Annotated in this window: 53 protein-coding genes (2 of these 53 cut by a window edge); 26 read left to right on the top strand and 27 right to left on the bottom strand. The window is 37.7% G+C overall.

Annotation, left to right across the window (positions count from 1 at the left end; genetic code table 11):
- The 3 genes from HDE70_RS11105 to HDE70_RS11115 form a co-directional block, all read right to left on the bottom strand.
- Positions 1–1,458, bottom strand: partial view of an RNA-directed DNA polymerase gene (locus tag HDE70_RS11105; protein WP_183890063.1) — the 5' portion only. The gene continues 162 nt to the left of window position 1, outside the view; the window shows 1,458 of its 1,620 coding nt (coding positions 1–1,458); the start codon lies at positions 1,456–1,458; its stop codon lies off the left edge, out of view.
- Positions 1,459–1,624: 166 nt separating this feature from the next.
- A complete protein-coding gene (locus tag HDE70_RS11110; protein ID WP_183890065.1) occupies positions 1,625–2,341 on the bottom strand; it encodes a hypothetical protein in 717 nt (238 codons plus the stop codon).
- 617 nt (positions 2,342–2,958) lie between these two features.
- Complete coding sequence (locus tag HDE70_RS11115) at positions 2,959–4,473, bottom strand: hypothetical protein (RefSeq protein ID WP_183890067.1); 1,515 nt, start codon at positions 4,471–4,473, stop codon at positions 2,959–2,961.
- Positions 4,474–4,718: 245 nt separating this feature from the next.
- Between HDE70_RS11115 and HDE70_RS11120 the strand changes: the two genes are divergently transcribed.
- Genes HDE70_RS11120 through HDE70_RS11130 form a run of 3 tightly spaced genes read left to right on the top strand, consistent with a single transcriptional unit; the run spans position 4,719 to position 8,046 of the window.
- The gene (locus HDE70_RS11120; RefSeq protein WP_183890068.1) at positions 4,719–5,606 is read left to right on the top strand and encodes a nucleotidyltransferase; all 888 of its coding nucleotides are present in this window, start codon (positions 4,719–4,721) and stop codon (positions 5,604–5,606) included.
- Positions 5,607–5,623: 17 nt separating this feature from the next.
- Positions 5,624–6,268, top strand: a complete 645-nt coding sequence (locus tag HDE70_RS11125) for a hypothetical protein (RefSeq protein ID WP_183890070.1) — start codon at positions 5,624–5,626, stop codon at positions 6,266–6,268.
- 29 nt (positions 6,269–6,297) lie between these two features.
- Entirely contained in the window at positions 6,298–8,046 is a 1,749-nt protein-coding gene (locus tag HDE70_RS11130) for a diadenylate cyclase (protein WP_183890072.1), read from the top strand.
- Between the two features lie 231 nt (positions 8,047–8,277).
- Here the strand turns inward: HDE70_RS11130 and HDE70_RS11135 are convergent, their stop codons facing one another.
- The 4 genes from HDE70_RS11135 to HDE70_RS11150 all read right to left on the bottom strand — a co-directional run bounded on the left by HDE70_RS11135 (position 8,278) and on the right by HDE70_RS11150 (position 11,589).
- Complete coding sequence (locus HDE70_RS11135) at positions 8,278–9,270, bottom strand: amidohydrolase family protein (RefSeq protein ID WP_183866831.1); 993 nt, start codon at positions 9,268–9,270, stop codon at positions 8,278–8,280.
- Positions 9,263–9,715: a GNAT family N-acetyltransferase gene (locus HDE70_RS11140; RefSeq protein WP_221270610.1), complete on the bottom strand. Its 453-nt coding sequence runs from the start codon at positions 9,713–9,715 to the stop codon at positions 9,263–9,265. Before HDE70_RS11140 ends, HDE70_RS11135 begins: the two co-directional genes overlap by 8 nt.
- A gap of 535 nt (positions 9,716–10,250) precedes the next feature.
- A complete protein-coding gene (locus HDE70_RS11145) occupies positions 10,251–10,757 on the bottom strand; it encodes a hypothetical protein (protein WP_183890074.1) in 507 nt (168 codons plus the stop codon).
- 25 nt (positions 10,758–10,782) lie between these two features.
- Entirely contained in the window at positions 10,783–11,589 is an 807-nt protein-coding gene (locus HDE70_RS11150; RefSeq protein WP_183890076.1) for a hypothetical protein, read from the bottom strand.
- 533 nt (positions 11,590–12,122) lie between these two features.
- On the opposite strand from HDE70_RS11150, the gene HDE70_RS11155 reads away from it, so the two are divergent.
- The 5 genes from HDE70_RS11155 (at position 12,123) to HDE70_RS11175 (ending at position 16,831) form a co-directional block, all read left to right on the top strand.
- Positions 12,123–12,398 (top strand): hypothetical protein, encoded by a 276-nt coding sequence (locus HDE70_RS11155; RefSeq protein ID WP_183890078.1) that lies wholly within the window; start codon positions 12,123–12,125, stop codon positions 12,396–12,398.
- Positions 12,399–12,885: 487 nt separating this feature from the next.
- Entirely contained in the window at positions 12,886–14,118 is a 1,233-nt protein-coding gene (locus HDE70_RS11160) for an alpha/beta hydrolase-fold protein (protein ID WP_183890081.1), read from the top strand.
- Positions 14,119–14,215: 97 nt separating this feature from the next.
- Positions 14,216–15,583 (top strand): NAD-dependent succinate-semialdehyde dehydrogenase, encoded by a 1,368-nt coding sequence (locus tag HDE70_RS11165; protein WP_183890083.1) that lies wholly within the window; start codon positions 14,216–14,218, stop codon positions 15,581–15,583.
- Between the two features lie 55 nt (positions 15,584–15,638).
- Positions 15,639–16,361, top strand: coding sequence for a helix-turn-helix transcriptional regulator (locus tag HDE70_RS11170; protein WP_183890085.1), 723 nt, complete (start codon positions 15,639–15,641; stop codon positions 16,359–16,361).
- A gap of 50 nt (positions 16,362–16,411) precedes the next feature.
- On the top strand, positions 16,412–16,831 hold the full coding sequence (locus HDE70_RS11175) for a VOC family protein (protein WP_183890087.1): 420 nt from the start codon (positions 16,412–16,414) through the stop codon (positions 16,829–16,831).
- Positions 16,832–16,899: 68 nt separating this feature from the next.
- Here HDE70_RS11175 and HDE70_RS11180 read toward each other — a convergent pair whose 3' ends face one another.
- Positions 16,900–17,397 (bottom strand): DinB family protein, encoded by a 498-nt coding sequence (locus HDE70_RS11180; RefSeq protein ID WP_183890089.1) that lies wholly within the window; start codon positions 17,395–17,397, stop codon positions 16,900–16,902.
- A 60-nt stretch (positions 17,398–17,457) separates the two neighbouring features.
- The gene (locus HDE70_RS11185; RefSeq protein ID WP_260160374.1) at positions 17,458–18,285 is read right to left on the bottom strand and encodes an AraC family transcriptional regulator; all 828 of its coding nucleotides are present in this window, start codon (positions 18,283–18,285) and stop codon (positions 17,458–17,460) included.
- A 172-nt stretch (positions 18,286–18,457) separates the two neighbouring features.
- Between HDE70_RS11185 and HDE70_RS11190 the strand changes: the two genes are divergently transcribed.
- Both HDE70_RS11190 and HDE70_RS11195 read left to right on the top strand, forming a co-directional pair.
- On the top strand, positions 18,458–19,261 hold the full coding sequence (locus HDE70_RS11190; protein WP_183890090.1) for a helix-turn-helix domain-containing protein: 804 nt from the start codon (positions 18,458–18,460) through the stop codon (positions 19,259–19,261).
- 62 nt (positions 19,262–19,323) lie between these two features.
- Positions 19,324–20,769, top strand: coding sequence for an alpha/beta fold hydrolase (locus tag HDE70_RS11195; protein ID WP_183890092.1), 1,446 nt, complete (start codon positions 19,324–19,326; stop codon positions 20,767–20,769).
- A 4-nt stretch (positions 20,770–20,773) separates the two neighbouring features.
- Here the strand turns inward: HDE70_RS11195 and HDE70_RS11200 are convergent, their stop codons facing one another.
- From HDE70_RS11200 to HDE70_RS11215, 5 genes are all read right to left on the bottom strand, one after another.
- Positions 20,774–21,622 carry a GNAT family N-acetyltransferase gene (locus HDE70_RS11200; protein ID WP_183890094.1) on the bottom strand — a complete coding sequence of 283 codons (849 nt, stop codon included), beginning with the start codon at positions 21,620–21,622 and terminating at the stop codon, positions 20,774–20,776.
- 103 nt (positions 21,623–21,725) lie between these two features.
- The gene (locus HDE70_RS27135) at positions 21,726–22,076 is read right to left on the bottom strand and encodes a DUF6122 family protein (protein WP_221302037.1); all 351 of its coding nucleotides are present in this window, start codon (positions 22,074–22,076) and stop codon (positions 21,726–21,728) included.
- Positions 22,066–22,722 carry a competence protein gene (locus tag HDE70_RS11205; RefSeq protein ID WP_260160378.1) on the bottom strand — a complete coding sequence of 219 codons (657 nt, stop codon included), beginning with the start codon at positions 22,720–22,722 and terminating at the stop codon, positions 22,066–22,068. Before HDE70_RS11205 ends, HDE70_RS27135 begins: the two co-directional genes overlap by 11 nt.
- A gap of 122 nt (positions 22,723–22,844) precedes the next feature.
- Entirely contained in the window at positions 22,845–23,411 is a 567-nt protein-coding gene (locus HDE70_RS11210) for a PAS domain-containing protein (RefSeq protein WP_183890096.1), read from the bottom strand.
- A gap of 56 nt (positions 23,412–23,467) precedes the next feature.
- Positions 23,468–24,250: a tryptophan-rich sensory protein gene (locus HDE70_RS11215; RefSeq protein ID WP_183890098.1), complete on the bottom strand. Its 783-nt coding sequence runs from the start codon at positions 24,248–24,250 to the stop codon at positions 23,468–23,470.
- Between the two features lie 109 nt (positions 24,251–24,359).
- On the opposite strand from HDE70_RS11215, the gene HDE70_RS11220 reads away from it, so the two are divergent.
- Complete coding sequence (locus HDE70_RS11220) at positions 24,360–24,800, top strand: lysozyme inhibitor LprI family protein (protein WP_183866815.1); 441 nt, start codon at positions 24,360–24,362, stop codon at positions 24,798–24,800.
- 154 nt (positions 24,801–24,954) lie between these two features.
- Positions 24,955–25,491, top strand: a complete 537-nt coding sequence (locus HDE70_RS11225; RefSeq protein ID WP_183890100.1) for a pyridoxamine 5'-phosphate oxidase family protein — start codon at positions 24,955–24,957, stop codon at positions 25,489–25,491.
- Positions 25,492–25,566: 75 nt separating this feature from the next.
- On the opposite strand, the gene HDE70_RS11230 is transcribed toward HDE70_RS11225, so the two are convergent.
- From HDE70_RS11230 to HDE70_RS11240, 3 genes are all read right to left on the bottom strand, one after another.
- Positions 25,567–27,069: a RagB/SusD family nutrient uptake outer membrane protein gene (locus HDE70_RS11230; RefSeq protein WP_183890101.1), complete on the bottom strand. Its 1,503-nt coding sequence runs from the start codon at positions 27,067–27,069 to the stop codon at positions 25,567–25,569.
- A gap of 36 nt (positions 27,070–27,105) precedes the next feature.
- Entirely contained in the window at positions 27,106–30,246 is a 3,141-nt protein-coding gene (locus HDE70_RS11235) for a SusC/RagA family TonB-linked outer membrane protein (protein WP_221302038.1), read from the bottom strand.
- A 300-nt stretch (positions 30,247–30,546) separates the two neighbouring features.
- Positions 30,547–31,623, bottom strand: coding sequence for a glycoside hydrolase family 76 protein (locus HDE70_RS11240; protein ID WP_183890105.1), 1,077 nt, complete (start codon positions 31,621–31,623; stop codon positions 30,547–30,549).
- A 148-nt stretch (positions 31,624–31,771) separates the two neighbouring features.
- Between HDE70_RS11240 and HDE70_RS11245 the strand changes: the two genes are divergently transcribed.
- From HDE70_RS11245 to HDE70_RS11255, 3 genes are all read left to right on the top strand, one after another.
- A complete protein-coding gene (locus tag HDE70_RS11245; RefSeq protein ID WP_183866810.1) occupies positions 31,772–32,329 on the top strand; it encodes an RNA polymerase sigma factor in 558 nt (185 codons plus the stop codon).
- Between the two features lie 271 nt (positions 32,330–32,600).
- Complete coding sequence (locus HDE70_RS11250) at positions 32,601–32,999, top strand: acyl-CoA thioesterase (RefSeq protein WP_183866809.1); 399 nt, start codon at positions 32,601–32,603, stop codon at positions 32,997–32,999.
- 74 nt (positions 33,000–33,073) lie between these two features.
- The gene (locus HDE70_RS11255; RefSeq protein WP_183890107.1) at positions 33,074–34,339 is read left to right on the top strand and encodes a hypothetical protein; all 1,266 of its coding nucleotides are present in this window, start codon (positions 33,074–33,076) and stop codon (positions 34,337–34,339) included.
- On the opposite strand, the gene HDE70_RS11260 is transcribed toward HDE70_RS11255, so the two are convergent.
- Positions 34,329–35,288, bottom strand: coding sequence for a helix-turn-helix transcriptional regulator (locus HDE70_RS11260; protein ID WP_183890108.1), 960 nt, complete (start codon positions 35,286–35,288; stop codon positions 34,329–34,331). The genes HDE70_RS11255 and HDE70_RS11260 overlap by 11 nt on opposite strands.
- An 86-nt stretch (positions 35,289–35,374) precedes the next feature.
- On the opposite strand from HDE70_RS11260, the gene HDE70_RS11265 reads away from it, so the two are divergent.
- Positions 35,375–36,571 carry a macrolide family glycosyltransferase gene (locus tag HDE70_RS11265; protein WP_183890110.1) on the top strand — a complete coding sequence of 399 codons (1,197 nt, stop codon included), beginning with the start codon at positions 35,375–35,377 and terminating at the stop codon, positions 36,569–36,571.
- On the opposite strand, the gene HDE70_RS11270 is transcribed toward HDE70_RS11265, so the two are convergent.
- Positions 36,572–38,887 (bottom strand): ABC transporter permease, encoded by a 2,316-nt coding sequence (locus HDE70_RS11270; protein WP_183890112.1) that lies wholly within the window; start codon positions 38,885–38,887, stop codon positions 36,572–36,574. It lies immediately after the preceding gene.
- A gap of 292 nt (positions 38,888–39,179) precedes the next feature.
- Here HDE70_RS11270 and HDE70_RS11275 point away from each other — a divergent pair, with 292 nt between their 5' ends.
- Positions 39,180–39,500, top strand: a complete 321-nt coding sequence (locus HDE70_RS11275) for a hypothetical protein (RefSeq protein WP_183866804.1) — start codon at positions 39,180–39,182, stop codon at positions 39,498–39,500.
- A 45-nt stretch (positions 39,501–39,545) separates the two neighbouring features.
- Here the strand turns inward: HDE70_RS11275 and HDE70_RS11280 are convergent, their stop codons facing one another.
- Complete coding sequence (locus tag HDE70_RS11280; RefSeq protein WP_183890114.1) at positions 39,546–39,986, bottom strand: NUDIX hydrolase; 441 nt, start codon at positions 39,984–39,986, stop codon at positions 39,546–39,548.
- 81 nt (positions 39,987–40,067) lie between these two features.
- On the opposite strand from HDE70_RS11280, the gene HDE70_RS11285 reads away from it, so the two are divergent.
- Complete coding sequence (locus HDE70_RS11285) at positions 40,068–40,589, top strand: hypothetical protein (protein ID WP_183890116.1); 522 nt, start codon at positions 40,068–40,070, stop codon at positions 40,587–40,589.
- A 237-nt stretch (positions 40,590–40,826) separates the two neighbouring features.
- Here the strand turns inward: HDE70_RS11285 and HDE70_RS11290 are convergent, their stop codons facing one another.
- Together HDE70_RS11290 and HDE70_RS11295 are read right to left on the bottom strand one after the other, a co-directional pair.
- Positions 40,827–42,059, bottom strand: coding sequence for an RtcB family protein (locus tag HDE70_RS11290; RefSeq protein WP_183890119.1), 1,233 nt, complete (start codon positions 42,057–42,059; stop codon positions 40,827–40,829).
- 13 nt (positions 42,060–42,072) lie between these two features.
- On the bottom strand, positions 42,073–43,167 hold the full coding sequence (locus HDE70_RS11295) for a slipin family protein (protein WP_183890121.1): 1,095 nt from the start codon (positions 43,165–43,167) through the stop codon (positions 42,073–42,075).
- Between the two features lie 716 nt (positions 43,168–43,883).
- Between HDE70_RS11295 and HDE70_RS11300 the strand changes: the two genes are divergently transcribed.
- The 6 genes from HDE70_RS11300 to HDE70_RS11325 all read left to right on the top strand — a co-directional run bounded on the left by HDE70_RS11300 (position 43,884) and on the right by HDE70_RS11325 (position 52,197).
- Positions 43,884–44,894, top strand: coding sequence for a helix-turn-helix transcriptional regulator (locus HDE70_RS11300; RefSeq protein ID WP_183890123.1), 1,011 nt, complete (start codon positions 43,884–43,886; stop codon positions 44,892–44,894).
- A gap of 44 nt (positions 44,895–44,938) precedes the next feature.
- Positions 44,939–46,249, top strand: coding sequence for a metal-dependent hydrolase family protein (locus tag HDE70_RS11305; RefSeq protein ID WP_183890125.1), 1,311 nt, complete (start codon positions 44,939–44,941; stop codon positions 46,247–46,249).
- Positions 46,250–46,370: 121 nt separating this feature from the next.
- Positions 46,371–49,517: a glycosyl hydrolase gene (locus HDE70_RS11310; RefSeq protein ID WP_183890126.1), complete on the top strand. Its 3,147-nt coding sequence runs from the start codon at positions 46,371–46,373 to the stop codon at positions 49,515–49,517.
- 105 nt (positions 49,518–49,622) lie between these two features.
- On the top strand, positions 49,623–50,345 hold the full coding sequence (locus tag HDE70_RS11315; protein ID WP_183890128.1) for a glycosyltransferase family 2 protein: 723 nt from the start codon (positions 49,623–49,625) through the stop codon (positions 50,343–50,345).
- 101 nt (positions 50,346–50,446) lie between these two features.
- Positions 50,447–51,250 carry a class I SAM-dependent methyltransferase gene (locus HDE70_RS11320; RefSeq protein ID WP_183890130.1) on the top strand — a complete coding sequence of 268 codons (804 nt, stop codon included), beginning with the start codon at positions 50,447–50,449 and terminating at the stop codon, positions 51,248–51,250.
- 209 nt (positions 51,251–51,459) lie between these two features.
- The gene (locus tag HDE70_RS11325) at positions 51,460–52,197 is read left to right on the top strand and encodes a class I SAM-dependent methyltransferase (protein ID WP_183890132.1); all 738 of its coding nucleotides are present in this window, start codon (positions 51,460–51,462) and stop codon (positions 52,195–52,197) included.
- Positions 52,198–52,200: 3 nt separating this feature from the next.
- On the opposite strand, the gene HDE70_RS11330 is transcribed toward HDE70_RS11325, so the two are convergent.
- Positions 52,201–53,292: an aldo/keto reductase gene (locus HDE70_RS11330; RefSeq protein ID WP_183890134.1), complete on the bottom strand. Its 1,092-nt coding sequence runs from the start codon at positions 53,290–53,292 to the stop codon at positions 52,201–52,203.
- A gap of 142 nt (positions 53,293–53,434) precedes the next feature.
- Between HDE70_RS11330 and HDE70_RS11335 the strand changes: the two genes are divergently transcribed.
- Positions 53,435–54,025 carry an O-methyltransferase gene (locus HDE70_RS11335; RefSeq protein ID WP_183890136.1) on the top strand — a complete coding sequence of 197 codons (591 nt, stop codon included), beginning with the start codon at positions 53,435–53,437 and terminating at the stop codon, positions 54,023–54,025.
- Positions 54,026–54,042: 17 nt separating this feature from the next.
- Here the strand turns inward: HDE70_RS11335 and HDE70_RS11340 are convergent, their stop codons facing one another.
- Positions 54,043–54,585 carry a GAD-like domain-containing protein gene (locus HDE70_RS11340; protein WP_183890138.1) on the bottom strand — a complete coding sequence of 181 codons (543 nt, stop codon included), beginning with the start codon at positions 54,583–54,585 and terminating at the stop codon, positions 54,043–54,045.
- 173 nt (positions 54,586–54,758) lie between these two features.
- Between HDE70_RS11340 and HDE70_RS11345 the strand changes: the two genes are divergently transcribed.
- Complete coding sequence (locus HDE70_RS11345) at positions 54,759–55,181, top strand: VOC family protein (RefSeq protein ID WP_183866794.1); 423 nt, start codon at positions 54,759–54,761, stop codon at positions 55,179–55,181.
- 54 nt (positions 55,182–55,235) lie between these two features.
- On the opposite strand, the gene HDE70_RS11350 is transcribed toward HDE70_RS11345, so the two are convergent.
- From HDE70_RS11350 to HDE70_RS11360, 3 genes are all read right to left on the bottom strand, one after another.
- A complete protein-coding gene (locus tag HDE70_RS11350) occupies positions 55,236–55,706 on the bottom strand; it encodes a RidA family protein (protein ID WP_260160379.1) in 471 nt (156 codons plus the stop codon).
- A 93-nt stretch (positions 55,707–55,799) separates the two neighbouring features.
- Positions 55,800–56,363, bottom strand: coding sequence for a Crp/Fnr family transcriptional regulator (locus HDE70_RS11355; RefSeq protein ID WP_183866793.1), 564 nt, complete (start codon positions 56,361–56,363; stop codon positions 55,800–55,802).
- Between the two features lie 92 nt (positions 56,364–56,455).
- On the bottom strand, positions 56,456–57,671 hold the 3' portion of the coding sequence (locus HDE70_RS11360) for a dihydroxyacetone kinase subunit DhaK (RefSeq protein WP_183890140.1). The gene runs 413 nt beyond the window's last position; 1,216 of the gene's 1,629 nt are visible here — the last part of the coding sequence; its start codon lies off the right edge, out of view; the stop codon is at positions 56,456–56,458.

Raw genomic sequence — 57,671 nt, forward strand, 5'->3', positions numbered from 1 at the left:
TTTAAAGTATTCATTATTATCAATTGGGCTGGCTGCTGGAACTAACCAACCCTTTTTTATAGATTCGTAAGTAAAAAGCCAATTTTCATTCATCAAAGAATCAGTCGTTAATTCGCTTAAAAGCAGACTTGTAGAGACAGATGCATTGATTAAGTTTCTACTTTTCAAATCCATTGCAATAAGCATTGATAAAATATCATTTGAAGCAAATATTTCCTGAGCCATTTTATTTTTAAGCTTAATCTTAAATTCAACGCACATCCATAAGGCCCAAGCTACCTCATAATTATGACCTTTTGGCAAATTGATTGTTATTAGCTTTTCAATAATGCTCTTTATTTTTAGTTTACTAATTCGACTTCTATTTGAAGCTAAAATTTCCGTCACAACTGATAATGTCCGTGGCTCAGTAATTGCAATTTTTAATACTAGCGATTGATAAGTATTCCAGTTCTCATCAAATAATTCAATATATTTTAATACTTGTATAGAAAAAAGCAGAACAGAATCATTTGGATTTTCATTTGAATGAAGAAGGGAAAGACTGACAAATCGTTCAATGTCTGTCAATTGTGTTTTGGGTGTTTTTCTAAATGCGAATGTGCCCAGTTCTATAGACCATTTCGTATCGAATGCAAGAGGTGATTTTGATATTTTAGTTTTTTCTTCGTTAATATCAAGTTGAAATTCTGTAAATAACGATTGGAGAAATTTGAATGCTTTTTCAGCATCAGCATAACTATCACAGTACAAATAATAATCGTCAATAAATCTAAATGTTTTTACATTTTTTAGCTTATTGTGAATTTGCTCATCCATTAAGCAAGTTATTATTTCAGCTATAATTAATGATGTGTCTGGACCAATTGGAATGCCAACAGTTTGGCCAGAATTGCAATTTCTTAAATCTCTATCTAGTGCATTGCCTAGCAAAGTAAAATCCTCCCGATTAGCTTTTGCAATTGGTTTGGTATGTACTAACCAAGGAATTGAATGAGTATAAATTGTCCCGTAAAATCTTGAAAGATCTGTTTTTACTTCATATAAGTTATCGAACGATTCATTTAATCTTCTGCTTTTAAATTCTCCAAAATTATCCTTTGTAACTACTGCTCGATTTTTTTCTATGTCTTCAATAGGAATGCTCGACGAAATATTGGATTTAGAATAAATATTTTGTATTTCCATCCATTTATCGGAAATAGTTTTGCAAAGTTTACTTTGATGTAATGGATTTGGAATATTTATTATTCTTCTGGATAGATTAACTTTGGGGATTGAAAAAGCTACCCATTTCGATTCTTTATAATTCTGTCTTAACGGCCTTGACAAAGTATTATATTTGACATTCCAAGCAGCATTTATTACATCAATTTTATCTGAAAAAGTTATACTTTCAAATGGAGGAGGAAGCTCTCTAGGAATATATCCAAGCTTAATAAGTTCTTTTTCTGTCATTTGCAATTTGTTGGTTTGAAATTTCAGTTAACTATTTGGGATTTACCTTCTATTGGGAAATCGAAGCGTAAAGCTTAAATTTATTACTAATGTCAAATAGAACTGCAAAACTTTAAGTTGTACACACCAGTCGGCCTCACACAAAGGCTATGTTTGCTTTAGTTTTTTAATATTCAATTTGATTAAGATTAAATTTGTCACTGAATTCATAATCAAGTTCATTAATTATCTTATATAATGCTGGAACGACTTTTTCAACATAATCAAAATCGAAATTGAGGTACATATTTTCTATTAAGTTTTCATTTGGAAATTGTCGGATAAAATCTTTAGAAATTCTACTCCTATTATGAACTGCCAAATTTCTTTGTTTAACTAGGAGGTTTATTTGTTCAGATTTGTCTTTAAAAATTTCCACATTAACTTTTTCTTTAAAAAATTTTTGAATTCCTTCGATACTTTGATAAAATAGCGCTTCTATTTTTTTTTCAGCAATTGCATTAACTAAGCTTTGATAATCACTAAATGATAAAATAAAATCCAGTTGTTCAGTTTCTTTAGATTTGAGAACTCGAGGCTCACTAGTGACGATTTCTGCTAAAATTTCTTTGAAATAATTTTCAAAATTGTCCATTGTTCTGACATACATCATTGTGGCCAAAGTCTTTTCGTAATAATTTATTTCAAGAAATTCTTTCTCTTGTTGGGAGTCTAGTTCATATGGGAGTTCCATTTTTTCATTAAATGATTTCAATTTAGTAACTGATTTCAATAAGTCTTCATTTATTAAATTATTACTTACTTTAAAATAAAGCAGAATTCTTTCGATATTTTCGAATTCAGCCGCGGCATTTATAAAAGATTGAGAAGATTTGTTTTTCAATTGTGTCGTTGTTGAGAAGTTAGCTGTAATTGTCCGGTTTATCATTCTTTCACCAAGATAGAAAAAATTTGAAGAACAATACGTGCATCTACCCCCCCCCTCCGAAGTAAATATTTTTAAACAATAGAAAAAAAATCAGAGTTAACAAAAAGTCTTTCTCTATAAAAACATCAACTTTTGTAAAGGTCTTATTACTGCAAGGATCAATTGAACTTCTGCATCTTATCCTCCTATTTTCCTGTCCAAACTGTTTTGCTGCTTGTATTTTGATCTTTTGGTCAGGTTCTGATTGATGATTTTAATTATCAATATGTCCTTCAGCAAAAATTCACGTTTGACTAAGATTTATTGTTTACAGTATTCGTGTTTTGTACCTACCGCAAGCAATTATTATATAAACATTCTTATTATCTCAGCTATAATTTTTACAGAGGATACAATCTGACAGACAACCTTAGTCCATTCAACAATCACCCCTTTTCGTTTAGTACATTTTTTATAGATTGATATACTATGTTTAAATTTATCAGATATGGTATTTTTGGATTTCATACATCAAGTGTTATTACTTGATGTAAAATTGGTACAAAGAAAAAAGTGTAATCGGTTATAATCGGTTACAAATTTAAATTCTCTTTTTCTACAGCTTCCCTCAAAATCAGTAAATCTACCCCAACTTTACTTTTCGCTACTTCATTATTTTCGAACCAATTAAGAATACTTTCAAAAAGCTTGATCTTGTTATCGTTTTTTTTCTTTGTGTTTTCAGTGCCAATACGATTCGATTTACTTCTGTAATAAGAGTAAAGATTAAATAAAGCATCACCCGAAGCATGGTCATACTCTTTAACAATCGCTTTCGCGCTCTCTCTTGTTACAGTTCGGTCGGTATAGTGACAAATTAAAGCGACTTGTCTAATAGTGGGTTGCATCGCATTTACTTCTTCGACCTTCAGAATATCGGTTACAAATTTTATTGAGCTTGAACTGTTATACTTTGCTGACTTGTGTTGTGTTAAGAATTCTAAAAAAATCTCTTTTGTGAGCATTTTTTCATATTGCTCTTCATTTCGATACTCCCAATCTTTGTGGGTTTGCAACCATACATTAAACTCATAATTATAAAAACTTTGTGCGATTAAATACTCCTTACTATTGTTATAACTTCTCACAATCCCATCGTTTACCAAACTGGTAAAAAGATCTGAAAAATTATAAAACATTTTTTGTTTAGGCTCGTCATCTCCCATTGCAGTCAGTATTTCGTTAACATCAATTCCATGATTAATAGCGGTGGTAAAAGCAATTCCATACTTTTCAAATCTATTACGCATTGTTTGATCCGCTTTGCAATACTGTTTTTCAGGCGTATCTCCCTCAAAATTCAGAAACTCTTTTTGCACCAACTTTAATGTTCTGTCAAAATCTTCATCGAAATTATTCACTGGGTAGCCGCCAAACCATTTTAGGATAAAGCCATATAATGTATGTTTAATACGGTCAGACAATTGAAGATTTTTTAGATGTTGTATAACTCTTTCACCGTTATTGTAGTTTAGCTTAACAAAGCTATACTGCTTATCTAAAAGATTTAGGAATTGAAGCGGTGTAAATGCCCCCTTTCCATGCTCGCTTACAAAAAAAGAGATCGTATCGTTAACTAGATTTTGATTTGGAATAATCTTTTCGTCGTTGTAGTGCTCCAACGAATAATCAGACGATATGTCTTTTAAATTTTTCTCGATAAAATGGTCGTCGTCGTTGTCTACGATTAACACCGCTTCGTTTCGTAACATTTTAATGAGGCTCTTTAGGTCGAACATTCCTTTTCTCCACTCACGTTTAGTATGTTCACGGTCGTTCGTAATGATCTTGATTCCACCGATTTTTGTATCAAAGTCAATATCATTCCAAGCTTTAATGTGTCGTTCACAACCAGGAAACTTGATATTTATAAAAGCTGCTACCTCTTTTAAAATGTCGTCAAGCTTTGAATAAGTATCAAAAAGTAACGATTTATCCTCATCTGTCAGTTGATATCCCACATCCGCTGCTCGAAGATGAAGTATTTCTGGTAAATCTTCAGTTCTTTGTTGTAAACTGTCAAGAATTTTTATGTCTCTATTTATCATAGCGCCAGCAATCTTAAGGTTTGATGGATGAAATCTTTTTTCTTTACCAACTATTTCGAGAACGATAGAGGGTATTAAAACATAAACTTACTAAATGAAAATAAACCGAGTAATAATTGAATTAAAATATATGGTAACTGACTAAAAGGCAGATGAATTAAAGAATACCTGTCAATTAGCAATATATTGTTATATGGTCTAAATTTTGACATACTCATGATTAACCAAATCAACCAATTATTACAATGGCTAAATTCAGTGAAGAGACATTTAATAGCTGGCGCATGCCACCAAGTGCCAGCGAACAAGACAAACTGGATAATTCTCTCAGACTTGTTAGAGAGGCCCTTAGAGAAGATCCTGTACTATCTAAAAAGAGTATTGAAGTATTTGCCCAAGGTTCCTATGCAAATGATACAAATGTTAGATTGAACAGTGATATTGATGTAAATGTCCGTTTAAACGATGCAATTTTTACGAGAGTACCAGATGGCGAAACTTCAGAAGATTATGGATACACAGACAGTACGTATACATTTGCGACCTTTAAGGCTCAGGTTCAAAACGCGCTAATTCAAAAATTTGGCATAGGAAATATAACCCGGAATGATAAGTGTATAACTGTGAAAGAGTCTCCAACACGTGTTGTAACCGATGTGGTTCCCACATTTAAATATAATAGACATGACAGCAAGACGTCATTAAGTGTTGGTGCAAGATTTATATCAGATAAAGGCAATGCTATTATTTGTTATCCTTTGCAGCATATTGAAAACGGTAAAACGAAAAATGCACGAACACAAAAACGCTTTAAGCGAGTTACGCGTCTTTATCGCCGAATAAGGTATAAGATGATTGACGACAAGGTTGCTGTAAGCGATAATATTACTTCGTTCCTGTTGGAATGTCTTGTTTGGAATGTACCAGATCATATTTTCAACAATTATGATACATGGACAGAAAGGCTTCGCCAGTCAATTATTTATTTGTATCAAAATACCGGAGAGGATAGTAAATGTAATACATGGGGTGAAGTATCAGAATTACTTTATCTTTTTCGCGATAGTCGCAAGTGGAGCAGAGTTGACGTGAACAACTATCTGGTACAAATGTGGAACTACCTTGGCTTTTAAAACTCTTCCTAAGCTATATGAATTTTAAATATTATAAAACTAATGCTCTCCTGGTACTGGTAGCTATATTAATTATTATTGCCAATATTTTGATAAAGGTCTTTGGTCCTTATGCAAATAATCTTACTACAGGAAGGTTTAAAGAAGAAATTGAAACGATATCAGACTACCTCGGTGTATTCGGAGTATTAGGAATTGTAGGGGTATTTTTGTGGCTCATCGATAACTATTTATGGAAGACATGGGCATTCAATTGGCTGGTTGATTTACCAAATATCAGCGGACGATATACTGGCTTATTACAATCAGACTACAACGGTAATTTTCAAATGCACATTGTGCTGGAGATATGTCAAACCGCCTCGGGGGTTAAAATAAATGGATATTTCGCAAACCATGGGACTACGATCCAAACTTCAACATCTTACAGCTATTCAGAACTCATTGCCAAAGGTCAGGATGGATTCTTTACCTTGTCCTATCAGTTTGCTAACGCACCAAACCTCACAAGCACTCAGATTTACCAGCACGGGGGAACAGTTTCGTTAAAATATTTTCCAGACATCAAAGTGCTAACAGGTGAGTATTACAACATTAGAAAAAACCTTGGATCAATTGATGTTTCTTTTGTTGACGAAAAACTATTGGGGCGTTTTCAATAATGAGCTATCCAAATATTTTAAAATACTATATGTGGGGTTATCAACCACACTTTCGCATAAATTGCCAAACACAGGCTGAATCTTTGTTCGACCTACTTGACCGTGGGCTTGAACCAAAGGTTTCATTGATTGGTTTTTTGCAATCTAATAGGACCGATCGGCATTCTATATGCGTTGATCCAGAAAGTTTAGAAGAAATAATCCCTAATTTAAATGATCTAAATTCAAAAGCGAAAGAGATATTGACAAATCACTTTGATAAGAACACGTTTTATACAGGGCCAGGGGTTCAAGAAAAAAAGGATAAGCAGTTGCTTGCTGAAGTCAATCGGCTCGCGCTTGAAGAAATTCTTAATAACTTAAATACAGCAAATCAATCTATCAGCTTTGTTTCAAACGTACTTACCATTTCAGATTACCAGTTTTATGTTATTTTAGAACTAAACAGGTTTGTTTATGAATCTCACATCCATTTGAAGAAAAGAGACTCAGAACAACGCTTTAAGCTTCGTCTATCCCTTATCGAGTGCGCCGTAGAATGTTATTTGCATGAAATAAAGAAGAATTTTAAGGAGACAAGAGATGATGAGTTTTTTGATCTTGAAATACCTAGGTCAGACGAGTTACTGCGCGATGCAGCAACTAACTTTATTTATACTATTTCGTGGGCTGGCAGGAATGGAATGGGTTTGCACGGATTGGTAGAAACCTGTAATAAAATATCGCAGGCTAAATACGAAAGTGAGGAAGTAAATGGGACTATCTTAGTCGCAAAAGAAGGTCATAGCGATATTGATCTGCTTGTTCAAATAAAAGAGCCCTTTTCAATACGAGATCATAGAAAGACTAGGAAACTTCTTGAGCAAGCTAATGGGAATTTACACGTAATAACCAATGCCTTTAAAGTTTTAGGATTAGGTGAATTAAAACCCACATACGACCCCTCTACCGAATCTGTGTTTATTATAAAGTTTACTGGCCTGCACTGCTGGGATGTTATGCACTGCGATCACATACTTATGCAGATGCGTTATGGTATTCCCCAGTTCGCACAAGAAAGTATCGATAAAAATAAATTTGCCGTTGATGCCCGAAGAATATTTAGCGGCATAAAGACTGAACAAGTAGAAAACCTGTTTCAACTTTCTATTGCGATAACGAAAGTCAATAAGGGTGCAATGTTAATTATTTCAAGGGATGCTGCAAATGAAGCAATGCGCCTGAAAAACCGCGCTATAGTATTAAATCCATTTAAATTAAAGGAGGAGCTTTTGCTTCCGTTGGCCTCAATCGACGGTGGTATTTTAATCGATGAAAGTGGATTATGCTATGCCAATGGCCTTATATTAGATGGCATCGTTGGACATAGAGGAGATTCCTCACGAGGCTCGCGTTATAATTCAGCTATTACTTATCAAGAATTTTTCGAGCTTAAAAAAGCAACTATGATAGTAGTAGTTTCCGAGGATGGAATGGTTGACCTAATTCCAGGTTTAATGCCACAAATTGAGCACTCCGATATTATTACAGTAATTGAAATTTTAGAAGAGATAAAGAATAATGGTTATTCTGAGTCTTATTCGTTTGATGAAGCAATGCATTGGTTACAAAACCATAACTTCTACCTGACACCTGAGGAGTGCAAACGAATAAATGAACTTAACGATTCTATAAGTGAGAAATTCAAAGGTGATTCAGTAAGAATTATTTATGAACATTTTTCACCGCATACTGATATGAACAATTCATACTATTTTGAAAATAAGACGGACGATTAAGAAAATTTCATTGCTACTTTTAGTTTAAAAATCGTATATTTAAGTATAGCATTTGCAGCTAAAAACTATTAAAAAAAAGGTGCGTTATTCGGGGAGTCGAATTTCAAAACCACCCACATACTGTTTAAACCCTGATATTTGAACTAGGTTCGAATCCCAGCGGGATCACGAAAGCCTCAATGCAAATTGAGGCTTTTTGTGTTGAAAGCTATATATAGCTAAACAGATTATTCAAGAATGGATTTCAACGTTAAGGCCAGGATATATGCTTTGCGCATTGGTATAATAAAGCTGATAAAGTACCTCCTCTGGTAGATGAATCCCCTTAAATGTACCATTTACCTCTATGGATTCACATTGTTTATTTGTTGTGAAATACTTCCAGTCATTAATTAGAGAGCTTGTCAGTTTCTCAGGATTGTTATAGGCGTCCGTTCCATACATAATGCGATCAGCATATTTAATAAAAAAATCACGCACTCCCTCATAATCGTTAACGGACTGCATCTGCAAATGTCCTAAACGCGAAGATAAATCAACGTAAAAGTTAGAATATCGATCAAAACGTTTGGCAAGCTCTTCATAACTCCATTCTAAACTTCCCAGATGAGCACCAATCAATGTCAGGTCTGGATATTTGTCCATTAAATAGTCTCTCGCCTCTATCTGACGTTTATATGCGGGAATCTCAGGATGTAAATAAGCATGAAATTCTGGATTTTTGGTATAATAAACCTTGTTTCGCTCAGAGGTCATTTCTTGAATGGGCAACCAGCAATTCTTTGGTTCTCCTAAATGGGTGAGTACAGGAATCTTATTTTCACTTAAATAGACAAAGAGTGGATCAAAAAATGGGTCGTCAATCATTAAAAATGAACTATCAGATGGTTTTAAGATCTCCATACCAATATTTTTCCAGATTTTGACACCAACTGCTCCTTGATCAACCGATTTTTTTAAACGGTCGAATACACTTCTATGCCAATTGGGATTCTCCCAACCTTGCATTTCAAAGCTGGCAATGTAGGCGAAGTGTTCAGGAGCTTTTTTAACATAAGCTAAAGCTACATTTTCTTGGACTTCCATACGGGGGAAAACGCTTGCATCTGTATTGATATTGATGTATTTTACATGATAGTCTTTCGCTATTTTCTCATACACAGGATTATAAAAGGTCGAGTGAAAATGGGCATCTATTTTTGGAAAATGTTCAAGTTCAAGCATGACAATCGTTAATTAAAGTCATCCTATAAACATTGGTTTCCTTAGGCTGAAAACCGATTTTTTTATATAAATTATTGGCTGCAACTCTAGCGGGAGAAGATGTTAAAGTTAAAATATCCACTTGGCGCTGCCGGGCGAACTGGATCGCAAATGCGATCAAATTTTCACCAATACCTTGTCCCCTAAATGTTTCATCAACGACGACATCTTCAATCCAGGCTTTCTTGCCGGTTGGCGACTGATAAATTCCTACAGTTAACATACCCATATATACATCATAGGTATTAGCAGCAAAAAAAAGATAACTGTTCTCAGATGATATTATTTCCTTCAACTGATGATCAGAGATACCCCTGTCGTTACTTTGTAATAACTTTAGGAAATGCCCAATGGTGTTTTTTATTTCAGGAGTATAGTTCGTAATTTCTTTAATCTGTATATCCATATCAAGTCTAATAGTTTTTCGTTTCCAAATTGGTTTGATATTATAACAACTGGATTCAGCTAGAACAAACCCTTAGTTAAAATACAAAGATTGAACATACAAAATAAACAACGGTAATTGTTGCGCAAACGTTTGACCAATCTCAGATTTTCAACACCACCTTCGCTTCTTTGGACCAGACTGGATTACAAATTGATAGCAAGCCATAGATTCCACATAGGTAGAACTATAGGTTGTTGAAAAAGCTGCTAAAAATCTCTTGTTTTTCAGGGTGATTAATGGAGATGGGACCTGCACTTTTTTACTAAATGATAAATTTTTTTCACATTTACGATTATTGCAATTGCAGTCAAAACGTACAAAATAAATGGTGAGCGATTCGGTGAGTCGAATTTAAAAACCCTACCAAATACTATTTAAACGTTGATATTTGAATCTAGTTCGAATCCCAGCGGGATCACGAAAGAAGACAATCAAAATTGATTGTCCTCTTTTTTATTTATAACAACTCAATTGTTATTTTTAACGCGTTAGTTTACTTTTCGAAAATATCGTAAAACCAATCTCCCCCATTTTCAAACACTATTGCTACGATCAAAAGCACAACAAAGTATAGTACCAATTGCTTGAGAAACAATAAGATATTTGTTTGCCTGTTTACAGGATATTTTCTATTGCGAAAGAATATATAATATCTTAAAATAAAAAATATTAATGCTGTAATGATTCCACAAGGGATGCCGGCCCAAAATGCTATAAATTTCTGCAACCATCCCCCTGCACCGTAAATATACCAGCACGTTGCACTTACAATAGCACTCAATAATATGAATGCCAGGTATTTTATAAAATGACCGCCTGTAAGTCCATACAGGATTGATACTATAGACAATGCAACACCTATATAGGAGAAAGTGAATTCCATTATAAAAGAAGATGTTGAACGCTCCAGCGGATAAATAACAAACAGATTAACTAAACAAATAACAATCCCGGCGATGAGAATTATTTTTCTGGGTTTACTATACTTACTTATTTCCATAGATTTAATTCACACGAGCAAGTAATCAGATAATTTCAAGATCTGTTTTACCGACTGGAATATAGAATGTAAATTCTAATGCTAATTCTTCATTATCTTTCTCATTTTTAAATATTAAAGCAGGCTCACCATCAGGTCTGACCAAGGTTGCAAGTTTTCCATTACCAAAGATCTTCAAGATGGCATTTGCAGGTATAGGTTCCAATTTATAACCGGATTTTAAATTGCCAAGCATACCTGTAAGCCTATTGTCCGATTCTTCTTTGCTCAGATACATTGTAACAGCAGCAATACTTTCCCTATTGGCTATCAATTTCTTTATTTGCTCCAGATCTCCTTTTACAATCAAATCTGCAAGTTGCTGATAAGTACCCAGTAGTTTATCCTTTAGTCCTCCAACTGATCCAAGATCCGTAGCGGTCTGGTAAGCCATTACTGTGTATGGAACCTCTGCATTAAAAGTAGCCGTATGTGTCAGGAAGCTCTTTTTCTTTGCAGGATCAACTTTCTCTACAGCATACTCTCCGGGAAGTTGTTCTTTGAAATGAAGATTATTAGCGGCATCAAAAACTTTGATATTATAGCTAAACTGTGCATTCGGGTTTAAAACCTTTTGACCAGCAATGGGCAGAACTTTGATCGTGACCTGCTGTTTTCCGCTTTGCAAAATACCTGAATTGATTGGAATACTCGTAGAAGTCTGGCCTTCCAAATTAAGTGTAAATACAAGCACATCATTAACCCTGATTTCAAACAGGCAAAATGCTGCGCTAAAATCTACCTGATAATAAGGCTGTACGGTTGCATAGCTTGCTGTTTTTTTAATTTTCAATGGAGTCGAATTTAAAGAAACGCGATTTTGTGAATGGCATCCAAGGCATAGCAAGAGACACGTGAACAGTAAGTAAATTTTTATTTTCATAAAAAGGAAACAATATAACTAGTTGTTTATTATGAATAAAAATAGGACATATATTTTTCAATTCAAATATAAAAATCGACTATAAAAACAACATAATAACTACCCAGTATATAAGCGGCATTCCATTCTTCTAAACTAAATGTCAGAATTAGCTTTTTCAAACTCTTCTTCAATTATTGCGATGGATACAATGCACTTCATTGCCACTAACCAGTAAACAACTAGTTTATAATACTTTATGGATCTTTAATAAATGTCCATAAAACAATTCTTTTCTGTCAGCGTATCCTCACGCTCATAGCCGCTTTAACATTTTTTTTAGTTCTATTTATGTCCTTAGGGCTTTTGGAGTTGCGCTAATAACTTTAATATCTTTAAATTTGCCGGCTAAATGAACTAACGGAACGAAAGAACCGGGATATCTTAAAAAATTAAAAACATAAATGGAAGAAAACGATTTTGTATCCATCTGGCTTGAAGAAAGTGGAAACCCAGCTATAGAGGAATTAACACAACTGAATCTGGAAGCCGCCAGTAAAACCGCAAAAATATTAGCCGATAAAAATCTTTCAGAAAATGACCTTTCTGTTTACCTGGACATCAATCCAGATGAAATCAAAAGGTGGCTAATCGGCAGGCATTCTTTTAGTATAAAGACAATTAAAGAAATCACCAGTATGCTAGCAGACTGTTCTACAGGTATAATGAAGAAAAGCTAACAAGTAAAATTATCTATCAATATTTAAAATTTCACAAAATGTGCAGGTTCTGGGTTCCAAACCTCACCGTGCTCCAAAAGCTACTCTTAGAAGTGGCTTTTTTGCATTTTATATGGACTGAATCTGCGCATCCCCCCTTTCAGTACCGCCGAAACTGCCAACTCTCTTTCTACAATATTACGGCTTTGCTGCGGTATTTTTTTGAGCATAGCTGCCGATACGCTCTTACAAAAGATTACGCCAAAGGCCATTCCACAAAGATCAGAGCAGATTTTGATACTATCAATAAAGAAGAAAAAGCTACAGTTTCATTCTGACATTTCAGTCATTCAGTATCTCATAATTCAAAATCATCAGCTTATTATTGTTCTCACTAATGCTGTTATATTTAAAAAGAAATTCACTATCTTAAACAGAAAATTAAATAAAACAATAATTCCTGATATTTAGTATTTATATAATATTTAACAAAAAACCATAATCTATAATGAAAAAACTAATTCTTTCAGTTCTTGCAGCATTTTTTTCACTGTGTGCCTTAGCTCAAAAGGACAATAAAGTGACCATCGGAACAATTGACAGCATCCAATCGAAAATTCTGAATGAACAAAGAAAAATATGGATACATGTACCAAATAGTTGGCGCGCTGATTCTAAACAGCGATACCCTGTATTATATTTATTGGATGGTGATTCCCATTTCTCTTCAATAGTAGGTGTGATTCAACATCTCAGTGAGGTAAACGGTAATACTGTTTGTCCCGAAATGATTGTAGTTGGCATTCCAAACACGGACAGGATAAGAGATCTGACACCAACACATGTAAATGCTGCCCCACCCTATACCGACAGTTTAATTTTAAAAACAACAGGGGGCGGCGAACGTTTTGTTTCCTTTATTGAAAAGGAATTGATACCCCGTATTGATTCCCTATACCCAACGCAACCGTACAAAATATTAACCGGACATTCATTTGGAGGCCTGACAGTAATGAATGTTGCAATAAACCATACAAAATTGTTCAACTCCTATATTTGTATAGACCCAAGCATGTGGTGGGATCAAATGAATCTGTTAAATACAGTTCCGAAGTCTCTGAAAGAAAAGAATTTTTCAGGTACCACCTTGTATTTAGGGATTGCAAACACTTTGAGAGAGGGCATGGATATAACTACAGTCCGGAGCGATACAACTAAAGGTACCAGGCATATCCGTGCAATTCTTAATTTGGATCAATATATTAAAGAGCAAAAGCAAAATGGATTAACGTATGAAAGTAAATATTATAGCAATGATGACCATGGGTCTGTACCCTTAATTACAGAATATGATGCTTTGCGTTTCATTTTTGATAAGTATAGTTTTAAGATTTCCCCTAAAGACATTATAGATCCTAAGGTAGACTTAGCAAATAAATTCGAAAAACATTATCAGGAAGTTTCAAAAATGCTGGGTTATAAGCTTTCCCCACCCGAAGATATCATAAACAATCTGGGATGTGATGTTTTGGTGCGAAAGCAATATGCTAAAGCTGAAGGGCTATTTAAAATAAATGTTGACAATTATCCTGAAAGTTATAATGTCTACGATTCTTATGGCGACTATTTCCTGGCGATTGGCAATAAATCAAAAGCGATTGAATATTTCAAAAAGGCCTTGTCCATAAAAGAAAACCCAGAGTCCCGGAAAAAATTAAATAAGTTATCATCAGGGAAATAAAGAGGAAAATTCAACCTGTTTATTCTTCTATTTAACTTCTTTATTTGGCTCAGTTTTGGCATGTGACCAATTATAAAGAACATATAAATCAACGACTATGAATATTTCATCAATCAATCCGGTTAATGGGCAGGAAATTCAAAAATATATAACGCTTAATGAAGAAGAAGTAGCTGAGAAGATCAGGCAAACACACAGTGCCTGGCTGGGCTGGAAAAAAACCACTCATATACAACGCAGAAAGCTGATGAACAGACTTGCTGAAATTTTACGGGAGCGCAAAGATGAGTTGGCAATACTAATGGCCAATGAAATGGGAAAACCTGTTAAACAAGGAGTAGCTGAAGCAGAAAAATGTGCCTTATGCTGCGAATATTACGCGGTGCATGGCGAAAGCTTTCTTGACGATCAGATTATCAGTACAGAAGCATCGAAAAGTTATGTCAGCTTCCAGCCAATAGGTGTAGTTTTGGCCGTAATGCCCTGGAACTTTCCGTTATTCCAGGTATTTCGGTTTTTGGCACCAACACTTATCGCAGGAAATTGTGGCGTTTTAAAACATGCTTCAAACGTTCCAGGTTGTGCTTTGGTCATCGAAGAGATGATTATTCAGGCAGGCTTCCCTACTCATGTTTTTCAAACGCTTTTGGTAGGTAGTGCTATAGTTGACAAAATTATTGAAAATCCACGTATCATGGCGGTAACACTTACAGGCAGTACAAACGCTGGTATTAGTGTTGCCAGTAAGGCAGGTGCAATGCTTAAAAAGGTAGTACTGGAGTTAGGAGGCAGCGATGCATATGTGGTTCTGGCAGACGCAGATTTGGAGAAGGCCGCAGAAACCTGTGTGACCAGCCGTCTGACTAATAGTGGTCAAAGCTGTATTGCTGCTAAAAGATTCGTTGTTGAAGAATCAGTTATTGCTGAGTTTACGCAATTGTTTCTTGATAAAATGAACAAAAAAATACTGGGCAACCCACTTGAAATGAATACAGACATTGGGCCGATGGCACGTATCGATCTACGCGATGAACTTCATGAGCAAGTGGTAAAATCTATTGAAAAAGGAGCAGTTTGTATTCTTGGCGGTGAAATACCTGAAGGTAATAATGCTTATTATCCTGCAACTATTCTCACTAACGTATTACCAGGTATGACAGGTTATGATGAAGAGCTTTTTGGCCCGGTTGCATCGATTATTTCGGCAAAAGATGAAAATGACGCAATCCGTATTGCTAATGACAGCATTTTTGGATTGGGTTCAGCCATATTTACTAAAGATATTGCTAAAGGTGAGCGAATTGCATCAACAGAATTAGAATCCGGCTCATCTTTTGTAAATGACCGCGTACAATCTGATCCACGCCTGCCTTTTGGAGGTGTAAAGACTTCTGGTTATGGCAGGGAGCTGGGTGGTTTTGGCATTCTTGAATTCGTAAATATCAAAACAGTGTATATTAAATAACTTTTCCTATATCGCGCTCACAGTTTATATCTTTATTGCCTATATAATTAGATTAATGAATGATAATGATATTAAAAGGATCTCCAGACTGACTGCAATCCTAACACAGTTGCAAACAAAAAGGGTGATAACATCCACAGCAATGGCCGAAAAATTTGGCGTAAGTGTTAGAACAATATACCGGGATATAAGGATATTAGAGCAAGCAGGAGTTCCAATATCCATATCAAATGGAAAGGGATATTCGCTCATGGAAGGTTATAGAATTCCACCTGTCATGTTTACTGAAAATGAGGCCAATGCTTTAATCACTATTGAACAAGTAATATTGAACAATAGTGATAGCTCTCTTGTTGGGGCTTATAAGGATGCAATCAGTAAAATAAAAGCTGTTTTATTATATGCAACAAAAGATAAAGTGGAATTATTAGCAAATAGAATCGCTGTCAGTCCTGCCATTCCAAATATAACGACAAGTGATTCATTGACATTAATTCAGAATGCACTAACGACCTTTAAAGTTTTAAATATTACCTATCGGTCAGAACGTAAGAATGAAGAAACAGACCGAAACATCGAACCATTTGCATTATATTATACATTAAAGGAAAGTTGGGCATTAATAGCGTATTGCCAACTTAGGAGAGATTATAGAATGTTCCGTTTAGACAGGATTATAAAGGTTGAATTACTGGAATTAAGTTTCAAACCTCATGAGCTAACACTTGCCACTTATTTAAAAAACAAAGAAAAAAATTTCAATACCCCTGACACCTAGCTGTCACCAGGTCAATTTATTTTTGTGCTATTATATAAAATAATAGTATCATGAATTTAGCATCATTAAGAATTATCACCCCCGAAATCAAACGATCTGTTCAGTTTTTTGAGAGAATTACGGGTTTGTCTGCGCACTGGTATACAGAGGACTTTGCAGAGTTCACTACGGGCACTTGTACTTTAGCCATAGGAAGTACACGGACAATGAGTTTGTTCGGAAAAGATCTGGCACAAACAGCGCATAACAATTTGACACAACCGGATAATAATAGCTGTGTAATCATTGAATTTCTTGTGAAGGACGTTGATGAGCAATACAATAATATTAAAGATTTATTAAGTGAAATTATTCAGAAGCCAACCACGATGCCATGGGGAAATCGCTCCTTATTGTTTCGCGACCCCGACGGCAATTTAATCAACTTCTTTACCCCTGTCACTCCTGAAGCTATAAAGAAATTCAGCTAACGGACCACGGCTTTATGAAAAGCCTCACCTTTTTTCGGTGAGGCTTCTGTATTTATCAGCATCTGCCTCTAAATATTCTTGATGAAATAAGTTGCCAAATCGGTATTTGAAAAATTAGTGAATCCTGTTTGGCGCAACAGAGTTACCAATTGTCCACGATGAAAAGTAGCATGGTTGATGAAATGAAGAAATGTCTGCCAAAATATCATTTGCCCTTTCCTTCCATCTGGATAAATAAAAGTAACCGGTTGCAGATAATTTTCCTCAGGAAAGTTTTCAATGAACATCTTCAAATCGACTGAAGCGTTTTTCCATAGCGTTATCAGCTCTTCTTTAGTTCCTTTAAATCCGGAAGATAAATAAACCGGATCAGGGACTAAAGTCCAAAAGTCAATCCAGATTCTTTTTGCACTCACCAGGTGGATTACTGTTTGTTTAACACTGCTGAAACTACTTGCAATGTGTTGAGACCATTGTTCATTATCAATCTGGTTCAACCATTCAATGGCAGTATCATCTGTCCAATTATTGTAATTAGCCAATTCTAAGAAATACGCTTTTGTCATTCTATTTTATATTTAAGATTTAATACAAAGTTAGAATGCAGGTATACTATAGAATTGTCGCTAATCGTTCAAAAACTGTTGGGAAACAGCCATCTTTTTTTGTTGGAACTGTTTGGGAGTTGTGCCGTAAATCTGCTTAAATGATTGAGAAAAACTGGAATGATTTTCATATCCTATTTTATAAAACACTTCACCCGGATTTTCGTTTTGTAACAACAGGGATGCTGCAATTTCCATTTTCCGCTGAAGGAAGTACTGCCCCGGCGCCACATTATATAATTTTAAAAATTTTCTTTTAAAGGTAGAAGCACTTATATGGCATAAAAATGCTAATTCTTCCAATGTAAGATTACTTGTGATATTCTGTTCAACTGCTTTTCTTATTTCAAAGTCAGGATATACTTGCTGGCTTCTTGTTTGAAAAGACAGGATTTCCTTCGGATATTTTTCAAGAAGATAAAGCATGAGTTCCTCAAATTTCAATTGTAGCTTTTGGTTAGCAAATGATGAGGCTTCTGATTCAATGAATTTGAGAGAAGTCATATAGTTTTTGATAAATCTATCCTGTTCAAATACCATAAATGGCTCATGATTTTTGCCAGGTTCCGATGAAATCTTATCAATAATTGCAGCATATTTTACAAAGAAGTTTGTGAGTTCGGCATCATCAAAAAACAACATTGTACTGCGGTAACTATTATCTATGGGCCTTTTTTCCGTCATCAAACAATTTCCTGATGAAAGTAAGGCAAACTGAGTGTCCGTAATAATTGTAGTATGATCAGCATAGTTCACAACCTTTTCCCCCTGCTCTAAAAAAGTAATGAGATTTTGAGGAAGAAATATTTTGTTTCTTTGCGCTTTCTTGTCAGAAACATAGTTATACATACTAAGTTTGTCCATGTTCAAATTTCCATATAAAATATGATAGTCAATACTTCCTCAGCAGAATGTCCACATAAAAATAATGGGTTCTCTGAGTAATCGGGCCAACCGAGTGGATATAGCACAATACGATTCGTATATTAGTCTTATAAACCCGATAGGCAGGCTCCAGAATATGACAGAAATATTCGATAATATCAGAAAACTCTACCGTTTTTCACTTCCTGCGGAATGCCTTTCTCCTTTTATCGAATTTTTTTCAGAAACAGATCTCCTTTCTGCCGGATCTTCTATTCAGGATAAAAAGTTTACAGTAAAGCTTTTTCCCAGCTTTACCCCTACCATCTGGATGAACCTTGGAAGCCCCTATCAACTATACAATGGAAACAGGCCGCATCAGATCGACGAGCGTACCGATGTACTTGTACTACGTAGTCAGACCATCGAACGAAGAAATGCACCAACAGACAATATATTTACGGTAAAATTTTTACCAGGAGGATTCGAAGCCATTTTTGGAATAAGCCAGGCAAGGATTGCAGACGATGTGATTCCACTTGATGAACTGATACCGCAGAAAAATATTAACCAGATAAAAAAAGCACCTGATTTTGACACCCGGATAAAGCTCTGGGAGAATTATCTCCTCGAAAAAAAATCTCAAAATGCTGAAAGCTATTATCTCATTACAGTACAACGCTCTATCGGCACCTTTATAGATTCAAGCATGCAGCTTTCTGCAATGCAACTCGCAAATGAACTTTGCATGAGTGAAAAGTCGCTTAACAGATATTTTAATAAAGTTGTTGGTACCGGACCAAAGCATTATTTCAATATATTAAGAGCCAGAACCTCCATTACAGATTTCCTGAGCGAACAGGATTGCTTCTTGCCGGGCACCTATGGTTATTATGACATGAGCCACTTTTATAGAGATGTGATTAGATTTACGGGCACGCGGATTTCAGAATCACATTGATTTTGTCCGATTTTTACCTTTTTTCCATAAACAGGCAATAGTAGATTTACCAAAAAAAAAAAATGAAGTTTTACTCCATCCTGATCGTACTATTTACCATTGGCATATCCACAAGTTTTGCGCAGTCCTACTCGCCAAAGATAGAACGCTGTGCATGTAATATTAAAATTGAAGAGGGAGTTATTGCCAGATGTGGTTATCTTGTTGTTCCTGAAAACAGGAAACGCCCCGATAAAACTCTCCTTAAAATACCATTTATATTTGTTCGCAAAAATGGGATGGATTCGGTAAGGAACATTTCACTTTACACAACTGGTGGACCTGGTTATAGTACTACGCTTGGAATTACCAAGATTACAGCAAACTCCGGATTTTTGAAATATGGAGGGTTTATTGCCTTCGATCAGCGCGGAACAAAAAAAGCCATCCCTTCACTTGAATGCCCCGAAATAGATGAAGCCATTAAAAGGTCATATGCGGAGAATCTCTCTAAAGACAGCCTGGTTCTGCTTGCGGTAAAAGCTTGCAGAAAAAGAATCAGAGCTCAGGGTATTGATCTTTCTTCTTATAGTACGACAGAAAGTGCTGCTGATATCAACGATTTGAGACTTGCACTAAAGATTCGTTCGCTTACCCTTATAGGACTTTCTTACAGTGGCGGGCTCATGCTTACTGTAGCTAAAAACCACCCTGAGGGGATTAAAGCATTGGTTTTAAACTCTCCACTACCTGGTTTTGTTAATTATGAGGAGCATGGGCTGATCAATATGAATGAAGCACTCGAACAGGTTTTTGCCAATGTACTCACAGATTCATTAAAGGATGAAAGATATAAAGACCTTCGAAATCGTTTTCACGAATATTTCACAAAAATAACTGGTCAGCATTTCACAATCAAGTACTTGCCAAAAGGAAAAACAGATTCCCTCTCTATAAAATATGGAAAGGCCGAACTACTTGATGCTATTATAGGCAGAATTGATAATAACCGTCTAAAATCAGTTCCCTTTGTGATGAATGAGCTTATTAAAGGTAATCATTATGAATATATCAGTGAACTACTGGATGGCGTATTTTTGGGAGATCCCACCCGTTCTTTAGGCATGAGATATTCAGTTTATTGTTCAGGCCAAATCGCTTATTCAGATCCACAATTGATTGCCATGCAAGATCAAATCCTGCCCTGGCTATCAGGTTACCCTTTTAATAATGTAAACGCAGAAATCTGTGATTGCTGGAAAGTCAGGAACGAAGGAAAAGAAGCCAAAACACCAGTTTACTCCACTATTCCCGCTCTTATCTCCGGGGGTGACGCAGATCCCTGGTGCAGGCCTTTTTACAATACCCTTATTAAAAGACACATGCCTAATGCACAGGTTATACTGATTCACAACAGGGCACATGGAGCTGGATTTGGAGCTAATGGATTTGATTATCTGGAAGAATTCATGGCCGATCCCTTCAAAAAACTAAAATCCAGAAGTAATAATGTTATCATTCAAGAGTGATCTTTTATACCGCTCTGCTCATCTCAAACTGTGATATCTGCTCACGAAGCCCCACACTTTTTAAAAACCTCAAGGTGGAGACAGCCGTATCGTCTACATTAAAAACATAAATTTCTTGTCCTTCAACTACCTCATTGATATAGGAAAACAGCTCATTACCAATCCCCTGACCCCGATAAGCTGCGTCAACTGCGAACTGATTTACTTTTCTTGATGTTGGATTAAATATGGCATAGCCAATTAATAAATCATTTTTATAAGCCCCTACCAGGCGGCAGTGTTCTTTACTGTTTTCCAAGGCCTGAATAGCATTTTGCCAGGAAGGGTCCGTAGCCCAAAATGCAGTAAATTCCGGCCAGTTAAAGCTGTCAATTTCTTTCAATGACGTTACCCGGTTGTGTTTTTTAACCTGAAGTTTCCCTGTATAGCAGTCGAGTTTCCGGGCAACAATATATCCCATTTTTTCATACGCTTTTATCGCAGAATGGTTTCCTGTAATCACTTCCAGTCCCATCTTTTTCACCTGTAGTCTTTTCAGTTCAGGGAGCAGATAGTTATACATTTCACGCACTAACCCCTTCCCCCGGTAGGCTGGGATTACCCCTGTAGCAGCGTTATACACCATTAATCCCTGACCACTATCCCGTAATCCATGGAGCATAATACCAACCATTTCACCCCCATCAAACACACCCGTAGATAATTTCAGTTTAACATCCTCTGCGACGATTTTAGATTTCAATTTTTCCAGATTCAACTGCATCGGTACGATATAATCTGAAAATGATAAATTGATAACCGACACCAATTTCTCCAGATCAATATTTTCTAAATTTCTTATTTCCATATTCATTAATACCAAACTTATATATCTTCGCCCAATATATGGTTTTTACCTTTCACGCTAAAAACATATTAAATTAGTTACAAATTATAGAATAAGTTTAATTAGCAAATTACTTTATATGCGTTACAATTGCAGACCAATGACAGTCCTGCCAATCGGTAAACATATGAAAGAGTAACCCAACTGCAATTATCCTGGTTTTAGGAAACAGCAGCAATATAAAATAAAATGCAATTGCATAATAAGAATGTAATGGGTGGTAACCAATACTACACCTTCCCGGATCGAAAATTGGTGTAGCCAATAAATGGTCAGCGTCTATAATCATCGTGCCAATCATAATAAGCCATGCCCGCTTCCACTGATTTCTAAAAAACACAAATGCAATAGCTCCGGGCACTAAAAAGTGGAAACTGTAGTGAACAACAGGTTGCAATACCCTAATAAAATCAGCCGGCATATTGCTCAATAAAAGATTTTCTGGTCATAATATGCAAATATGGATAATCTTCTGATAGCTGTCTGCGATGTTTCAACTGATAAATAAAATGGCCTCCCAGGTCAACAATGATTGGATTTTTGGCATGATACCATACCCGATGCGGATGTTTCCAGCAAAACGAGTAATAGTAAGAAGTAAGCGGAAGCTTCCTAAGCTCCGGATGTTGAAAACTTAGTACCCTTGGTCTCCCCTGAATAAAATCAGACTTTCTGATCATCGACAAGTGAGCAGTATTGCAGAAGTCATAATCAGCAATTCTGGGATCATCCACATCCGGCAGGCTCTTCAATACCCGGAAACCCTTAAATTTTTTCCCATTCAGAATCCAGATCAGCCTGGGATAAAAAGCTTCTCTGCTTTTTAATTCCTCCAGACAAATAGGAGAATTCTGAAATTCAAGAGTAGTACCACAAGGAGTATGTACATCTGCACGGTGAAGCTCTCCTAATGTTGTATCAGAAAAACTTACCTCTCTGAATCCTGGCGGAAAAGCAGCTTTCCAATTGCGATGCCACTCGGTTTCGCCATGATAATTCCTAAAAGCCTTCTCCATTTTAATAGAAGGCTCCGTATTGTCCATGAATATAGAAAAATTAGGCTCCATATAATAAACTGCATGAATCTGGCAGCAGCACACAAATCTATGCTAATATTTTTAGTGAAGCAAGATATTGAAAAAATTGTCAGTTTATTGCTTTGTCTTAGGACATCACGCCAGTAGAATTTTTATTTATAAAGTTCCTTAATAACCTCATCAAGATCTATCGCACTTTGAACTATCATCTTTGCGGCATCTTGCATATCACTAATCTCTGTATCCTCCTGAATTAATTTCCCAAGCCCCATTAAATTTGCAACATGCCGTCTTACAGAGTGAGAGTGACTCATTTTTACCTGCTGGAGTTCACCAGTGACTTTCGTCAGTTCTGTGATATCATGGCCAATACAATAAATGCCAGCGGGCGCACCATCATCATCAAACATTGCCTTATACTCCCACCTTGTAATTATAAAACCACCATGACCATCATACTTACGAAGAGTTGCTGGAAATACTGAATCTGGATACTTAAAAGCCATTTGCGAAACAATCTGGCATGTTTCCTGATCATCAGGATGCATAGTAATTGCGTAATGCTGCCCTACAAGATCTCCATGAATGGGCTTGAAAATATCTGCGTAACGTTTATTTATATAAATATAATTAGCATTCATATCTACTGCTATCAGGTAGTATGTTCCTGAATGTCCCAGCAGAGTTTTAACAGCTTCAAATAGTTGCGTTCCGGTCATCGAAATATGAATAAAAAAACCTGTGATTTATTGATGTTTGATTCAATATACGAACCTCACATCTTCCCCAATGAACTATTCTTGTTTTTCAAACCGCTCATTGCTATAAAAACAAGTAAAATTGCTGAAATAATATAACAAGTAACAACCACAGATTGGCTACCACTGGCATTATTATTTGATACAGAAATGGCCATTAGTGCCCAGATTCCGACTGAACCATATTCGCGGAGATTTCGTGTTCTGATCATAAATATATTAATCAGGCCTGCTAAAACAAGCATAATAATTGTCCAGGTGACATTAGAAATACCCCATCCATCCCAGTGAATTTTAGTTAAAAAAGCTGCTATATTGGCTATTACAGCGACAGATACCCATCCCGAATAGAGTGCAAACGGCCAAAAAACGAAGAGGTACATTTTAAAGGGGTAAGCATCCAATTCCATACGTGTATTGATAATAATTTTCAATAACGAGAATAGTAAAACACCTATAATAAGGATCGATGCACCTGTATAATCAGAAAGCCACGAAACAACCCAAATGGAATTAGCGAGACAGGAAATCACGAACCACCAGCCAATTTTCAAAAGCACAGAATCCTCATCCTTCTCTTTAAGAAGACTGCGCCAGGAATAAAATATAAAGCCCAATAAACCGAGATAAATAAGCCCCCAGATTGAAAAGGCATAACCTGCCGGCGTAAAATAATTGAAATATTTATCAGAAATAGTTTTCATGGTATTACCAGTCAACATTCCTGCATTAGCAACATAACTCACCACAACAGTGACAATTAAAGCAATGCTATTAGCTATAGTTAGTATCTTTTTCATAAATCTGTTTTATCAAAATTATTTAAATTTTTTTCAGGTATACCATTTTACCTCATAGACCGTTCAGTGATTAAACTAAATTTAATTAACTGATCAAAAAAACGACCTTATGAAAAAACAATCTGGCTTAAAAAATGCCACAGCACATTTCAAATCTGTCATCATAACATTTTCCATTGCACTATGTTTGATTTTGATTAATCAGAATTCATATGCCCAGACTCAGACAACAATGAACTCAACCGCAGCCAGCAGTTATAAAAAAGCAGACAATGAGCTAAATACTATATATCAAAAGATATTAAAGGAATATGCTGCCAAAACACAATTCATTAAGAATATCAAGGCAGCTCAACTGTTATGGATAAAACTAAGAAATGCCGACCTGGCAGCAAGATACCCGGAAATGGGAAAATATGGAAGTGCAGAAGCCATGTGCAGAGCTTCCTACCTGGAATCATTAACCAGAGATCGTATAAAAACTTTAAAAGTATGGCTTGACGGTATTCCTGAAGGGGATGTCTGCAATGGGTCCGTAAAAAATCAATAAAAGAAAAGGTAAATAGCCTGATAATTATATCAACCAGCAATCATACCTGCCAGCGGCCGGGCAAGCGCCAGTGAAAAAATCAAAGCTATCGTAATCTTCTAAAATCAAAACAAATAATTATATTAATTGTACTGTTCCCATAAAACATAAATTTATGGACAGCATTAATCAAAACCAAACTGAGCAGAATCACGAAAATCTGGATAGTACATCTGCTATTGAGAAAATCAGGGAATTAACCGGAATTGCTAAAACCTGTTTCCTATGTACACAGCCTTCGGCCGGAGAATCCAATGGTACGCGCCCGATGAGCGTTCAGGAAGTAGATGAACAAGGTACAATCTGGTTTCTGGTTGCAAATGATAGCCACACCTATCAGGATATCAATGCCGATTCTAAAGTAAAACTATACTTTCAAGGGTCTGCACATTCCGACTTTTTGTTTCTGGAAGGAACTGCAATACTTTCAGCAGATCAGAATAGAATTAAAGAATTATGGGACCCCATTATGAAAACATGGTTTACTGAAGGTGAAAATGATCCTCGTATTGCGATTATCAGAATATCACCAGAAACAGGTTATTATTGGGATAACAAACATGGAAATGTAATTGCCGGGATTAAAATGGTAATTGGGGCAGCAGTAGGTAAGACGCTGGATGATTCCATTGAAGGTGGCCTTAAAGTATAGTTTAGGCACCAATAAAAAACTTGTATAACCGTTGCATTATAAATTTGCAACGGTTATACAAGTAATTACTTAATATTAATACCCTTTGGTTGGGATCAGGTTTGTATTATTTCTCAGCTCTCTGCTTGGAATCGGGAATAAAAGCTCTCTGTCGGTCAAAACAGGCCCATAAGTAAATTTATGTCCCACATAATTATCAAATCCTTTAGTCGTCAAATTAAAAGCCTTATGTAAACGTACCATATCGAACCAGGTAATATTTTCAAAACACAGTTCATACCATCGTTCACGCCAGGTTGCTTCCTGAAACTGACTCGCAGATAATCCTGCCAACTCTGGTAATTGAGCCCTTTTTCTGATCAGGTTAATCGCTTCATAAGCTTTTGCCCCAGGCCCGCTCACTTCATTGGATGCTTCAGCATAAGTCAGCAATACATCAGCATAACGGATCAAAGACCAGTTAAGATCACTATTTGCCGTGGTCGTCTGTGCTACAACATCAAAAAGTTTATATAAAAAATATCCGCCCAGTGCAACTTCCTGATTTCTATTGTCCTGATTTGTAAATTTAGTGAAAAAGAACTGCCCCTCTTTTGCACGCAAATCTGACGGATCATAGGACTTCACAAAATCTGCGGTCGCATAAATCCCTCCTGTTTCTGAAGAATAGGCAGAAATATTTTTGTTGTAAGGAATGATCAATTCCTGCCAGTTCGCCGGAATAATCTGTGTTTTATATTGGATCATAAAGATATTCTCTTCCACATTTTTCTTTGCCGGATTATGCAGGTCCCCATAATTACTGAACAATTTAAACTGTTTAGAATCAATTACTTCTTCAGCTTTCTTTGCCGCGAGGTTAAAGTATTCATTTCCTTTCTGTAGCGGATAACCAGCCATCGTCAAATATACTTTGGCCAGCAATGACTTCACCGCTCCCAAACTCACCTTTCCAGTCACATCAACCCAGGGTAATCCTGAAGCTTCGGCTGTGATCAGGTCATCTGTAATTAACTTGTAAACATCCGCAGGAGCCGCCTGTTTTGGTCTTAACTGTTCCGATTTCAGATCTACAGGTTCAGTAATCAGCGGAATATTACCAAATAGTTGAACTAAGTTGAAATAATACCACGCGCGCAAAAAATGAGCTTCCCCCAATAACCTTTTCATCTCTGCCGCATCCATTGTAATACCCGGTATCTTCGCAATGGAAAGATTTGCATTTCCTATTCCCTTGTAATAGTTTTGCCAGTAATTCAGCCCATAGCTGTTGTCAGCAGTATTTTGCAGATCCTTTACAAAATAACTATCCACTGCCTGCCCCAGATCCGTAGCTGCCTGCCCGGTAGCAAATTCTGTCATTGTCCATGCCCCGCCACCAAAACCACTTGACATCGGCTCTCTTAAACTTGCATAAATAGCATTCACAGAACTTCTTGCATGTTCGGGTTTAGTAAAATAATTTTCCACTGTAAAATTGCTTGGATCCGATTCATCAAGAAACTTTTTGCACCCCGTGAACCCTAATGTACCAGCTATTAAAGCCAGTAATCCATATGTTTTTAGTATCGTTTTCATCTGTTTATAATTTTTTAACGGTGATAAATGATATCCTTATAAGGCGATATTAATCCCAAGCATAAATACCCTTGGCTTCGGATAATCATACAATGCCAATCCCTGATCGAAAGGAGCACCAGAATTAGAAACTTCAGGATCATATCCCTTGTATTTAGTCAGCAGGAAAAAATTCTGAACAGATCCGTAAACCCTCAAACGATTTAGTTTCAGGGCAGAAACAGTCTTTGAAGGAAAAGTATAAGCCAGCAGTAAATTACGTCCGCGGATAAATGATCCATCAGTCACCTTATGGCTGTCATTATTAGTTGTATAATAGGCATTGATTGGACGAATTTGTGCAATAGGTGTATTCTGATTCGTTTCTGTCCATGCATTTAATACTGTTTTGTAACTATTCGCGATCCCTTGTCTGTCTTCAGCCGAGTGAATACTCCTGTCCAGTACATCATTACCATACATATATTGTAGATCTACGGTCAGTGACCAGGCCTTATACTGGAAAGTATTGAGTAGTGTACCATAACCATCAGGTATCCCCTTACCAATAATTGTCCGGTCTAAATCATTGATCCTACCATCATTATTGATGTCTTTATATTTGATATCACCCGGTAACATATTATACTTCTTTGCCTCCTGTGCTTCATTGCTGCCCCAGGTTCCAAGGTTTACTCTGCCAAAAAAAGACCCTACAGGCTCTCCCTCTCTGATGATCCCATTACCAGAAAATATATCGCCACTGGCTAAAGCAAGCACTTTGTTCTTATTTACAGAAATATTGAATGTAGTACTCCAGGAAAAATTATCAGTTTTGATATTGGTAGAGTTGACACTAAATTCAATCCCCTTGTTCTCCATACTTCCTACATTGGAGAAAATACTGCCATATCCACTGCTGTATGGTAAAGGCGAATCCAGTAACATACCGTTTACTTCTCTGCGGTAAAGATCCAGTTCAAAATTCAAACGGTTAGCAAATAAACCCACTTCCAGACCGAAATCAAGTTGTTTTGTTTTTTCCCATTGCAACGCAGCATTTGCCATCCGGTTGGTACCTATACCAATATTACGTACCCCATCAAAAATCACATTATAATTGCCCATGCCTGCAAGTGCACGGTAAGCCGGAATTTCAGAATTACCCGTAGCCCCGTAACTTGTACGTACTTTTAAATTGGAGATGACCGGTATACTTTTCATGAAATCTTCTTCCATTACCTTCCAGGCCAGTGCAGCAGAAGGGAAAAAGGCATATTGATTTTCTTTTCCAAATTTCGAAGAACCATCTGCCCGGCCTGTCAGGGTCACCAGATACTTATTCATTAAACTATAGTTCAATCTGGCAAAGTACGAGTTCAACCCATAGGCCAGGCCAATAGAAGATGGCGCCTGCGGACTGGAACCTGCCCCTAAATTATTGTACAAAAAGTAGGAATCGCTGAAACCCTGTGTACTCGCCTGGCTTTCAAAACGATCAATATGCTGCCAGGACACCCCTCCCATAGCACTTATCGAATGGATTTTAGAGAATTGCTTCGTATAAGTCAGATAATTCTCAAACTGCCATGAATTGTACTTATTATTATTTACACTGGCATCCCCATTGTCCGAAATGTACTGCATCCCTTTCGCTGCAAAGTAATCCTCTCTTTGGGTAATGATATTGGTTCCGATTGTTGATTTGAAATCTAGTCCGGCAGCCAGGTGGATCGTGGCATACATGTTACCCAGGAAAGTTTGTGTGCGTAAAAAAGATAACCTGTCAGCCGCTACTCTTAATGGACTGTCCCCACCTTCCATCCCCGGATAATCTCTGTTACTCGCCCATGATCCATCCGCATATTTTACCGGAATAATAGGGAGTGCCTCTAAAACCTGGCGCATCATTGTTATCCCTCCTCCATCAAGCTGGTCAACCTGCTTTTCATTCTGATCGGTATACCCCATGGTTCCCCCAACCTTTAGCCAACTCTTAATCTGGCTATCAAACACAAAACGGCCGGCATATCTTTTTTGCCAGGAGCCTCTTGCCAGCCCTTCCTGATTACGATAGTTCACAAATGCACCAAAGCTGCTTTTTTCATTGCCATCCGTAATTCCAAGCTGGTGATTTTGCGTTAAGGCTTTTTGAAATGACTCCTCTTGCCAATCTGTATCATACAAAGGATTTCCTTGTGCGTCGAATAGCTTTGGATTAGTACGTTTGGTTTTAGGATCAGTATATTTTGTACCCGTCGCCCATCCAATCGGATCATATTTTTGGGCGTTTGCATAAGCCAGGTCCTCCACTGCTAAAAATTCTTTTGAATTCAGGACTTCAAGCTTTCGCGGCAGTACACCTATGCTGAAATCTGCATCATAAGTTATCCTTCCGCCGCCAGAAGTTCCACGTTTTGTGGTCACCATAATTACCCCATTCGCTCCACGTGCCCCATATATTGCTGTGGAAGAAGCATCTTTCAATACTTCAATTGAAGCAATATCATTCGGATTCAGGTAATCAATCGGGGTACTTCCATTTCTTAAGTCCACCGCATTTAATATAACCCCGTCAATAACATATAAAGGATTGTTTGAAACACTCAAAGAACTTACGCCCCGGATACGGATGTTTGCCCTGCCACCAGGCCGGCCTGAATTTGAAGATACGTTAACACCAGAAACCCGGCCAGACAAACTCTGATTCAAAGAAGAAGCGGGACGTTCTTGTAACGCTTCAGCCTTAACAGTACCTACTGCCCCTGTTAAGTCTGATTTTTTAGCCGTTCCATAACCAACCACAACCACCTCATCCAAATCCTGAAGTTTCGGAACTAGTTTAATGAGCAGGTTACCAGCATTAACTTTAGTCTCCTGTGTAGTGTAACCTATATAAGAAACAATCAGGATTGCATCATCAGGCAACCCCTTTAAACTGAAATTACCATCATTATCAGTTGTAGTCGTTTTTACGGTATTCTTTACCTTAATGCTCACTCCGGGTATCCCAATACCCTTTTCATCCAACACTTTACCCCGGACATCAATAGCAGGAGCCATTAGATAATGATGAATTTCTTTCAGCTCTTTTGCATTTAGCTGCAATGCAGTTCCCACACATAGCATTACGGAAAGGCAAATGATTTTTTGGCGCAAAGCCAGCCCCATAGGCTTCAGGATGAAAAACTTGGTCATACTCATAAGATTATATTTGGTTTAGGTTAACAGACATCACCTCTTAATCTATTATCTCCTTATTCCGAGAGCGTTATGAATTAAATTAACCTGAGGAGAAATAGAACCTGAATAAGAGTATATAATGCTGTTTCTATAAAGTTATGGGAATGGCTATGTCCATTATTACCAGATCTTTGCTATTTATTAAGCCATTTTGTCGAACAGATTAATAAAGAGATCTTACAAGGTCTGCCATAAAAAAAGCCCTTGCAAACATATGATGTCTGCAAGGGCCTCCCTTATTACAAATTATCTGCACTATTTCATTAATTCATATAACCTTGCATAAATTTCCAACATCCCCGCCTGGTCTATTAATTCCTTCACTGGTTTTCTGCCCAGCAGGTTATTCCCATCTCTTTCCTCTCTCCAGATCCGGTCAGCATCTTCCTGAAAAAACCCGATCCATTCCCGATTATGATCTATTCGATACAATTCGGCATATCCTCTAAGCATCACCGCATTGAACCAGTAATTACCAGGAAGTCTGCCTCCTTTAAAAAAATGTTTCTTACCTGCTACAGCAATCCGATAAGCTTCGTCCAAATACTTTTTGTCTTTTGTCACCTCATATAAAAGCACATTACTTTGCAGCATAGACCCCGTATTGTAAGTATATAAGGTTTGATCAACTTTTAAAGAAGGAACCTTTATCGCATCATAATAAAGACCATCCGGAGCCTGCAAATGCTTATTAGTCCAGCTATACAAATTTAATGCAAGTTCAAGGTATTGCTTTTCATCCGTAACTTTGTACAATTGTAAGGCAACCAGAATCCCGGGGCCATTAGAACAAGTATTTTTACTATTCAGCTCTCCTTCCTTCCAATATAAACCACCACCGGAGACAGTGTCCAGACCCGCTTTAACCATATGCTGATAAATCATCTTTGCTTTTTCCAGGTAAACAGGTTTTTTATTCCTTTGATAAGCATCCAGATAAGCGATCGCTATCCATTGATTATCATCAAAAAACCTGGAACTCAGCCGTTCTGAGGTTACATAATCCTGATAAGCAGGCGACGGAAGAGCTGCGGAATAATATTGCTCAATTGCCATGGCCACACCAGACATGTAATCCTTTTTCGGATCAAGGACTTCCATTTCATTAGCCCCTTGTATCAACGCACATAAAGGCCATAACCAGGAATGTTTATTCGGATTATTGGCCACAGAATTGGTCTCTGTATACAAACCCGTTGAGGGCTCATAAAAACTGGTATTGATATTTTTACAGATCAAATTGGCTGCCTGTTTATAATCAGGATTCTTTTGCGCATGCACAACCTGCGCCGTCAGCAAAAAAACAATCGCATATAAGTTTCTTTTCATCATTTCATACGTATTTGGCTATTTTCTATATAGAGATAAAAAGTAGGGCAGCACACACATACTTTCAAAAATATTTTCAGTTTCAACTGAATTAAAACCGTTTAGCTACCATTGTCTTTACAAAAACTATTGGTAAGTTTAGCAACCAAATATGAAAAAGAGTAGCTTATCGGATCAAGGATTGTGGGCTGAAGTAACTGCTGGCGATTCCAGTGCATTTGTTATTTTATATAACCGGCATTGGAGTAAACTGTACCAAACGGCCTGTTTTTATCTCAAAGACAAATCCCTCGCCGAAGAAATTGTTCATGATATCTATGTGGTTTTATGGGATAGAAGAGCGTTCCTCAAAATTGAAAACTTTAAGAGTTATATCCATGTGACTGCCCGCTATCACGTATTTAAAAAACTAAAAGCGGCAAAAATATGTCCTATTGACTATGTAGAAACTTATACAGAAAATACATCCGGCATCATTATTTCTGAAACTACAGAAAAATTACTTCAGGAAGATTTTGAAACAGAGCTTAAAGCATACCTTGAAAATTTGCCTAAAAGATGTGCTGAAATCTTCCTGCTCAGCCGTGTTGAAAACTTGTCAAATAGTGAGATCGCCAAGCTTCTGGGAATTTCGAAGTTTACCGTAGAAAACCAGATTACGCATGCACTTAAATATATACGTACACGTATAAATTTGAAATCCGCATAAAATTACGATATGATAAATCAAGCAGATACTTTTTATTTCCAGCAGATACTTCAATCGGATTCTAAAACGAAAGAAACCGAAAGTAGACTTAACATATCACACTGTTATTCAATAAAATACAATTTCCACTTACAGTTATTAATAAACACATTTTCTAACGCCGGAGTAAACCTTTTCCGGGCCAGCAGCTACACTGATATACATTTGCATTAACGAATCAAGATATGACCAAACGTTTTAATAATTCAATTACTATATATTTACACCGACTATGCAAGACTATATATTTGAAATTCAGCTTAAGGTAAGAGATTACGAATGCGATATACAAGGCATCGTAAATAATGCAGTTTATCAGGGCTATCTGGAACATGCCCGCCACGAATACCTGCAATCCAGGATGATTTCCTTTAAGGAACTCACAGCAAAAGGCATCCTGTTAATGGTATCCAGAATAGAAATGGACTTTAAAAAATCACTCACCTCCGGAGATACTTTTCAGGTCAAATTAAGAATAGAACGGCAAGGCGTAAAGCTGGTGTTTTTTGAAGATATTTTCCGCTTATCTGATCAGGCCCTGTGCCTGAAAGCTAAAGTTGAAGTGATCGCTAAAATTAATGACAAGCTTACCAGGGGAGAAATTTTTGACACCCTCAACCTGGAATTTTAAGCATCTATTTTGTAACCTTTGACCCGTATTCAACTCCTTTATTGTTTGTAGCTTCATGAAATTACAAGAATTTTATGGAGCTATATACGAATGTCTTAGAAAGCATAATATCTGATATTGAAAATTCCACTGCCCAGGTTATTGAAAAGAAACCGGTTAACCAGACCTTTGAACTCTGGCATGATCCGGTTTTATATAATAATCTATCCGGTAATATCGGCGCAGTGTTTGTCAGGGCGCTCCTCAACAAGCTGAATGTAAACGAACACCATGTATTCAGGTGGAGACTGGATAATAAATACCGGCAATATCAAATCTTAAATCACTATTTTCCTGGCTGTGTAGCCAAAACAATTGGTCTTTCAGAACTATTGGCTGAAAATGACGGGCATAAAAAAATCAGGGAACTATGTGAAAATGGTTTTTTTGTCAAATCCACTTTAGGACATCGCACCGGCCAGGCAGGTAGCTTTGACAGAACAGCTGAGCTGGATGACATTATAAAACTTCACCAGGGAAAGGGAGATCAGGAAAAAGAAAATCAGCCCGAACAATGGATACTACAAGAAAGGCTGGATCTTAACGAAGAATTCAGGGTTCATACCTTTGGCAACGATTTGATATACGGTCTGACCTTCATTATGGCCGGTCAGGACTCCTCTAAAAGTTCTGCCGCAGAAATATTTGTGCAAAAAATCTTAACTACCCTGCCGGCTACTATTTTACAAGGTACTTTAATTGGCTGGGACGTTGGAATAACCCATGCCAATGAATACTATATTATAGAAGCAAATTTCACAGGATTTCATCCCGAATTCTATGCCGGCTTTCAAACCAGCGGATATTTCGGCGACACAGATTATGGCCCGGCCATATGTGCATGGCTCAATAACTATTTTAGAAACAAATACCAGATTTCTATTGATACTGTGGAGCAGAATTTTAGATCAACCAGTCCATTTTTTGAAGAATTCCTGTATTATAAATCAATATTTAACGATGAATACATCAGCATACTTCAAAATAAAACAAAAGGGATTTGTGCCTTTGCAATCATATATTTAGGTACGGGTGCCAATCCATTCCTGGCTAAACTTATAGAATATTTTTTACAAGAAGACTTCGCCAAAGAATATTTCCTGATTACAAGCGAAGAAACAGTTCAGGCAATTGCTGACCAGTTTTCAGGTGATCAGCTCATCCTGATTATTGATGAGCATAAGTTGTTTCTACCAGAAGAATACCCTTTAATCCGGCAATTAAGTTACCAGGAACGGAAAAAGATTTGCTGCGATAAACTATTGACCAAAATTGAAGAAAAATACTATTTCATCTTATAGTACAATGATGCTGTGCATATTTTTTAGGCTTAAGCCCCAGATGCCGCTCAAAAATCCTTGTGAAATGACTGAGGTTGGTAAAGCCTAAACGGTAACCTGCCTCAGACACCGAGAGCTTCTCTTCTTTGATCAGGTAAGCCGCCTCGTTCACTCTTAAGTTCTGATAGTAATTGTAAATGCTATTCCCGAAAATTTGCCTGAACACGCGGTTTAGCTTACTTTCACTCATATTAGAAAGTTTTGTTAATTGAGTAAGATCCGGTGGAATACTTAAATCTGAGACCACTTTATCTCTGATCAGATACATCGTTTTTACATCTGAGACATTCAATGGATAAGCGGCTTTATTCTGACGTTTCAACAACTCTATGAAAAATAAGTAGATCATTTCACCGGCCTTAAGTTTCAGGTAAAAGTCGGCAAGCGGGCTATTTTCATTCACCTCAATAATCTTTGCGGCTATAGCCTGTATTTCTGGTGAGATAATTTCGTCATATAAATATGGCTGGTTCCCTGATATAATATTTTGCAGTAACAGATGCTCTGTGCCCTTATTAATCAGATCTTTTAACAGATCAGCATGTACAATGATCATAATTGTATTGATTTTTGTGCGTGCCGGAATAGAAATTTCAACATCAATATCAGACGAAGATACTTGTACAGCAGGAAGTGACCTTGGGTCCGCTCCCGGAAACACATTACGGAAACTAAAAATGACTTCATTTCTCCCCGCTTCTGCACCCTTTTTTCTAAGGATCATTGCCTCATTCAACTCAGATTGGTTGATCATCAACTTAATGTGCGGGCCGAGGTCGAAAAACTTCATATATCCTTTACCAAAGGTTTCAGGAAAAATAAGGTTTCCATCCTTTATTTCGCTCCCTGTTAATTTGGACAAAGCTGCTATTAAACCAATTCCCGTTGTCGTGATTGAATCAAAGATCATAATACTGTTATGGACTATTTATTGATTGAATATAGATATTTTAACTGGTTATGGAGAAGTAGTTTTGTCTTAAATAAAAACAAACCATGTCAAAAGTATTATTTTTAAGTATCCCCTCTCACGGACATATGAATCCTACACTAGGATTAGCCACAGAGCTGATTCGTCAGGGAGAAACAATAACATTTTTCAGCGCGGAAGAGTTCAGGGCAACAATTGAAGAAATTGGTGCCGAATTTAAATGCTACAAAGAAGATTTAAACCTGTTTCAAAAAAAGTCTTCCGGAGGTCTTGCCGCAGCTTTTCTACAACCTGAAAAATTCATCTTTGATCTTCTGGAGCAGATCAAAGACTATAAATTTGATTATATAGTTTATTCCGCAGCTTATCCTTATGCGCATGTAATCGCGCAGATCTTAAAAATTCCGGCAGTCTCCTCATTTGCAGTTTTCGCTACACTACAAGAGCTGCTTCCTAAACATAATTTAACGGAAGCACCTTTAAGCAAAGGCAAAGGGCCTATGGGTATGAGTCCGGAAGTGATGGAAGGATTTAAGGAAGTAAGGCAAAGCTTAATCGATCAATACCAGGCAGAAATAGCTGAAGATATGTTCCAGCTTTTATTTAACAAAGGAGATCTGAACATCATTTATACCTCTAAATACTTTATCCCCCATCTTGAAAACTACGATGACAGTTATATTTTTATCGGGCCTCCTGTCTACAATAAGAAGTATACCGTAGAATTCCCATTTGAAAAACTGGAAGGGAAAAAGGTTATTTATATTTCCATGGGTACGATTTTCAGCAATTATTCCGCAGAACTTAACCAGCTGTTCTTTAAAAGCTTTGCAGACTTTGACGGTGTGGTGGTAATGGCCGCTTACCAGGTAGACATTTCCTTATACGAGATCCCTGACAACTTTATCATCAGGGAGTATGTCCCACAGCTGGAAATATTGAAATACACTACAGTTGCCATCACGCACTCGGGAATGAACAGCATTGGCGACTTATTGTATCACAAAGTTCCCTTTGTCGCTATCCCTTTAGGCGCAGACCAGTTTTACCTGGCTAACAGAGCGCAGGAATTAGGTGCAACAATTGTTCTTGATATCAAGAACCTCACTACGGAGCTGTTAAAAGACGCCGTTCAAAAAGTACTCACCAATCCTGACTACCTTAAGAACATCAACAAGATCAGCGATTCCTTTATTCAGGCTGGTGGTTATGAAAAGGCAGCTGATGAAATTTTCAAGCTAAAAAAAGAAAAAGGAATATAGTTATTCATATTTCAGTGCATCAACCGCGTTAGCTTTTGCGACTTTAAAGCTTTGCAAACTCACAGTTAACAAGGCAATACCTAACGATAGTATTGCAGCGGCAATAAAAGGCCCTGCAACTATTGAAATCTTATAATCATAACTTTTCAGCCAATTGTTCGCAAAGATAAAGGCAACCGGAAAAGCAATGATATTCGAGATGATGACCAGTTTGATAAAATCTTTATTCAATAAGATCAGGATACTTTTCAGATCAGCACCCAGAACCTTTCTGATGCTGATCTCCTTTTTGCGCTGCTCAGCCATATATAATGCCAGTCCCAATAAACCCAGGCAGGAAATAAAGATGGCAAATCCACCAAATAAATTAGACAATATACTCAAAAGCTGTTCACTTTTCAGCTTGCTCTTCAAATCCTCGGCAACAAAAGTCAATGTTGACGGATAGGCAGGATTAAGCCGCTGACTAAGCTGTTTGATCGTACCAATAGCAGCACTTAAGTTCATATTCGAATTAACATTCAGGATTAAAATATTACTTTTTTTCACGTTATAATAAAAGAAAGTAGGAACAGCCTTTCCGCCTATAGTTTCATTGGAATAATTTTTAATAACTCCCACAATAGTTAAAGGTGGATTATCCCCCCAATGCACAATTTTTCCTACCGGAGACTTCATACCCATTTTTTCTACTAAGGCCTCATTGACTAAAACGGAAGTCGATGTATCAGCCACAAATTCAGGAGAGAAATCTCTTCCCTCGAGTATCTTTGCCCCTATGGTCTTGCTAAAATCATAACCAATTGTTCTATAATTAATTACAGACTGATCATTGGCAGCTTTACCGGGCCAGTTAAAGTTACCGGTAATAGAACCATCACTCGTAAAAGACTGTGCAAATTCCGTTACAGCTGTAACAGCTCCTGATTTCTTCAGTTCAGTTTTAAACAGTTCTAATTTTTCCGGTTTTCTCCACTCTCCTTCTAAATTAAGTTCAATCAGGTTATTTTGAGAAAAACCAAGTGGCTTATTCCGCATAAACTGAATTTGAGAATAAATAATTATAGCGCAGATAATCATGCAAATAGAAAGGCTGAACTGAAGCACTACCAAAATCTTACGAATTGGTAAAGAAGAACGTCCAACCCCTGTTAAACCTTTTAAAACTTTTATCGGTGTAAATGAAGACAGGTAAAATGCAGGATAACTTCCGGCAAGCAGCCCCGTCGTTAAAACCAGTATAGCTAAGGTAAGCCAGAAAGGATAAGTATCATAACCAATCTTCATCGTTATATCCAGCAGGTTATTAAAATAGGGTAAGCACAATTCCAGCACTCCAAAAGCAACAATTGCAGCGATCAGCGAAAACAGCATGGACTCAATAAAAAACTGCCCCATTAAACTGCTCCTGGTAGAGCCCAGTGCCTTGCGGACACCTACCTCTCTGGCCCGTTTCTCTGAACGGGCGGTTGACAAGTTCATATAATTAATACTTGCAATCAGCAATACACAAAAAGCCAGGAAAGAGAATAATTTCACCTGATCTATTCTGCCTCCGGAGGCTTTACCATTTGTAAATTCATTATAAAGATGATACTTTGCGAATGGAAATAGAAAGGCTTCCAATTGAGTTTTCGGGTCATTTGCTTTGATCAATTTTCTCATCCCCGCATCTGCCGCCTCAAATTGATTGTTATCTTTCAATTTAACCAGCATGGCGCAAGTAATAGATCCCCAGCCATTGTTCTTATTGTCAGGATGTTCCTGCTCAAAAAATGCCCAGCTTAATAAAGCATCATATTGAAAGCTTTGATTTTCCGGCAAGTCCTCAATCACTGCCGATACATTCAGCAATCTTCTGTTATCATATTTTATAGTTTGCCCAAGTGGATTTTGTTTCCCAAATAATTTGCGGGCAGTTGATGCCGTAATAACTACGGATTCTGGCGTATGGAATGCAGTAGCTGCATTACCATAAATGAACTTTTGTTCAAATATTTTCAGAAAAGAAGGATCTACAGAACGTGCATCCAGCTTGTAATTTTCCCGATTATGGCTAAATAGCTTATTGTAATCACCTCCAAGGTTCATCCGGCTCACCAGTTCTACTCCTGGCAAATTCTGTAATGCGGCGTCAGCAAGTTTGTTTGGTGTAGCAATAGAAGTAGCCAGTCCTTCATTAATATTAATGTTTACCCGTGTAATATAGGTACGGTCAATCGCAGCAAACTGTTTGTCATATCCCCATTCATAGCTTACATAAAGCAGCAGCAGTAAACAACAAGCCATACCAATGGCCAGTCCACCAATGTTCATTAGGGAAAAAAGTTTGTTCTTTTGAATATTTCGTAAGGCAATTTTGAAGTTGATGAAAAACATAGCGGTAATTTTTCCGTAGCAAGTCTAATTGTGTGCCATTGTAAAAATATCAAATAAAATACGCTGAAAGCTTATTTAAACGTGTATTTATAATTACCCCGTTCATTATCGGACAGTTCATGTACACAACTGAACAGTAGCTGAAATTATAAAGATATTAATGCAGTTAGCTGTAAAATAATAAAGTAACTATTATAAATAGCATAATTCTGGTATATTTGCCCCAATTATGGGTTACGCAAAAGAAAGAGGAAAGCTTGAGAAGCTATTAACAAGAATCGTTGGTTTAACTACTTATGATGAGAAAAGTTTAGCTAATCTCGTTGACAGCCATGAAAAATATTCACATACTGTCAGGATATTAAAAAACAAAGAACCTGATACATTCGGTGATTTATACAAAAATGAATTACAAGAAGTAAAAGAAAGTAGAAAAGCAGTTAAGGAAAGTGATTCAGATGAAACACGTCAGCATAACTTTATCGCATATAAAGATTCAATCGTAAATGCTTTAGAGAAAACTATCAAAACTACATTGGAGACTTTGTAATCAAATAAAGAAGCCGTATTCCTAAAGTTTACGGCTTCTTTATTTTTAAACTATCTGCTTAAAGTTACTGGTCAGCAAACCATCCTTTTCCAGCTTTGTAAAAAGCGTCAATACCCCCGGAACCTGTGCAGGTTCTTTCAAATAGGTTTCCAGGTCGAAATAACCAACCTCATCAATCTCATTACTGGCTTCTATTTTTTCCGTCAGGTCGTAAATAAAACAATCCTGTTCCATAACCAGGTTATTTTCCTCCCCGAAAGCCGGTGCGGTGATATGGCAATAAAATGTTAACAGGTCCGGATTCATTTTGATATCCAGTTCTTCATAGATCTCTCTTTGAATGGCCTGATGTGAAGTTTCTCCGCTATCAATCTTTCCACCCGGAAGATACCAGGCTTTTTTATTACCACTAAAAGCTAAAAGAATTTTTCCTTCTTTAATAACAACTAATCCAGCAGTATGCAGTGTTCTGATTTCTTTATTCATTAACTAATTTTTATTCTCGCCTAATTTAATGTATTTCAGCTTAAATTAGCCAGAAAACTACAATCACAAATGGATATTGTTATGGAAAGAATACCTTGCAAAGAATGCGGTGCATTGATCCTGCCTGCTACATACGAAAGAAATGCTGGTAGCTGTGCCCTATGCGACAGGGGAATAAAGATGGAAGCTTGTGAAATATGCGGCAAAGAATCATCCGTACTCTCTACTATTAGAGGCAAGAAAACTTGTCTGAAATGCAATATGAAACTTTCAGTCCGGATAAAAACACAGTGGAAAAACGTATGCAGTACCATTTACAATGCGTTAGATATCAAAAGTTTACAAATCAAATCTTATCCCGATTTTGAAGAGGTTTTCACGCAATCAGAACTTAAAGGGTTTTACTACCCACTTTGTACTGTTAGTTATAAAAACAAGAATACCAATCAGAATTTGACCTTTCATATCGTATCCAGTAATGGGCTTTGGCTTGATGAAGGCAAAACCACTCCTGAACTAAATAACAGCTTCTCAGTCTTACCCCATTTAAAAGCACCACTCATAAAGATTTCTTCACGCCTTATAACCACAAAAACTTCTTAGGGATTGGTGAAGAAATAATCATCAATGAAAAATACTTTGACTATCCGGCACAACTGCTACAGAAAACTCCTGTTGGCGCATGCTGGGCAGACAAATATTTCCAGGATGAGCACAATACTTTCACATTTTATGATCCTGCAACATCCCTTGTATATTTTATAAATCAGAATTCATAAGTATATATAAATGGGGTAAGAAACCAGGTCAGCACCTTACCCCATTAAAAACGATAATTTTTCAATCCTCCCGGCTGCCATCATCCGCCATGCGAACCATTTTTGGCTCAAACCGTGCAACTACGTTAACCAGTTCTGTTTGAGCGGCCATCACTTTATTGATATCCTTATATGCTCCCGGCGCCTCATCAAGACCAGCACCGATCAGCATCACATCATGCGCTTTTAAAACAGCCTTCATTTCCTCACGGGTGATGTTTTCAAACGCTTTTTTACGGCTCATTTGTCTTCCGGCACCATGAGAAGCCGAGTACAGCGCATTCACCTCTCCTTTCCCTCTCACCAAAAATCCTGGCGCAGTCATACTCCCTGGGATAATTCCCATTACCCCTTTACCAGCAGGTGTTGCTCCTTTACGGTGCACAATCAACTCTTCGCCGTTCAGCGTCTCTTTCCATGCAAAATTATGGTGATTCTCCACTTTAGCCAATACTTCTGCACCAATAGCCTTAGTTAATCGTTCATGAATAACCTCGTGGCAAGCTGAGGCGTAGTCACCCGCTAAATTCATAGCTATCCAGTATTCCATTCCAGCCTCACTGTTTAAATCCAGATAGGCCAGGTTTTCAGCTTCCTTCGGTAACCTGCAAGGCTCTTTTGCCAGTTTCGTATAATGATTGGCAACAGTTGCCCCAAATCCCCTTGAACCAGAATGAGTTAACAAGGCAACATAACGCCCCTTTTCTATATTCAAAATTTCGTCACGCTCAGCAAATTCTATAATTCCCCACTCCGCAAAGTGATTTCCACCACCAGAAGTACCTAATTGCCCATAAGCCTTGTCAAACAATCCCTTTAGAAAGCGGGTTGCCCCAAATTCATTGCTATCCAGCACAGCGTGTTCGGCCCTTTCATCTCCTTTAAAGCTTTGTCCTGCTCCAAACTTAGTATGGGCAATCAATTCACGTTTGTATTTCGCCTCATTCCCGAAATAGTTTTCTCCCGGAATGTCAAAAATACTCAGTGCCATTCTGCAACCAATATCCACACCAACCCCATAAGGAATAATCGCATTTCTAGTAGCCAGCACCCCGCCAATTGGCAATCCATAACCTTGGTGTGCGTCGGGCATTAAGGCCCCCGCAACACTGACAGGCAATTTCATGGCAATATCCATTTGTTTTCTTGCCCCTTCTTCTATATATTCTTCTCCATAAATAGCATAGTCAATCTCATTCTCTACTAATGCTATAATTTCACCGGATGCCGTAACATCCTCTTTTATATTTCTCATTTTATTTCTTTAATTATTTGACGAAGATTTGCTTTAACTGATCTACCAGTTGTCCGCTTCCGGATAAACTGATATTATTGATCTTTTCAGCAATCTTCTCCACGTATTCCATTTCCTTCAATTTGTATAACATACTGTTATCTTCCATCAGCTTCGCGGTATTCAGCAAACTTCTTGTAGAAGCCGTTTCTTCCCTCCTGGTAATCAGATTGGCCTGAGCTCTTTTTTCAGCAACTAAAACCTGGTTCATGATTTCCTTAATGTCACCGGGTAAGACTATGTCCTTCACACCACTGTTTATCAATTTCACACCTAAAACATCAAACTTTCCGGCAGTCATAGTCATTACCTGTCCGGCAACTTTTTCTTTGCTCTCCATTAATTCGTCGAAACTCATCATACCAATACACTCTCTTAAAGCAAGCTGTATAATGACATACAATTGTTTATCAAATTCTTTATTCTCTATCAAAGCTTTGACAATGTCAATTACTTTATATTGAACATTGAAGTTTACCCTTAACTGCGCCTTATCCTTTGTCAAAATCTCCTGTCCGGTAATTTCCATATTCAATTGCCTCATATCCGATTTAAAAACCTGGATCAGTGTACTATTTTTCCAGTAAACATAATTCCCTGGTTCCAGTATTCTTTCAAATTTACCATCGATAAATAATAACGCTTTTTCAAAAGAATCAACTTTATAAGCGCGGATATAGTTTAATAAAGGCACTTTTTCCAGCAAGTTTTTATCAATTGCAGCATCTATTTCAATCTTACTGATATCCACTTTAACGAAAGTACAAGAAGATAAACCTTTCCAGATTGCATGTCTGCCAGCAGCTAGTACAGACTTAAAGTTATGATGCTGATAAACCAGCGCCAATTCATTATCATTTACGTCTACAACATCAACCAACCCGGCAAAATCGCCGTTTTGTAATAATACATCTAATTCAATTTTGGAGCTGTAAGCCACTCCCATGTTGTTTATTTCGATGGTTTCTCCAAAAAACAACCAGTAATTACCCTCAGTTAATACTCTTCTTAATCTTCCATTTTTAAATACCAATCCAACAAAATTGGTATATATCGTTACTTTTTTCATATGTTGATATTTACTATTTAATTAATTCTATGATAAAGCACTGCAAAAGAAATTCATCTTCTTTCTGCGGAAGTAAATGGAAAAACAACGTTTTTAACAATGAAATTGACTTTCGACATTCAAACATTATCCTTTGGGACAACCTTCTGAATGTTTTTAAGCAATCTGATTTTCAAATCCCTTCTTTTTCCTTGTTTACTTGCAAAGCAAAAATCAAATTGCTACCAGGTATTTTAAACACCCTTCAGCCAAATGCGATTTGCAGCGCTTTTATTGAGATTTGAAAAGTTCTCGTCTTTGGTGGTGGGCTTTCGCCCTTCAATGCAATACCATTATGCGATTCCAATAAATTGGAAGCAGGATTCGAACCTGCAAATTGGAGTTGATCATCCATTCCTTGTCAGTATATTATTCTGCAAAGCATTTAATACTATGGGGCTATATCGAAACCCGCAACTGTGGACAAGAAGAAATGATACTGTCTTCACCATCCGGCGACATTACAAAGATGCAGGCAGTAGTACGCAGTATATTTGCGTAGTAAAAATTAATACCCAACTAAATTATTAATTCACTGTAAAACAGAACAATAAAATTCAAAAAGAAATAACAAGAACCACAAATCAAATCAATTACGCAAATACACTGCGCAGACAAAATCACAATCCCTATATTTAACATTTAAATCATAAACTCCTTTTTGAATTTTCTGTCCTATGGCTATCAATAAACTCGCTTTAATCCGTTACAAAACAATTGATGATTGCTTAAAGAATCGTTTTCGCAAATGGACACTCGAAGACCTTATTGAAAAAGTAGCCGGCACACTTTATGAACTCGAAGGCATCACCACAGGCGTGAGTAAACGTACCATACAAGCCGACATTCAGTTAATGAGAAGTGACAAACTAGGTTATAACGCACCAATCATCGTCAAAGACAGGCGTTTTTATCTTTATGAAGACACCACTTACAGTATCACTAAAGTCCCGATAAATAATACCGACGTTGATAAGATGAAAGAAATTGTCGGCGTTTTAAAGCAGTTTACTGCTTTTAACTATTTCGATGACATGAGTGATATGATTGTGCGCCTGGAGAATAACCTGAATAAATCAACTAAACAAAGCGGTAATAACATTCAGCTGGAAAGCAATAACCTGGTTAAAGGGCTAACCTGTATCCCGCCTTTATACCAGGCAATTCTGAATAAACGTTCTCTTTTAATCGAATATCAGTCCTTTAAAGCATTGCAACCTCAACAAGGAATCTATTATCCTTATCTCCTTAAAGAATACAGGAACCGCTGGTTTGTAATTGTAAAAGCTAAGAAAAAGCCTGATTTACTGACACTTGCCCTCGACAGAATTATCGAATTTCAGGAATTACCTCATGAAGAGTTTGTGAATTACGAGGGAATTGATTTTGACCGTTATTTTGAAGATCTCCTTGGGGTAACGAAAAGTAAAAACGACCGTGCCCAGAAAGTCATCCTGGAATTTGAAAATACGCACGCCCCCTATGTAATTACCAAGCCTATTCATCAATCTCAAACCGTACTCAGCAAAAGTGAAACAGGGACTATTTTCCGTATAGATGTAGTGCTCAACTTTGAACTGGAACGGGAGATTTTAGGTTTTGGTGAATGCGTGAAGGTTTTATCTCCCCGTTTACTGGTGAACAAGATTAAAAGAAGACTGGCCAAATCCGCTGCTCAATATGAATAAATTTAATTCATATATTGCTGCTGGTAAACCAAATACGATTATATATGATTCAATTCCGCGTAAAAATCATCACGCTAACTTTGTTAATTTTATCATTTAACAGCTTTGCACAGCAGCAAAACGATTCAGTAAAAGTGATTAAGGCAGGCCACCTGATTGATGTAGAAAAAGGGATAACACTAACCAATCAACTTATTTTAATTGACCATGACACCATAAAAAGCATTGGCCCTGATCTGACTATACCAATTGGTGCAACGATTATAGACCTGAGCAATGCAACAGTGCTGCCCGGATTGATTGATTGTCATACCCACCTGACCTTCCAGCCCGGAGATAATTATTATGAAGATATTTTCAGACGGACACCAGTAGACCTGGCTATGGTTGCCCCTATTTATGCAAAACGCACATTAGAGGCCGGGTTTACAACCTGTAGAGACGTAGGCGCCTCAGCCTTCATCGATGTTTCACTAAGAAATGCAATCAATCGCGGTGATATACCCGGCCCCAGACTGCTGGTTGCCACCTTATTTATTGGCAGTACCGGTAGCCATGGTGACCTGAATGGATTTTCACCCTACCTGGACTGGATAGGCCCGAAACAAATGACTGGTGTAGCCAATGGCGTAGAAGGTGTACGTGCCCAAGTCAGGTACAATATAAAATACGGTGCCGAAGTGATCAAATTTGGTGCAAGTGCAGGCGTACTCACAGAAGAAGCAAGTGTGGGTGCCCCACAATTCTCACAAGAAGAAATGAATGCAATCGTCGAAGAAGCTCATTTATGGGGACTGAAAGCCTGTGCACATGCACACGGTACAGTCGCTATAAAAATGGCCATTAAAGCTGGAGTAGCCTCTATAGAACACGGCAGTTTTCTCGATGACGAAGCCATACAAATGATGAAAGCACGCGGCACTTACCTGGTTGCAGATATTTATAATGATGATTATATACTCAGTGATTACGCAAAACACGGTACCCCTGAAGTTATTATCAATAAAGAAAAGCTGGTCGGTAAAGCACAACGGTTAAGTTTTCAGCGCGCAGCTAAAGCAGGTGTAAAAATAGCCTTTGGTACAGATGCAGGCGTTTATCCACACGGCTGGAATGGCAAACAGTTTAAATACATGGTGAAATTTGGGCTGACCCCAATGCAGGCTATACAAGCAGCTACCATAAATGCGGCAGATCTGCTGGGTTGGAAAAACAAGGTTGGTTCTCTGAAAAAAGGTAAATACGCCGATTTAATTGCACTAAAAGATGATCCGCTTCAGGATGTCACTCTATTGGAGCAAATCCCTTTTGTAATGAAAGGCGGAACTATTTATAAAAATGAACTGAAAAAATAGAGCAGTGATACACGCTATGCTTACTAAATTGGTTTTCACCTTCCAAATATTTCTACTGTGTTTGCTATTATTTGCTTTTAGTGCATTTAAAGCACATTCACAGCCTGAACCTCATGATAGGATGGCTGCACTGGAAATGGGATTTCATCAAATTCCAGACAGCATTCAAACTAGTGTTTATTGGTATTGGGTTTCTGGAAATATCTCCAGAGAAGGTGTCATCAAGGACCTTGAAGCCATGAAAAAGGTAGGAATTAACCGTGCATTTATTGCAAATGTTACCTGGGGTGAAAAAAATGCCGGGCCAATAAAACTGTTTACAGCAGCATGGTGGGATATTCTGCATACCGCATTAAAAACAGCTACCAAACTAGGTATCGAAATAGGCATATTTAATTGTCCGGGATGGAGCCAGTCGGGCGGTCCATGGGTTAAACCAGAGCAGTCTATGCGCTATCTTAATGCCTCAGAGATCACGATTACAGGCCCGGTGTTAATCCATCAAAAACTTGAACAACCTGATGCTGTTTTTCAGGACGTAAAAGTGATTGCTTACCCCGCGCCTAAAGATTACAGTACAGACATCCGTGAGGTGAAACCTCAGCTTAACTCTATTCCCGCATTAAAAAACCTTAACAATTTAACAGACCACAACGAAGAAACGATTCTTTCTCTCCCAGATACCAGGCCTCTGTTACTGGATTTTTCCACAGAAAAACCATATACAGCCCGAAGCCTGGTCATTTATACAGCGCATAAGCCTACCCGCCTGGAAGGAGCTATCCAGGTAAAGATTAACGATACCTATCAAACCATAAAACATTTTATCATAGACCGTACGAATCCGAACTTAAAGAATGGTTTCATCCCTTATGGCCCTGCTACGATTTCAATTCCCGCTACTACCTCCAAAAATTTCCGGTTGATATTTACGGCTTACACAGCAAATAGCGGAATTGCGGAAATTAAGTTCTCGTCTGTACCTTTAGTAGAAGACTATCTGGAAAAAACACTGGCAAAGATGTGGCCTGACGGTTACGTTTACTGGCCTGCCTATCAATGGCAACCACAACCAGTGATTAAAGACAAGGCATATGTGATTGATCCGGATAAAGTTTTAGACATTTCAAAGTACATGTTAGTGGATGGTACGCTCAACTGGCAGGTACCAGCAGGAAAATGGATCATTGAACGGAGCGGAATGACACCGACGCAAGTTCATAATGCACATGCCAGCCCCGAAGGGACAGGACTTGAAACCGATAAAATGAGTAAAACGCATATTGCTGCTCACTTTGACGCCTTTTTAGGAGAAATCATCCGCCGTATTCCTGCACAAGACCGCAAAACGTGGAAAGTGGCTGTTGGAGACAGTTATGAAACTGGCAGCCAAAACTGGAGCGATCAGTTCATAGCTGAATTTAAATTGACTTATGGTTACGACCCGCTTCCCTATCTTCCGGTATTTCGGGGGAAGGTTGTTGGCAGTGCAGATGATTCAGATCGTTTTTTGTGGGACGTGAGACGTTTTATAGCCGATAAAGTAGCGAATGACTATGTAGGCGGGCTTAGAGAGGTCAGCCATCAAAATGGATTAACTACCTGGCTGGAGAATTATGGTCATTATGGTTTCCCCGGAGAATTTTTACAATACGGAGCGCAATCTGATGAAGTGAGTGGTGAATTCTGGAATGAAGGGATCAAAGGGATCATAGAAAACAGAGCTGCTTCATCCTGTGCACATATTTACGGAAAAACTAAAGTTTCCGCTGAATCTTTTACCACTACAGATCATTATTTTATGAATTATCCGGCTACACTGAAGCAGCGTGCCGACCGGTCTTTCACAGCAGGCATCAATAACACCCTGCTGCACGTTTATATCCAGCAGCCTGACGATGATAATATACCAGGAATGAATGCTTATTTCGGAACTGAATTTAACCGCAAAAACACCTGGTTTTATGATATGGATGATTTCTTAAAATATATCAAAAGATGTAACCTGCTCTTACAGCAGGGAAAATATGTAGCAGACGTTGCTTATTTTATCAGTGAAGACGCACCAAAAATGACAGGGATACAAGAACCAGCCCTTCCAAACGGTTATGCATTTGACTATATCAATGGAGAAGTGATTAAAACCCGGTTAACGGTAAAAGATGGTCATCTGGTGTTACCTGATGGAATGCAATACCGGCTCCTGGTTTTACCAAAATTGGAAAGTATGCGCCCGGAATTGCTCACAAAGCTTAAAGAACTGGTCAGCAAAGGTGCCGTAATTTTAGGTCCCAAACCATCCAGGTCACCAAGTTTACAAAACTCTGGAAAAGCAGACCTGGAAATTCAGCAACTGAGTGCTCAGCTTTGGGGGAATATCAATGGCTCTACCATCAAAGTTAATCATTACGGTAAAGGAATGGTAATTGACGGGATGAATCTGGAAGATGCTTTAAAATTGGTAAACACTATTCCTGATTTTAAAACAGCTATTACCGATTCTGTACTTTTTATACACAGAGCACTAGAGAATGGCTCAATTTATTTCCTTTCCAATCAAAAAAATAAGTCCATACAGTTCAATCCGGAATTTCGTGTTTCAGGAAAAACTCCTGAACTATGGGATGCCACTACCGGTAAGGTACGCGACCTTCCTGAATATACTCAAACTGCTGAATCTACTAGCATACCTTTAAAATTAGCACCTTACGAAAGTGCTTTTATAGTCTTCAGAAAAGATGAAAACACTAAAAAAAAGGACCACTTCAATTATCCGGAATTAGTCAGGAACATACCTATTAAAGGCCCATGGCAGGTCAGCTTCGATGCTAACTTGCGCGGCCCATCCAAACCTGTCATCTTTAAACAACTAGAAGACTGGGCACAAAATAAAGAAGCGCTTATTAAATATTATTCCGGCCCTGCTTACTATCATCATAGTTTTAAACTATCAAAAGTTAAAAATGAAGAACGTGTACTATTGGATCTGGGAAATGTGATAGCAATTGCAAAAGTTAAAGTTAACGGAATAGCTATTGGTGGATTATGGACTGCTCCTTACAAAATCGATATCACCAAAGCATTGAAACCAGGCCTAAACAAACTGGAAATCAAAGTAGTCAACAACTGGATAAACCGGTTGATCGGGGATCATAAATTACCCGAAAATGAAAGAATAACCTCAACTTATTATGACTGGTATGATGCCTCTGTAAAACTGCAACCCTCAGGATTAAAAGGACCAGTAAAACTTGAGATTGTTAAGTAATCCGGCAATAAATTGGGACTATTGACCCTAAATTATTCTTTAGGATTGTCATAATTTAGAAAATAGTTTAACGCTAATGGTTTGGTTAAACTTAATTCATAAAATATGGCATCAGAAATTACGGAAATTGATATTGTTATTTTAAGTTATGCACAAACAGAAGAATTAAAGCAGGTTACCAGGAATTGCCTCACCTCTTTAATGGCCTCTGAAGATCCTGAATTGATTAAATTCAATATCATTGTCGTAGAATCCCAAAAAGATTTAAAACCTTTTCAATACGAATACGGGCAAACTGTTTATCCGGATCAGCCATTTGGTTACAATCGCTATATGAATATTGGTATTGCAATGACCTCAGCGCCTTATATCTGTTTATGTAATAATGATCTGCTTTTTCATCCGCAATGGGCAACCGAAATCCTGAAGCCTTTCAAGACCTATTGGAACCTGTCCAGTGCCTCTCCAATGTGTACAATTCATCATACCAAATTGGGTATGGAAACAAATATTGGATTACTGCAAGGATATAGAGAACGCGTAGAGGTTTCGGGCTGGTGTCTTTTCTTTAAACGGAGTATGTTAAATGTAATAGGTCATATGGATGAAAATTTCATATTCAGGCATGCCTCTCATGATTATACGCATTTACTTTCGGCATTAGACCTAAGACATGTCCTGGTTACTTCTTCTCTGGTAGATCACCTGGATCACACGACTTTGAATAAACAGGAACCAGAGCGTTTTAATCAATTAATGTGGGAACAGGATGTCTACTATGAAAAAAAATGGGGCTATCGTCTGGGTAGAAAATGGCAAATATTTTAGGGTCATCTGACCCTAAAATAAGCTGTCAATCCACGCTAAATTGCTCATGTATTCAAAGGGTTTGCAGCAGTAATTAAAAATAAACACTAAACCATATCAGTATGAATAATAAACTATATAAGGAGTTTGCAAGTTATTATGCAGATGTAACCAACGACAGAGATTTCAAAAACCAGTTAGAGGTCATACTGGCGACTTATGAACCAGGTAGACCCTGCAAATCTTTACTGGAACTATTCGCTGGGCAATCCTTTCACAGCATAGAGGCGCAAAAGAATCATGGTATCGACGTTTGGGCTATAGATTCAAGTATGGAGATGAAGCGGCTTGCCATAGCTGAGGGATTTCAAAACCCCGAAAAATATATCGTAGCAAATCTCCCGGAAGCCATGTTAAGCATTGAAGAAACAAAATTCGATTGTATTACTTGTTTATATAATGGCTTGAGTAATCTGAATATGGAAGAAGTATTTATACTGCTTAAAAATTGCAAAGACAAATTAAACGATAGCGGTAAAATATTTATCGAATTGCATGACATCTTTTTAATGACAGAGTACCTTTCAAACCAACAGGTCCATTATACAGAAATAGAAAACTCCAGAGGTGAACTCATTAAATATGCATGGCCAAGCGGCAAAATAAGATGGGACCGTTACACCTATCGCGCAGAAGTTCCGGTACAATTCTTAATTCAAACTTCGCAACGCACCGATACTATAGAATTTACCTCTTATGATACAATGTATAGTACGGAACATATCGTATTTCTGGCAAACCTGCTGGGTTTAGAGTCGATGATCTATACAGAACATCCAGCCTGGGCGGCACTTTACCCGAATTCGGTTATTCTGCAATTGTCTATCCGTAAAGATCTTCTGAAACCCGCCGCCAATGATAAATAAGCTTTATAAGAAATATGCTGGCTTCTATGTGGTAGCAACTAACAACAGGGATTTCAAAAGTCAGCTGGAACTTATACTCAATTGATCCATTATGGGCTGCCAGCTTTCCCGGAGGATTAACCCTCTATCAATTTGCCTATATAGGAGCCCCATTTATGACAGGGCTCCTTGCTTTAGCATTAAAATAAAAATCTTAGCTTTGTTTCGTTATGAAGCAGAACAAATATGATGACCCCGGTTTTTTCGCCAATTACAGTCAGATGCCACGTTCAACAGGTGGATTAAATGCAGCTGGAGAATGGCAGGTTTTCCGCGCACTATTACCTGAATTGAAAGATAAAAAAGTTTTAGATCTGGGTTGCGGATTTGGCTGGCATTGTCGTTATGCAAGCGAACAGCAAGCAAGATCAGTTATAGGTGTAGATCTTTCTGAAAATATGTTAAAACGTGCCAGAGAAGGCACCTCTGATCCTGCAATTGAATATATTCAACTCGCTATAGAAGATATAAATTTCGCAGCTGAACAATTTGATGTGGTCATCAGTTCACTGGCCTTTCATTACGTAGAGAACTTCGAGTTGGTCTGCAAAAAAGTTAACCATGCACTTAAACCGGGTGGTTCATTTGTATTTTCTATAGAACATCCTATTTTCACTGCACTGGCCACACAAGACTGGTACCATGATGAAAATGGCAATCGTCTGCACTGGCCTGTTGATGGATATCAGGACGAAGGCCAGCGGACTGCCAGGTTTCTGGACAATAATGTGATCAAGTATCACAGAACTCTGGAAACGCATATCAATACATTAATTGATGCTGGGTTTCAAATTACAAGAATTTCAGAAGCACAGCCATCAAAAGAAGTGCTGGAAGAATATCCCGAGATGAAAGACGAAACACGCCGCCCTATTTTTCTTTTGCTAGCCGCAGTAAAGAATACATAAAATTTAATATACTTCCTGAAGACTTTGCGGCGCTAAAGGAAGCTTCAAAGACGTTACTCCATTTACAGTTGTACCCGCCTGTGCCAAATGTGCTGCCCGATTATTAATAAGTGCTAACGGGAAATTCAATACAGGCTTTGAAAGCTGATCCAATGATACAATATCATCATTTGATAAGGATACATTCAAAGACTGAAGATTTTGATCCAGCTGATTCATTGTACGTGTACCGATTATAGTGGAAGTAACTCCGGGCCTGCTCGCTACCCATGCTAAAGCAACGCTGGCCGGAGTAGTTTCTTTTTCCTTTGCAAGCTCAGTTAAGCGATCAATAATCTGGTAAGTATTTTCATCAAAATGAGTACCGCCTTCCAGACTATTTCTTCCGCTTTGGGTTTCTCCCTGATTTGCCCTTGTGTATTTTCCGCTTAAAATCCCCCCTCTCAAAGGGGACCAGGGCATCACTCCTAATCCAAGATCCTGTGCCATTGGAATCAGTTCACCCTCCACAGTTCTTTCCAGCAGCGAATATTCAATCTGAAGCCCCACAAAAGCAGACCAGCCACGAAACTGAGCGATCATTTGAGCCTGTGCCACCTTCCACGCAGGTGTGTCAGAAATAGCGATGTAGCGAACCTTTCCAGCGGTAACCAGATCATGCAAAGCAGACATCGTTTCCTCAATTGGCGTAAATGGATCAAAAGCATGCATCCAGTATAAATCCACATAATCAGTTTGCAACCTTCTTAGTGAATTCTCCAGAGAACTTATAATTGTTTTTCTGCTCGCACCACCCGCATTAGGATCGCCCGGATAAAGGTTACAGTAAAACTTAGTAGCAAGTACTAACTGATCTCTGCGCACATCTGCATGTTGTAAATAATCACCAATAATTTTTTCCGAGTGCCCTTTAGTATACATATTGGCAGTATCAATACTGTTTCCACCAGCTGCTATATGTTTTGACAAGATGCCTTCAGCATCCGCCGGAGCCGAACCCCAGCCCCATTCTTCGCCAAATGTCATCGTTCCAAGAGTAAGCGGACTTACTTTTAACCCCGATTTCCCAAGGGTCCTGTAATTTGTTAAATCCATTCTGTTTTGTTTTTAAGGAATTATTCCATAAATGTACCACAGTCCGGGATGCTGCCGTTTGCTCAAATCAAACAGATCATAGCAAAAATCAAACATTAGAAACCTTTTATTTATTTACCCAATTTTATATTAATTTGTATCTATGTTTAATGAAATATCTCCCCTCCTGCAAACAAGAATGCAGCAACTTGAAAAGATAGATTTTGCTGACCGTAACGATGGTACACCACGCAGCAAACGTTTAAGGCAGATCAACTCAGCTACAGGTAAATTTTTATCCCTGCTTGCTGTTAATCTGCCCGAAGGAGAAATCATTGAAATTGGAACCAGCGCAGGATATTCAACTTTATGGCTAGCCTTTGCAGCCAGAGAAACTGGCAGGAAAGTAAAAACTTTTGAGATTGATGCAGCTAAAATAAAACTTGCCCGGGAAACTTTCAGCATTGCCGGACTCGAAGATACCATTGAATTAATTCATGGAGATTTCTTTGCACATAGTGCAGAACTTGATCAGATTGCTTTTTGCTTTTTAGATGCAGAAAAGGAAATATATGAGCGCTGTTTCCAGGAAATTGCTTCTAAAATGGTGAAGAACGGCCTTATTGTCGCAGATAATGCCATAGATCAATATGAAGGAATTAAACCAATGATCAATACAGCTTTAATGGATAACCGGTTTGACTGCCTGACTGTCCCTATTGGTAATGGAGAGTTTATTTGCAGGCGCAAATAGCAACCATCTTTTAGCAATCACAACTGAAACAAAATAGTCAACTGAACCTGGCAATTTCCTTTTTGTACAGACTCAATACCCTCAGTACCCCCCAGTGCCAATGCCGGGGCAAAAAAGAAGATCTCATTTTGAGCAAGCTTTCCTTCTTTTTTGAGTGAAGCTTTAAACAACTCTGCTCTCAGTACTTCTTTAATAATATCATCATCACATAAATACCCGTTAAAAAAATCTGTCAGGCTCCAGACACAGGTTTCAATTTGATTATAATGCGGATCGAAAACACAAACATCCTCATCCACAGCTGTTAATTTCCTATAATAAAACAACTCTCCGAAACCACTGATCGCAATCGGAACATAATTTAGTGCTTTTCTGCCAACTGTTCTCTCCAGAGCATCCTGAAAATCATCCGGATTAATTACTTCTATCAGTCCGTCATTGTATTTACCCAATCCTTTTGTTCTCCATAATTCGATCATACTCGAAGGAAGGATATGCGCATACCGGTTAACTAACTCTTCATTAACTATTTCCGTATTTGAGGGTCGGTACTTTTCCAAAAAACCAGTCATTTCCATCTCAGTCGTTATTATTAATCCAACTACAAGATACCTGATTTCTTAGTCGCAAACAACCACCAAGATTGGCTAATTTATACCCTATCAAAACATAAAAATGCATTTATATTTGTTATACAACAATTCAAAACAAACACAATTTATAATCTAAAATCATGGCAGCAGTTAATCCTTATTTAAACTTTGACGGTAATACCGAAGAAGCATTTAATTTCTACAAATCAGTATTTGGCGGTGAATTTGATGTCGTTTCCAAATTTGATGCTATGCCGGAAGAATATCAGCCCGACCAAAGCGAAATCAATAAAATCATGCATATTTCCTTACCAATTGGTGGTGGAAGTGTTTTAATGGGCAGTGACAGGCCTAAGTCTTATGGGCCGATCAACAAAGGTGATAATGCTTATATTGCTATCAAAGCAGATAGTGAAGAAGAAGCCACAAAATTATTCAATGGTCTTTCTGCTGGTGGCGTAATTACTATGCCACTGGCTAAAGCTTTCTGGGGTGATTTCTTTGGAATGTTCAATGATAAGTTTGGCGTTCAATGGATGATCAATTATACTTATAACAGCTAATCATTTAACGTATAAAGCATTATCTTATTAAAAGATAATGCTTTATTTAACCCATTATTTCACCACTGTGGCTTCCAGTTCAACTTTTAAAGTTTCAAAAAGACTTTTGACTTCTAATAAAGTCAGTGCCGGCTTAACACCATTTTTCGCTATCCAGTCTTGAAAAACACCAAAGTGCGGCCAAAGTTCTGCTGTCGAAGTGGTATAGATATTTAAACGGGCTATTCCTTTGCATTCGTATCCAGCTTCACCAATAACCTTCTCCAGGTTCTGTAAAGCCAGAATTAATTGAGACTTCATGTCTTCGTTACTCGATACCCCATCCGCGCTGATAGCAGTTTGTCCTGAAACATAAAGTGTACTCTCTACATTTTTCACTTCAACAGCTTGTACATAACTGCGTTCATCCTGCCATTTCCAGGGATTAATACTTCTTTTTTCCATTTGATTTGTCTTTTGAGCCTGTGCCCATACTGGAACACTGGTTATGAATAGCAATGCTAAAAGTTTGCTGCTTTTTATCATAATTGCAGTTTAAAATTTCTACTGCAAAGCTCTTAATAACTCATGAAACAGACCCTTGACAAAACTCACGATTAAAAAGTGAGAAATGTCACACTAAGGAGATAACCGGCTTAAAGTTTCGCGCGAAACGCCCAGATAGGCAGCAAGAAGACTCTTGGGTACACGCTGAATAAGTGAAGGGTATTGTTTGAGTAACTGTTCATAGCGTTCTTTCGAATTAGACGTTAACCAGGATATGATACGCCGCTGCGATCCTATAAAACCAAAATTCGCTTTTTCAAGAAAGAAACGCTGCATCTTCGGTGAACCGTCACCTAGTTTTTTATAGTCTTCCAGCAAAAGACATAACACTTCAGTATCCTCAAGGCATTCTAAAGACATGGTCGCTTTAGTCTGTGTGAAGTAAGCATAATAATCGCTCTCCCACCAATCTTCCATCGCAAAAGAAACAACACGCTGCTTCCCCGTATCATCAGTATGTACCAGCTTTAAAAGTCCGGAAACCACAAAGTAAGAATACCTGACCTCTTCACCTTCCTGAATAAGGAATTGATGTTTCCTGAATTTTTTAACGGTAAAATGAGCAGACACAAAAGCAAACTCATCCTCACTAAGCGGTACGATTTTTTCTATATGTTCCCTTAGGATCTGATGCATTTTGAAGTGGTTATAAAAGATAGCCGCAAAGTTAAGGTATTCAGAATCTGATCCTAATATCAGGATCAGATTCTTTAGTAAACCATAGACATCTATTTCAGCGAAGCTATTTTTTCAAAAACTCTTGCAATCACTTCCGCACCAGGATCAGGGATATTTTTCAGCACTGCCTCAGAAAGGTACGAAGATCTTCCAAATTGAGTATTAGTGATTGTTTTAGTATATTCAGTTCCTTTGCGGGCCTGCTCAGCAGCAGTTAAAACGGATTTATTTTTAGCCAGCGCCTCAAAAGCAGGCTCTAAAGCGTCAATCATAGTTCTGTCTCCTACTTTTGCTCCACCGTAATCCATCACTTTCTGTAAACCCTCTAAAAGTGCTTTTCCCAGATCATGATCTTTAGCATATGTATTTCCCGCAGCCGTAAATAAAATTGACAATAAAACTCCGCTTGATCCGCCAGCTTCTCTCGATAGTATCCTGCCAATAGTAAGCAGCAACTTTCCAGTATCATCCAGCGGAAGTTTATCAACAACCAGTAGTAAACGTTTCCCTGCTAAAGCGAAAGTAGATCCCGCATCACCATCCCCTACCTTAGCATCCAGCCCGTTGATTTCTTTCTCTATGGCCACAAGCAAAGCACCTGTTTCTTCGATCAGCTGTTTAACTTTCACATTTGCAGAAGCTGCATACGGAATAGTTTCCGGAAGCTCAGGACTGCTGATTTCTGCTGGCTGCCCGAAAGACTGGATCTGCCATGCCGAAGGCTCTGCACCGGCCAATAATGCCTTTTCAATTTCTTCATTCAACTGCAATACTGAAACCGAGAAACCGCTCATATTAATAGAAGACATTAAAGCAGCAGGTCCGACCATATAATCAACTTTAGCCGCGAGGTTTGTTTTACGGAAAGAATTGACCAGCAAACTCATTTCGATAGGACTTACACTCCCCATATTGTTAAATATCATGGCATACCTTCCATTTGGATCAGGCAAATTAGCTTCCAGTTTTTCAATAGCCAGCGCCATTAAATGATCTGCCGGCGCATAAGCAATCACCTCTATTCCAGGCTCTCCATGAATACCTAAGCCTAATTCGACTTCCTGATCATTTAAACGGGAAGTTGTTTCTTGTCCCAGATGCTGACATTCAGTAAGTGAAAGGCCGATAGAAGCCGTACGGTCAATTACCTGCCGGGCAATTTCAGCGACCTCTGTTAATGATTTCCCTTGCTCCGCGAGTTCTCCGGCAATCTTATGCACAAATAAAGTACCCGCCAGACCACGTTTTTTAACATCCTGGCCGAGG

Origin of the sequence: Pedobacter cryoconitis (genome assembly GCF_014200595.1) — a bacterium.
Lineage (GTDB): Bacteria > Bacteroidota > Bacteroidia > Sphingobacteriales > Sphingobacteriaceae > Pedobacter > Pedobacter cryoconitis_C.

Bases quoted from the DNA above. Each gene is read 5' to 3' on its own strand.
- HDE70_RS11115 (WP_183890067.1), bottom strand. From the start codon at position 4,473: ATGATAAATAGAGACATAAAAATTCTTGACAGTTTACAACAAAGAACT.
- HDE70_RS11120 (WP_183890068.1), top strand. From the start codon at position 4,719: ATGGCTAAATTCAGTGAAGAGACATTTAATAGCTGGCGCATGCCACCA.
- HDE70_RS11125 (WP_183890070.1), top strand. From the start codon at position 5,624: ATGAATTTTAAATATTATAAAACTAATGCTCTCCTGGTACTGGTAGCT.
- HDE70_RS11130 (WP_183890072.1), top strand. From the start codon at position 6,298: ATGTGGGGTTATCAACCACACTTTCGCATAAATTGCCAAACACAGGCT.
- HDE70_RS11135 (WP_183866831.1), bottom strand. From the start codon at position 9,270: ATGCTTGAACTTGAACATTTTCCAAAAATAGATGCCCATTTTCACTCG.
- HDE70_RS11140 (WP_221270610.1), bottom strand. From the start codon at position 9,715: ATGGATATACAGATTAAAGAAATTACGAACTATACTCCTGAAATAAAA.
- HDE70_RS11145 (WP_183890074.1), bottom strand. From the start codon at position 10,757: ATGGAAATAAGTAAGTATAGTAAACCCAGAAAAATAATTCTCATCGCC.
- HDE70_RS11155 (WP_183890078.1), top strand. From the start codon at position 12,123: ATGGAAGAAAACGATTTTGTATCCATCTGGCTTGAAGAAAGTGGAAAC.
- HDE70_RS11160 (WP_183890081.1), top strand. From the start codon at position 12,886: ATGAAAAAACTAATTCTTTCAGTTCTTGCAGCATTTTTTTCACTGTGT.
- HDE70_RS11165 (WP_183890083.1), top strand. From the start codon at position 14,216: ATGAATATTTCATCAATCAATCCGGTTAATGGGCAGGAAATTCAAAAA.
- HDE70_RS11170 (WP_183890085.1), top strand. From the start codon at position 15,639: ATGAATGATAATGATATTAAAAGGATCTCCAGACTGACTGCAATCCTA.
- HDE70_RS11175 (WP_183890087.1), top strand. From the start codon at position 16,412: ATGAATTTAGCATCATTAAGAATTATCACCCCCGAAATCAAACGATCT.
- HDE70_RS11180 (WP_183890089.1), bottom strand. From the start codon at position 17,397: ATGACAAAAGCGTATTTCTTAGAATTGGCTAATTACAATAATTGGACA.
- HDE70_RS11185 (WP_260160374.1), bottom strand. From the start codon at position 18,285: ATGTATAACTATGTTTCTGACAAGAAAGCGCAAAGAAACAAAATATTT.
- HDE70_RS11190 (WP_183890090.1), top strand. From the start codon at position 18,458: ATGACAGAAATATTCGATAATATCAGAAAACTCTACCGTTTTTCACTT.
- HDE70_RS11195 (WP_183890092.1), top strand. From the start codon at position 19,324: ATGAAGTTTTACTCCATCCTGATCGTACTATTTACCATTGGCATATCC.
- HDE70_RS11200 (WP_183890094.1), bottom strand. From the start codon at position 21,622: ATGAATATGGAAATAAGAAATTTAGAAAATATTGATCTGGAGAAATTG.
- HDE70_RS27135 (WP_221302037.1), bottom strand. From the start codon at position 22,076: ATGCCGGCTGATTTTATTAGGGTATTGCAACCTGTTGTTCACTACAGT.
- HDE70_RS11205 (WP_260160378.1), bottom strand. From the start codon at position 22,722: ATGGAGCCTAATTTTTCTATATTCATGGACAATACGGAGCCTTCTATT.
- HDE70_RS11210 (WP_183890096.1), bottom strand. From the start codon at position 23,411: ATGACCGGAACGCAACTATTTGAAGCTGTTAAAACTCTGCTGGGACAT.
- HDE70_RS11215 (WP_183890098.1), bottom strand. From the start codon at position 24,250: ATGAAAAAGATACTAACTATAGCTAATAGCATTGCTTTAATTGTCACT.
- HDE70_RS11220 (WP_183866815.1), top strand. From the start codon at position 24,360: ATGAAAAAACAATCTGGCTTAAAAAATGCCACAGCACATTTCAAATCT.
- HDE70_RS11225 (WP_183890100.1), top strand. From the start codon at position 24,955: ATGGACAGCATTAATCAAAACCAAACTGAGCAGAATCACGAAAATCTG.
- HDE70_RS11230 (WP_183890101.1), bottom strand. From the start codon at position 27,069: ATGAAAACGATACTAAAAACATATGGATTACTGGCTTTAATAGCTGGT.
- HDE70_RS11235 (WP_221302038.1), bottom strand. From the start codon at position 30,246: ATGACCAAGTTTTTCATCCTGAAGCCTATGGGGCTGGCTTTGCGCCAA.
- HDE70_RS11240 (WP_183890105.1), bottom strand. From the start codon at position 31,623: ATGATGAAAAGAAACTTATATGCGATTGTTTTTTTGCTGACGGCGCAG.
- HDE70_RS11245 (WP_183866810.1), top strand. From the start codon at position 31,772: ATGAAAAAGAGTAGCTTATCGGATCAAGGATTGTGGGCTGAAGTAACT.
- HDE70_RS11250 (WP_183866809.1), top strand. From the start codon at position 32,601: ATGCAAGACTATATATTTGAAATTCAGCTTAAGGTAAGAGATTACGAA.
- HDE70_RS11255 (WP_183890107.1), top strand. From the start codon at position 33,074: ATGGAGCTATATACGAATGTCTTAGAAAGCATAATATCTGATATTGAA.
- HDE70_RS11260 (WP_183890108.1), bottom strand. From the start codon at position 35,288: ATGATCTTTGATTCAATCACGACAACGGGAATTGGTTTAATAGCAGCT.
- HDE70_RS11265 (WP_183890110.1), top strand. From the start codon at position 35,375: ATGTCAAAAGTATTATTTTTAAGTATCCCCTCTCACGGACATATGAAT.
- HDE70_RS11270 (WP_183890112.1), bottom strand. From the start codon at position 38,887: ATGAACATTGGTGGACTGGCCATTGGTATGGCTTGTTGTTTACTGCTG.
- HDE70_RS11275 (WP_183866804.1), top strand. From the start codon at position 39,180: ATGGGTTACGCAAAAGAAAGAGGAAAGCTTGAGAAGCTATTAACAAGA.
- HDE70_RS11280 (WP_183890114.1), bottom strand. From the start codon at position 39,986: ATGAATAAAGAAATCAGAACACTGCATACTGCTGGATTAGTTGTTATT.
- HDE70_RS11285 (WP_183890116.1), top strand. From the start codon at position 40,068: ATGGAAAGAATACCTTGCAAAGAATGCGGTGCATTGATCCTGCCTGCT.
- HDE70_RS11290 (WP_183890119.1), bottom strand. From the start codon at position 42,059: ATGAGAAATATAAAAGAGGATGTTACGGCATCCGGTGAAATTATAGCA.
- HDE70_RS11295 (WP_183890121.1), bottom strand. From the start codon at position 43,167: ATGAAAAAAGTAACGATATATACCAATTTTGTTGGATTGGTATTTAAA.
- HDE70_RS11300 (WP_183890123.1), top strand. From the start codon at position 43,884: ATGGCTATCAATAAACTCGCTTTAATCCGTTACAAAACAATTGATGAT.
- HDE70_RS11305 (WP_183890125.1), top strand. From the start codon at position 44,939: ATGATTCAATTCCGCGTAAAAATCATCACGCTAACTTTGTTAATTTTA.
- HDE70_RS11310 (WP_183890126.1), top strand. From the start codon at position 46,371: ATGGCTGCACTGGAAATGGGATTTCATCAAATTCCAGACAGCATTCAA.
- HDE70_RS11315 (WP_183890128.1), top strand. From the start codon at position 49,623: ATGGCATCAGAAATTACGGAAATTGATATTGTTATTTTAAGTTATGCA.
- HDE70_RS11320 (WP_183890130.1), top strand. From the start codon at position 50,447: ATGAATAATAAACTATATAAGGAGTTTGCAAGTTATTATGCAGATGTA.
- HDE70_RS11325 (WP_183890132.1), top strand. From the start codon at position 51,460: ATGAAGCAGAACAAATATGATGACCCCGGTTTTTTCGCCAATTACAGT.
- HDE70_RS11330 (WP_183890134.1), bottom strand. From the start codon at position 53,292: ATGGATTTAACAAATTACAGGACCCTTGGGAAATCGGGGTTAAAAGTA.
- HDE70_RS11335 (WP_183890136.1), top strand. From the start codon at position 53,435: ATGTTTAATGAAATATCTCCCCTCCTGCAAACAAGAATGCAGCAACTT.
- HDE70_RS11345 (WP_183866794.1), top strand. From the start codon at position 54,759: ATGGCAGCAGTTAATCCTTATTTAAACTTTGACGGTAATACCGAAGAA.
- HDE70_RS11350 (WP_260160379.1), bottom strand. From the start codon at position 55,706: ATGATAAAAAGCAGCAAACTTTTAGCATTGCTATTCATAACCAGTGTT.
- HDE70_RS11355 (WP_183866793.1), bottom strand. From the start codon at position 56,363: ATGCATCAGATCCTAAGGGAACATATAGAAAAAATCGTACCGCTTAGT.